Below are 56,287 nucleotides of genomic sequence, written 5' to 3'. Positions count from 1 at the left end.
AATACCACTCATACGGGGCATTTCCAGATCGCAGATAATCAGGTCGACAGTATGCTGTTGTAGTTGTGCAATTGCTTCCAGACCATCTTCCGCTTGTAACGTCACAGCACCCATCGATAACAAAAATTGGTCCAGCAACGAACGGAAAACAGCCTCATCTTCGACAATGAGTATCTTTTTGCCGAGTAGTGGTTTTTCCATTCTTTCCCCCTGCGTACCAGATAATTCAATAGTGGTTCATAAAACGCAGTTGCGCCTTTCAGAATTGCCCGAAGTCACCGTTTTGAATGAACAACCTGATTATCTGCCACGGACCAGTGGTAATAGTTCATCCATTTTCTTCTCTACGGCGGCCCTGCCTGCCTCAATGGCCTCTTCAGCACGATGAAAGTCCAGCGTCGAAATTTGCGGACAGACCGGCTGTATCAAAACATCGGGCGGATCGCCTGCCATACGGTTTCGCTTAAGGCGATTCTCCAGCACCTGGATAGAGGTAGACATAATCTCCATCGCACCAGGTGACTGAGATGCACGGCGCTGAGTGAAATTCACCAGGCGCTGTCGCAACTTTCCACTCCAACTCAATGCCGCTGCGGCGGCTTCTTCTTCGCTGTTCTGAGGTGTAACGGAAAAGAGATCCTGCTGCATTAAATGTGCGTCATGCTGTAAGTCAACGGCGATAACAATGTCTGCCCCCAGGGCACGTGTCAGTGAAATCGGCACCGGGTTCACGACGGCGCCATCCACCAGCCAATACCCATTGTAGCCCACCGGCGGTAATAAACCTGGCATACTGCAGGATGCGCGTACCGCCTGATGAAGATCGCCTTCAGTCAGCCAGAGCTCACGCCCCGTACTCAGGTTGGTTGCCACCACGCCGAAGGGTTTATGACAGTGCTCTATCGCATCATTCGGGATCAACTGACGCACATGGCTGAATACCCGCTCGCCACGTAACAGACCGCCGCGCTGCCAGGAGACATCCATCAGGCGAATCACATCCCAGTAGCGAAAGGCGCTGACCCATTTTTGCATCAGCGGCAGACAGTTATTTACATAGGCAGACCCGACCAGTGCGCCGACTGAGCAGCCTGCAACAACGTCGATCTCAATACCCGCACGTTCCAGCGCGTTAATCACGCCAATGTGCGCCCATCCCTTGGCCGCTCCAGACCCCAGAGCCAATCCAATTTTTACCTTTCTCATTTGTATCTGGTCCTGCCGTCAATACGTAGCGTCACAACGTGGGGTCAGCTAACATAGCGCGCTTGTGAAATCGACTCATCATTCCCGGGAGACAATGTGTCAGAAACCTGCCCATGTTGTAGCGGAGAGCAGTATAGCGTATGTTGCGGGCCCTTTCTGCAGGACAGCGAGATTCCTGTTACAGCTGAACAACTTATGCGATCCCGTTATTGCGCCTATGTTCAGCATAATGCGGACTATCTGGTTGCAACCTGGCATCCTGAGAAACGTCATCCGGCACTGTCGGGGCTTTTATCTGAAAGTTTTTCAGGCACCGAATGGCTTAGCCTGAATGTAACCCGTTGTAATCACGTAAGCCATGAGAACGAAGCTTTCGTTACTTTTTTTGCGCGATATCGCGAGAAAACCAATATTCATGCCATTCATGAGTGTTCACGCTTTCTTCGCGAGGATCAACGCTGGTACTATGTTGACGGTACGATACCGCCCCTGGGGCGTAACGATCTCTGCCCGTGCGGCAGTGGCAAAAAATACAAAAAATGTTGTGGTTAAGCTGACGGCTACCCCAGCGGTTTACACCCTAATGCTTTGACAGGACTCTGATTGAGATGCAAGCGCAAACCATGCAAAGAAAAGTTTTACGAACCATTTGTCCCGATGCAAAAGGTCTGATCGCCAAAATCACCAATATTTGTTACAAGCACGAACTTAATATCGTGCAGAACAATGAGTTTGTTGATCATCGCACCGGGCGTTTTTTCATGCGCACCGAGCTGGAGGGGATTTTCAACGACAATACCCTGCTCGCCGATCTCGACAGCGCCCTGCCGCAGGGTTCAGTGCGGGAACTTCACAGTGCCGGTCGCCGTCGCGTGGTGATTCTGGTGACAAAAGAGGCACACTGCCTGGGCGATCTGTTAATGAAGAGCGCATTTGGCGGCCTGGATATGGAAATTGCAGCGGTGGTGGGTAATCACGAAACCCTGCGTTCACTGGTTGAGCGTTTCGATATTCCGTTTGTGCTGGTGAGTCACGAGGGGCTGACGCGGGAAGAGCACGATAACCGCATGGTAGAAGAGATTGATCGCTATCAGCCCGATTATGTGGTGCTGGCAAAATATATGCGCGTTCTGACGCCCGCTTTCGTTCAGCGTTATCCGAATCAGATTATCAACATTCATCACTCCTTCCTGCCCGCCTTTATTGGAGCCCGCCCTTATCATCAGGCTTATGAGCGTGGCGTGAAAATCATCGGTGCTACCGCGCACTACGTGAATGATAATCTCGATGAAGGTCCAATCATCATGCAGGATGTGATTAACGTTGATCACAGCTACACCGCGGATGAAATGATGCGTGCCGGACGCGACGTGGAAAAGAATGTCCTGAGCAACGCTCTGTACAAAGTACTGGGACAGCGCGTGTTCGTTTACGGCAACCGTACGATCATTCTTTAATCAGCCAGGGCGCTGAATTGTCTGCAGATTCAGCGCTACGTGTAAAAAGTGGGCAAACAGTTGTTGTTTTGCCAGTGGGCGCTTTACACCCTTATCGCATTTGGTATGATGCGCCCCGCTTTAAGAGACAAAGATTCAGGCCATGGTGGGATTCCCGAGCGGCCAAAGGGAGCAGACTGTAAATCTGCCGTCACAGACTTCGAAGGTTCGAATCCTTCTCCCACCACCATCTGAATCTGAATCACCTTAAACCACTTCAAATATCCCTGGTGGGATTCCCGAGCGGCCAAAGGGAGCAGACTGTAAATCTGCCGTCACAGACTTCGAAGGTTCGAATCCTTCTCCCACCACCATCTTATGTTGCAGAAAATCCCAATACAAATATCAAAGCTTCCTGTTCTGCGGGGAGAGGGATGAGAACCTTCGGGCAAGGTTCGGGTCGGGCATCGTGCCCACGACTCCCAAAAAATATCTAAGCCACTTGTTTTGCCTTACACCTCCTCACGTTTCTTACCCGCTTTCGCACAATCTCAGCCTGTTCTGCCATGACTTCTTCAACAAAAATCGCTACCATCTTTGCCCATTACTCGCTGAACAATGGTCGATCATATGAAATTTGTTTCTTTTAACATCAATGGGTTGCGTGCCCGCCCGCATCAGCTTCAGGCGCTTGTCGAACAGCATCAGCCCGATGTGATCGGTCTGCAGGAAACCAAGGTCCACGACGACATGTTCCCGCTGGAAGAGGTGGCAAAGCTTGGCTATCACGTCTTTTATCATGGACAGAAAGGCCACTACGGCGTGGCGTTGCTAACTAAAGCGCAGCCCGTGTCAGTGAGTCGGGGCTTTCCGGGCGATGACGAAGAGTCCCAGCGCCGCCTGATCATGGCGGAAATCCCCAGCCCGATCGGCGACATCACAGTGATCAATGGCTATTTCCCACAGGGCGAAAGTCGCGACCATCCCACCAAGTTCCCGGCTAAGGAGAAGTTCTATCGCGATCTGCAACGCCTGCTGACCGACGATCTGCCTGCCGATAAACCGGTTCTGGTTATGGGCGACATGAATATCAGCAGTACCGATCTGGATATTGGTATTGGTGAGGAGAGTCGCAAGCGCTGGCTGCGCACCGGCAAATGCTCTTTCCTGCCGGAAGAGCGCGAGTGGATGGATCGCCTGCTGGACTGGGGACTGGTGGATACCTGGCGCGAGCACAACCCGGAGGTGGCGGACCGTTTCTCCTGGTTCGATTATCGTTCGAAAGGATTTGATGATAATCGTGGGTTGCGCATTGATTTAGTGCTGGCAAGCAAAAATCTGGCGTCGCACTGCGTTGAAAGCGGCATTGATTATGAGATTCGGGGCATGGAGAAGCCGTCTGACCACGCCCCCATCTGGTCAACCTTCCGCTTTTAATTAATGGTCGCGTGGCAGAACGCCACGCGACGGCTATTTCACTATTTTCCAGATCAGGTTGTTGGTGCCAAGAGACTGTTCATCACGCGCGCACTGCAGCAGCACGCCCTCAGATTTCACCACCGCGCCTTCTGTGTAGTTGCGGTTCTCAAAGATACAGCAGCGGAGACAGTCCTGCTGACGTCTCTCTGACTGCGTCCAGGCTTCCGGCGGCATATCTACCACCACATCGGTGTTCACACCGCTGCTGCCCTGTTGTGGTATCGACTGATAATGACTGTTGGCCTGCACTGCGCTGGTCGCCAGCGTCAGAGCCACGACCAGAAATACCGAATAACGCCTCATTCCGTCTCCTTAACTTTACGCCTGGTTTTGCGCACCGGACGTTTCTGTCCGGTGGACGGTAATCCCCGAAATGCATGCGCCGCAGGCTGCTGCCGCGCCTGCTGGATAAGGCCGGTTAAGGTCTGCACCAGCGGCTGCATAAACTCATCATAGCGGCAGGCCTTTTCGCTGATACGCGTCAGTGTCGATTCCCACTGCGCCGTCATATCCGGGCGCGCTGCCAGATCGGGCAGAGAGTGAATCAGGGCGCGTCCGGCATCCGTGGAATTGATGTAACGGCCCTTCTTCACCAGGAAGCCACGACGAAACAGTAATTCGATAATGCCGGCGCGTGTGGCTTCCGTTCCTAAACCATCGGTCGCACGCAGCACTTTCTTTAATTCTTTATCCTGAACGAAACGGGCGATGCCGGTCATTGCAGAAAGAATCGTCGCATCGGTAAACGGGCGCGGCGGCTGAGTCTGCTTCGCCAGCACCTCGCCACGCTCACAAAGCAACGCATCGCCCTTTGCTACCACCGGCAGCGGCATGCCGTCGTTCTCTTCATCCCGCTCTTTGCTGCCCAGTAGCGCGCGCCAGCCCGCCTCAGCCAGGAAGCGCGCTTTCGCCACAAACTTTCCGCCCGCAATATCAAGGTCGATGACACATTTACGGAATACCGCATCCGGGCAGAACTGCATCAGATACTGGCGCGCTACCAGCTCATAAATATGCTGTTCGTTTTCACTCAGCCTCACCGCGCTGCTTCGTGCCGTGGGAATAATGGCGTGGTGAGCATCGACTTTTTTATCGTCCCAGCAGCGGTTTTTGCGATCGGCGTTAAAGTCTGCTGGTGGGTTGAGCTGGGGCTGATGCGCCTGTATCGCCTTTAATACCGCGTGACGACCGGCAAAATGCTCTTCCGGCAGATAGCGGCTGTCTGAACGCGGATAGGTAATCAGTTTGTGGGTTTCATAGAGCCGCTGACAGGTGTCCAGGACCATCTGGGCACTCAGTCCGTATCGTTTCGCGGCCTCAATCTGCAGACTGGACAGGGAGAATGGCAGCGGAGCGATGTCATTTTCGCGCTTGTCGCTGTAGGCCGTGACGACGGCGGGCTGACCGGTGATACGCACCACCACGTGATCGGCCAGTGCGCGTTTAAGCAGCCGGCCCTCTTCATCCTGCCATGGCTCACAGGCTTCGCTGGGGATCCAGCTGGCGACAAATCTGGCACCATCAGGCGTGAGGATATGCGCTTTAACTTCGAAGTAGTCTTTCGGCACGAAGTTTTCGATCTCCTCATCGCGCCGGACCACCAGCCCCAGCACTGGTGTCTGCACCCGGCCCACCGACAGCACGCCATCGTAGCCAGCATTGCGCCCCAGCAGTGTCCAGGCGCGGGTCATATTGATGCCATAAAGCCAGTCCGCGCGGGCGCGGGCCAGCGCAGAGACGCACAGCGGGATAAACTCGCGATTCTCACGCAGGCGGTTTACGGCCCGATCCACTGCCTGAGGGTTAAGATCGTTGATCAGACAGCGCTGCACTTTACTGCGTTTTTCAGCGGGCAGGTTCAGGTAATCCAGCACCTCATCCACCAGCAACTGCCCTTCCCGATCCGGGTCACCGGCATGCACCACTTCACTCGCCTGCGCCAGCAGACCCTCAACCACTTTCAGCTGCTTCGCAACCGACGGACGTGGTTTCAGCTGCCATTTTTCCGGAATGATTGGCAGATCGTTCAGCGACCAGCGCGCGTAACGACTGTCATAACTGTCGGGCTGCGCCTGCTCAAGAAGGTGTCCCACGCACCAGGTGACGATCTGATCGTTGCCGCAGGCAATAAAGCCATCACCGCGGCGATGCGGTTTCGGCAGCACATCTGCGATAGCACGCCCAAGGCTCGGTTTTTCCGCAATAAACAAACGCATTGAATCAGGACATCCTTAACATCAGGGGAACACAGTGATAACCGGTTGTTCGCTGTCGGTTTGAATCTCGCGGGCTATGTTAGCCTGGCAGGGCTTCGGGTGTAAGCATGTCGCGCGGCGTTAGCGATCGTTCGCACAGGAACCGTGCAAAAGGCAGGGCTGAAATACACCCTGCCGGAATCGGACAGGCAGATCAGAAGTAGCGGACGAAAGGCGCAGTGTCAGGCGGGAGCACCGTGGTGCTGGATTTCAGTTGCGGGGTGCCCAGATAAAGGAAGCCAACAATGGCATCCTGCTCGCGGCAGCCAAAACCCTGCCGGACCTGCTCGTTATCGGTCCAGGGACCGCTGCGCCAGATACCGTTGTAACCCTGAGCAAGCGCCGCCATCTGCATCGCCATCACCGCACAGCTGGCCGAGGCAATCTGTTCCCAGCGCGGCACTTTGTGGTGCGCTTCGCAATGTGCCACCACCGTAATGATCATCGGTGCGCGAAACGGCGCCTGGCTCGCTTTATTAATCGCCTTTTCATCCAGCTGGCTATCGCGTGCCGCCTTCTCCAGCAGCTGACTCATCCGGTCACGCCCTTCATTTTCTACAATGATGAAGCGCCAGGGTTGCAGCGTGCCGTGATCCGGTGCGCGCATGCCAGCCCGCAGGATATTCTCCAGTGCGTCACCCGATGGTGCCGGCTCACTCAGGCGTGAAGCCGAACGTCGGTTGACCAGTAACTCCAGTGCGTCCATGTTTCTCTCCCGATCTCAGTAATGTTGCCATTATCCTGGCACAGGCAGATTTTTTGTAACAGTGCGCAGTGATTTCCTGCTGACTTTTAACACGCCGCTCTTTAGGATGAGCTCGTCGGGGAAGTCTGGTCCGCGCGGCGGCCACTTCCTGCTACATATTTATGGAGAGTCTGATGCGCACATTGTGGCGAATAATTGCAGGTCTGTTCCGCTGGAGCTGGCGGGTATTGAACTTTATCAGGGAATTCATTCTGAATATTTTCCTGATTTTATTGATTGTGGTGGGTGTGGGGATCTGGCTGCAGGTCAGCGGATCGGGTGGCAGTTCAGCGCCGATTCAGCAGGGCGCACTGAAAGTCGATCTCAGCGGCGTACTGGTAGATAAACCGTCGGTAAGCAACCGTCTGAGTAAAATTGGCCGCCAGCTGCTGGGTGCCAGCAGTGACCGCTTACAGGAAAATTCGCTGTTTGATGTGGTCGATGCCATTCGCCAGGCAAAAGGTGACAGTAACATTAAAGGCATGGTGCTGGATTTACGCGAATTTGCCGGTGGCGATCAGCCTTCACTGCAATATGTGGGTAAAGCGCTGCGTGAATTCCGCGACAGCGGCAAGCCAATTTATGCTCTGGGCGACAGCTACAGCCAGGCGCAATACTACCTTGCCAGCTACGCCACAAAAATCTATCTGTCGCCGCAGGGCACCGTGGATCTGCATGGCTTCGCCACCAATGGACTTTATTACAAAACCCTGCTGGAGAAGCTGAAAGTCACCTCACACGTATTCCGTGTCGGGACCTACAAATCAGCGGTCGAGCCGTTCCTGCGTGACGACATGTCACCTGCGGCACGTGATGCTGACAGTCGCTGGGTAGGTCAGCTATGGCAGAACTACCTGAATACCGTGGCGGCGAATCGCCAGCTGACGCCGGAACAACTTTTCCCGGGCGCAGCAGCGATTATTGCTGGTTTAAACGCGGTTAAAGGCGACACCGCGCAATATGCGCTGGATAACAAACTGGTCGATGCCCTGGGGTCCCGTGCAGCGGCCGATCAGGAGCTGGTGAAAGCCTTTGGTCTGGATAAACAGAGCAACGATTACCGTAGCGTCAGCATCTATGACTACAGCGTGAAACCGGCCTCCTCGCAGCAGGATGGCAACATTGCGGTCGTCATGGCCAGTGGTGCCATCATGGATGGCGAAGAGACACCGGGCAACGTCGGTGGCGACACAACAGCCGCTCAGATCCGCGATGCGCGTCTCGATCCGAAAATCAAAGCGATCATTCTGCGGGTGAACAGCCCAGGTGGCAGCGTAACGGCTTCGGAAGCGATTCGTGAAGAGCTGGCGGCGGCCCAGGCCGCAGGTAAGCCGATTGTGGTCTCTATGGGCGGCATGGCGGCATCCGGCGGTTACTGGATCTCAACGCCTGCCAGCTACATCGTGGCGAACCCCAGCACGCTGACCGGCTCGATTGGTATCTTCGGCGTCATCAATACGCTGGAGAACAGTCTGGACAGCATTGGCGTGCACACCGATGGTGTCGCGACCTCCCCGCTGGCGGATATCTCCACCACCAGGGCGCTGCCAGCGGAAGTTCAGCAGCTGATGCAGCTGACTATCGAAAATGGTTACCGCAACTTTGTGGGTCTGGTGGCGAAGTCGCGTCATAAAACCCCAGAGCAGATTGATGCAATAGCGCAGGGGCATGTCTGGACCGGAAGCGACGCCAAAGCCAATGGTCTGGTGGATGCGCTGGGTGACTTTGATGATGCCGTGAAGAAGGCGGGCGAGCTGGCGAAAGTCAGTAAACCCATGCTGAGCTGGTATCAGGATGAACCGACCTTCCTGGATATGGTGCTGGGCCAGATGAACGCCTCAGTACAAGCCGTATTGCCGGATACGCTGAAAGCCTGGCTGCCCGCACCGATGCTGGATGTGATGAGTGCCATGAAAGCCCAGCCGGGGCTGTTCGACAAGCAGAACGATCCTCAGAACCGTTATGCCTTCTGCCTGAACTGCGGCGAAGTGCGATAAACCTCTCAGCCCGGCCGCTGGTCGGGCTGCTTTTCCCCGCTATTCCCCTTATACTGCGCGTTTTATGGCGAGTCTGAGTTCTCTAATGCAAAAGAAAAACATCTACGTAGCCTACACGGGCGGGACAATCGGTATGCAGCGCTCTGCGCAGGGCTATATTCCGGTCTCAGGGCACCTGCAGCAGCAGCTGGCCAATATGCCCGAGTTTCACCGCCCCGAGATGCCTGATTTCACCATTCATGAATATCAGCCGCTGATCGACTCATCCGACATGACCCCGGAAGACTGGCAGTTTATCGCCAACGATATCCGACAAAATTACGATCGCTATGATGGCTTTGTGATTCTGCATGGCACTGACACCATGGCGTTTACCGCTTCCGCGCTCTCGTTCATGCTGGAAAATCTGGCCAAGCCGGTGATTGTAACCGGGTCGCAGATCCCCCTGGCGGAACTGCGCTCAGATGGCCAGCAGAATCTGTTAAATTCCCTCTATGTGGCGGCTAACTACCCGATTAGCGAAGTGTCTCTGTTTTTCAATAACACACTTTATCGCGGTAACCGTACGACCAAGGCCCATGCCGATGGCTTCAACGCCTTTGCGTCGCCAAACCTCTCTGCACTACTGGAAGCGGGCATTCATATTCGCCGCCTCAATACACCACCTGCCCCATCCGGTCAGGGCGAACTGAACGTTCACACCATTACGCCTCAACCTATTGGCGTGGTGACCATCTATCCTGGCATTTCCGCCGACGTGGTGCGTAACTTCCTGCGTCAGCCGGTGAAGGCGCTGATTCTGCGTTCTTATGGCGTGGGTAATGCCCCGCAGAACAAGGAATTTCTGGCTGAACTTCAGCAGGCCAGCGAACGCGGTATCGTGGTAGTGAATCTGACCCAGTGCATTTCAGGCAAGGTGAATATGGGCGGATACGCCACCGGCAACGCGCTGGAAGAGGCTGGCGTGATTAGCGGATTTGACCTGACGGTAGAAGCCGCGCTGACCAAGCTACACTTTTTACTCAGCCAGGAACTCTCTGCCGATCAAATCCGTGCCAGAATGCAACAGAATTTACGCGGCGAACTGACCGAAGACTGAAACGGAGCGACATGTAATGAAGCGGGCACTCATCATTATTGATATTCAGAACGATTTTTGCCCCGGCGGCCCGATGGCAGTCCATGAGGGCGACCACACGGTCGAGGTGGCCAATCGCTATGCGCGGCTGTTCCGTGAAAACGGTGAATGTGTACTGGCTCTGCAGGACTGGCACCCAGCCGATCACGGCAGCTTTGCCTCGGTTTCCGGTGAGCCGGTCTACACGCTGGGCGAGTTAAATGGTCTGGCGCAAATCTGGTGGCCCGATCACGGCATTCAGGGCTCAGCAGGTGCGGACTTCCATCCCGGTCTGGATCGCTCACTGTTCGATGCGACGTTCCATAAAGGTGAAGATCAGGATGTCGACAGCTACAGCGCCTTTTTTGATAATGGCCACCGTCGTAAAACCGAGCTGGACAGCTGGCTACGTGCACGGGGCATCACCCATCTGGTAATGCTGGGGCTGGCGACAGATTACTGCGTGAAATATAGCGTGCTGGATGCGCTGGAATTGGGGTATCACGTCGAGGTGGTCAAAGAGGGCTGCCGCGGCGTCAATCTGAATCCTGAGGACAGTGACATCGCCTTTGCTCAGATGACGGCTCAGGGCGCGATTCTGATCTGATTACGGAGCTGGCTTGACGCCAGCTTTTTTAGTGCAAATGAATGCGGGTGACATCCGAATCGATGCCGAACGCTTCTTTCAGCTCCTTTTTCGACTTCATCACCATTTCGCCGCCCTTAGCAATGGTCATATGCTGCGGTGCATCGTTGTGTCTTGCCTGCCACAGCATGACCAGTTGCAGGCAGTTGTCGCGCTGATCCTGTGTCAGTGCCACGCCATCCGGCCATTTTCCAATCTCAACCGCTGTTGCCAGTCGTTCGTAGACTTCAGGTGTCATCGACGCAAGCATTGCTTCAAGTTGTTCCTTCATCGCCTTACCCTTTGGTCTGTTCGCCCTGCTCATCGGTGAAATTCAGCGAGGCGGAGTTAACACAGTAGCGCTCACCGGTCGGTTGCGGACCGTCGGGGAATACATGCCCCAGATGCGCATCGCAACTCCCGCAGCGGATCTCAACACGCTGCATGCCATGAGAATTGTCTTCGATATAGCGAATCGCATCATCATTCACCGGCTGGTAAAAACTGGGCCAGCCACAGCCTGAATCATATTTGGTCTCTGAGAGGAAAAGTGGTGCCTCACAAACCAGACAGTGGTAGATCCCTTCCTGCTTGTTGTGGAGCAACGCGCCGCTGTAAGGCGGTTCCGTTCCGTGATGCTGAGTGACGTAGCGCTGCATTTCAGTCAGCTGCGCAATTTTTGCTTCGGGTGCGGTGTCTTTAGCCATTTTAGGATTCCGGGAAGTGCCATTCTTAAAAATTCGACTATTATTCTAACAAATGATCAACATAAGTCGGGTCTTTTTTTGTGCTCACCCTTTCGGTCCGCCTTCCGCTAAGCGGATTTGTGACTTCGATCACCTTTTGTTACGGGCACCCCTATATATCCGGTGATTGATTCGACGAAGCACGATGTCATTGGCGGTACGCAAGCGGTTGCGCACCCAATAATTCCTCTCAGGCGAATTGATTTGTCGCAACAATTGACACGATTCCGCTTGACGCCTGGTAAGGTTTTTGTAATTTTACAGGCAACCTTTTATTCACTAATAAATAGCTGGTGGAATATATGACTATCAAAGTAGGTATCAACGGTTTTGGCCGTATCGGTCGCATCGTTTTCCGTGCTGCTCAGAAACGTTCTGACATCGAAATCGTTGCTATCAACGACCTGCTGGACGCGGATTACATGGCGTACATGCTGAAGTATGACTCTACACACGGTCGTTTCGACGGCACCGTAGAAGTTCAGGATGGCGCACTGGTCGTTAACGGTAAAAAAATCCGTGTTACTGCTGAGCGTGATCCGGCCAACCTGAAGTGGGATGAAGTGGGCGTTGACGTTGTTGCCGAAGCAACCGGTATCTTCCTGACCGACGAAACCGCGCGTAAACACATCACTGCAGGTGCTAAGAAAGTCGTTCTGACCGGTCCATCTAAAGATGACACTCCTATGTTTGTTCGTGGTGCGAACTTCGACAAATATGATGGCCAGGATATCGTTTCTAACGCTTCCTGTACCACTAACTGCCTGGCACCACTGGCAAAAGTCATCAATGACAAGTTTGGTATCGTTGAAGGTCTGATGACCACCGTTCACGCTACCACTGCGACTCAGAAAACCGTTGATGGCCCGTCTCACAAAGACTGGCGCGGCGGCCGTGGTGCATCGCAGAACATCATTCCTTCATCAACTGGCGCAGCAAAAGCCGTTGGTAAAGTTCTGCCAGAGCTGAACGGCAAACTGACTGGTATGGCATTCCGCGTACCTACTCCTAACGTTTCCGTTGTTGACCTGACCGTGCGTCTGGAAAAAGCGGCCTCTTACAAAGAAATCTGTGCTGCTATCAAAGCGGCTGCAGAAGGTGAGATGAAAGACGTTCTGGGCTACGTTGAAGATGACGTGGTTTCCACCGACTTCAACGGCGAAGTCCTGACTTCAGTGTTTGATGCTAAAGCGGGTATCGCGCTGAACGACAACTTTGTGAAACTGGTTTCCTGGTACGACAACGAAACTGGCTACTCAAACAAAGTTCTCGATCTGATTGCGCTGGTTTCTGCTAAATAAGGCAGACAGACATCATTGAGATCAAGGGCGACTTCGGTCGCCCTTTTTTTGATCCGCACAGGAAGGAATCGGACATGCAAGATAAACTGTTTTCTCTGCCCGTGGTCACACAGATTTCCCCTTACCTTTCGCAGCGTCAGATTGGCGAACTGCCGACGATTGTTGTCAGTCACCCTAAGGTACGGGCAGCGATCACGCTGCAGGGCGCGCACCTGATCGCCTGGCAACCGAGTGGTGAAAAGCCGGTGCTCTGGCTGAGCGACAAGAGTCTGTTTTCACTAGGCAAAGCGATACGTGGCGGCGTACCGATCTGCTGGCCCTGGTTTGGTCCTGCAGGCGAGCCGGCACACGGTTTTGCCCGGATTCAGACATGGAAGCTTACAGCGCATGATGAGAATGAAGATGGGGTAATGCTGACGCTGGTGCTTGAGAGCAACGCTCAGACGCTGAAACTGTGGCCACACGAATTTACCCTCATCGCCCGTTTCCGCCTGGGTCAGCATTGTGAGATTGAACTGGAAGCTCATGGTGACTTTGAAGCCACGGCAGCGCTGCATAGCTACTTTACCGTCAGTGACATCAACGGTGTTGAGGTCTCCGGTCTGGGCAACAGCTTTATCGACAAAGTCAATAACGGTGAGGTCGCCAGCAGTGATGGCAAACAGCGTTATCCGGGACGCATCGACCGTATCTTTACTGCAGCAGAAGATTGCTCGGTCATCAATGATTCAGCGGGTGAGCGACAGATCGAAGTTTACCATCACCATCAAAGTGACGTTGTCACCTGGAATCCAGGCGTTGAACTCTCCTGTAGCATGACGGATATGGCGAATGAGGGTTATAAGACAATGGTCTGTGTAGAGACGGCCCGAATCAGTAAGCCGCTACGTAGTGCAGGTGAAAAGCCGGCACGCCTGGCCACGACGTTCCGTCTTAAGAAGAAAGTCGCAGCCAGCGACAAAGCTAACGGCTAAACGATATCCAGCGGTAATTTATGCTGTGGTGATGGCCAGGCACGATCGATGAGCTGCAACTCTTCATCGGTCAGTTGCACCTCCAGCGCCGCAGCATTTTCCTGAACGTGAACCACAGAACTGGCTTTGGGAATGGCAATGACGCGAGGCTGACGAATCACCCAAGCCAGCAGTAATTGCGCCACGCTGATGCCCTTCTGTTGTGCAATCTGAGTCAGCACCACGTCGGTAAACAGCGCGTCACGCAGCCGTCCAGCCTGTGCCAGTGGACAATAGGCCATAACCGGCACGCCATGCTGCTGACAGACGGGCAGCAGATCAAATTCGATGCCGCGTGAGGCAAGATGGTAGAGCACCTGATTGGTCGCGCACTGATTGCCTCCGGGTTCGTGCCACAGTTCGGCCATATCATCAGTATCAAAATTCGAGACGCCCCAGTGACGAATCTTGCCCTGCTGCTGCAGGCGCTCCATGGCACGCAGGGTCTCTTCCAGCGGGATATTACCGCGCCAGTGCAGCAGATAGAGATCAAGGTAATCGGTCTGCAGACGGCGCAGACTGCGTTCACAGGCTTCAATGGCATCTACTTCGCCGGCATTCCACGGATAGACCTTCGACACCAGCAACGCTTTATCGCGACGTCCCAGCAGTGCCTGCCCGACCACCTCTTCAGCGCCGCCGTCTGCATACATTTCAGCGGTATCAATCAGCTGCAATCCACACTCCAGACCTGCCTGCAATGCCGCGACTTCACCCGCCCGCTGCGCCGGGTTTTCGCCCATATACCACGTGCCCTGACCAATTACCGACAGGTCACTGAAGCCAGCGAAGTTGATCGTGTTGCGCATTCTGCTCTCCCGCCTCATTATGAGGCCCCATAAAAGAACAGAGGGCACCCGGCGCCCTCTTTCGGTGCGTTATCAGAAGGTGTAGCTGACACCTGTCCAGATAGTCGTCTGCCCGCTCTTATCAATCATCGGGCTGTCTTTGATTTCACTGTCGAAGCGGGTGTAACGACCCACCACGCCAACATTCCACTGCGTTGCAATCTGATAGCTGGCACTCAGCTCAACATAAGGTGACCAGCTGTCGTCCGGATTGTAACGACTGATGCCGGTACGTGCGCTTTCATGCGCGGAAACACCGTAATAATAACGGTTTTGATTGGCGCTATTCCACATGGCACCGATGCCCGGCGTCAGGCTGAAGTCGCCCATCTGGATGGGGTAGAGGTAAGTCAGGTCCCAGATCATGCCGTTGCTGTTATTCAGCACGTCGCCCAGCAATGCCGTACGGACAACCCCCCAGTCGGCGGTGTGACGATAAGTAGCGCCACCCATCAGCGTCATGCGGCGCTTATCCAGCCCTTTCATATCGCCCAGATCGTTGTCGCTGGGTTTGTACTCCTGCGGTGAGCCCAGCAGCGTCAGTGAGAGCTGATTCTGAGGATCTTTCCACAGATAGTAACCGCCCTGCAGGCTGCGGAACCAGAAGTCTTCACCCTCATAATTGATGACCGGAACCGGAAGATAACGGTCCTGTCCGCCACGATAAGGTGAGTCGGCATAGATGACCGATGCCCCTACAGAAAGCGGAGCGGCATTGGCGTGCGCCGCCAGTAAATAACAGGGTAAAAGTGCAACAAGCGTCTTAAATTTGAATTGGTTCACAATTTATTCATTCCATAAATATAACAATCAAATAAGAAGTCTAACGTTTTTTTACGGCTGGATTAACTTATATCGAAATCCTTTAAGCAACCAACAGATGAAAGTGGCACCAAAGGTTAAAAACACGTTAAGTTAAAGCATCACCCATATGAACTCATCCCACAACTGACCCGAATTAGTCTTGATCATCCCCTCATTCGCCCAAACCCATGGAGGAAATTTCCTAGAAGCCATCTACAGTTAGAATTAACAGCAGAGATTTTGTACGAGCAGAGTAACCACAAAAGTTGTGTATCCCGATAAAAAAGATCAGGTTGGCATAAGGGTTGCTGTACTCAACAGAGAATATCTTCCGGGAGCTGCTACAAGTCTTAAATTATGCTCCTTACCTGTGCTAAAAAACGAAAGGACGGGCATCGCTATGAATATATTCGATCACTATCGTCAGCGTTATGAAGCTGCCAAGGACGAAGAGTTCACACTGCAGGAATTTCTTGCTGTCTGTAAGCAGGATCGCAGTGCATACGCCAACGCTGCAGAGCGACTTTTAATGGCTATCGGAGAGCCAGTAATGGTCGACACCGCTCAGGAGCCACGCCTTTCCAGAATATTCTCCAATCGTGTGATGGGACGCTATCCGGCGTTCGAGGAGTTCTACGGCATGGAGGAAGCGATTGAACAGATCGTCTCCTATCTGAAACATGCCGCTCAGGGACTTGAGGAGAAGAAACAGATCCTCTATTTACTGGGTCCGGTGGGTGGCGGTAAATCTTCCCTGGCTGAACGGCTTAAGTCGCTGATGCAGCGGGTGCCCATCTATGTACTCAGCGCTGACGGTGAACGCAGTCCGGTTAACGATCATCCTCTTTGCCTGTTCAATCCACAGGAAGACGCACATATTCTTGAAAAAGAGTATGGCGTCCCGCGCCGTTACCTCGGCACCATCATGTCGCCGTGGGCTGCGAAACGCCTTCACGACTTTGGTGGCGATATTTCGCGGTTTAAAGTCGTAAAAGTCTGGCCGTCGATTCTGGAACAGCTGGCGATCGCCAAAACCGAGCCGGGTGATGAGAACAACCAGGATATTTCTGCGCTGGTGGGTAAAGTAGACATCCGTAAACTGGAAAACCACGCGCAAAACGATCCTGATGCCTACGGTTACTCTGGCGCACTCTGCCGTGCGAATCAGGGTATCATGGAGTTCGTGGAAATGTTTAAAGCGCCGATTAAGGTGCTGCACCCACTCCTGACAGCAACACAGGAAGGGAACTACAACGGCACCGAGGGAATTTCGGCGCTGCCGTTTAACGGCATTATTCTGGCGCACTCCAATGAATCAGAGTGGGTGACATTCCGTAACAACAAGAATAATGAAGCGTTCCTTGACCGCGTTTACATCGTCAAGGTGCCCTATTGCCTGCGGGTCTCTGAAGAGATCAAAATTTACGACAAACTGCTTAATCACAGTGAGCTGGCAACCTCGCCCTGTGCGCCGGGTACGCTGGAAACGCTGGCACGCTTCTCTATCCTGTCACGACTCAAGGATCCTGAGAACTCCAGCATCTATTCCAAAATGCGGGTGTACGATGGTGAGAGCCTGAAGGACACCGACCCCAAAGCGAAGTCCTGGCAGGAGTATCACGACTACGCCGGTGTGGATGAAGGCATGAACGGTCTCTCAACCCGCTTTGCCTTTAAGATTCTGTCGCGGGTATTTAACTTCGATCACGCCGAAGTCGCAGCTAACCCGGTGCACCTGTTCTACGTGCTGGAGCAGCAGATTGAGCGCGAGCAGTTCCCGCAGGATCAGGCGGAGAAATACCTTGAGCACCTCAAAGGCTATCTGATTCCTAAATATGCTGAGTTTATTGGCAAAGAGATTCAGACCGCCTATCTGGAATCCTACTCTGAATATGGTCAGAACATTTTTGACCGCTACGTGACCTATGCCGACTTCTGGATCCAGGATCAGGAGTATCGCGATCCCGATACCGGACAGTTGTTTGATCGTGAATCGCTCAACGCGGAGCTGGAGAAGATCGAGAAGCCTGCTGGCATCAGTAACCCGAAGGATTTCCGTAACGAGATCGTTAACTTCGTGCTGCGCGCCAGGGCACACAATAACGGTCGCAATCCGAACTGGACCAGTTACGAGAAATTGCGCACCGTGATTGAGAAGAAAATGTTCTCGAATACGGAAGAGTTGCTGCCGGTCATCTCGTTTAACACCAAGACCTCGACCGATGAGCAGAAAAAGCATGATGATTTTGTCGATCGCATGATGGAAAAAGGCTATACCCGCAAACAGGTTCGCCTGCTGTGCGAATGGTATCTGCGTGTGCGTAAATCGTCCTGATAAGAGTCTGTAAGCTTGCCGGTAAGTGATACCGGTCTGACAGGGTCGGGTTCGCCCGGCCTGCTTACAATGAAGTTTGGGGGAATACCATGGCCTATTTCATCGATCGCCGGCTTAACGGCAAAAACAAGAGCGCGGTAAACCGCCAGCGCTTCTTGCGCCGTTATAAGTCGCAAATTAAGCAGTCGATCTCCGAGGCCATCAATAAACGCTCGGTGACCGACGTAAGCAGCGGTGAGTCCGTCTCAATCCCGATTGACGATATCAATGAGCCGATTTTCCATCAGGGGCGCGGCGGTAACCGCCATCGGGTCCATCCGGGCAACGACCATTTTGTTCAGAACGACCGCGTTGAGCGTCCGCAGGGTGGCGGTGGCGGCGGCAGTGGTCAGGGCAATGCCAGTCAGGATGGTGAAGGTCAGGATGAGTTTGTCTTTCAGATATCGAAAGATGAGTATCTTGACCTGCTGTTTGAAGACCTCGCCCTGCCTAACCTGCGTCGTAACCAGCATCGTCAGCTGAATGAGTATAAGACCCACCGGGCCGGTTTCACCTCTAATGGCGTGCCGGCCAATATCAGTGTTGTGCGCTCATTGCAGAACTCGCTAGCGCGTCGTACGGCAATGACAGCAGGTAAACGCCGGATGCTGCACGAACTGGAAGAGACGCTGCAGGAAGTTGAGAACGCTGAACCGGCACAACTGCTGGAGGAGGAACGGCTGCGCAGAGAGATTGCCGAGTTACGGGCGCGCATTGAACGCGTGCCGTTTATCGACACCTTCGATCTGCGCTACAAAAACTTTGAGAAGCGGCCGGAGCCTTCCAGCCAGGCAGTCATGTTCTGTCTGATGGATGTATCCGGTTCAATGGATCAGGCGACTAAGGATATGGCCAAACGCTTCTATATCCTGCTATACCTGTTCCTGAGCCGCACCTACAAGAATGTCGATGTGGTTTATATTCGCCATCATACGCAGGCTAAAGAAGTCGACGAACAGGAGTTCTTCTACTCTCAGGAGACGGGCGGCACCATCGTTTCCAGTGCGCTGAAACTGATGGATGAGGTGGTGAAAGAGCGTTATGACCCGGCGCAATGGAACATCTATGCAGCACAGGCCTCGGATGGTGATAACTGGGCTGACGACTCTCCGCTCTGTCATGAGATTCTGGCGAAGCACATTCTGCCGGTCGTGCGTTACTACAGTTATATTGAGATTACCCGCCGGGCGCATCAGACCCTGTGGCGTGAATATGAGCATCTGCAGGCGACGTTTGATAACTTTGCCATTGAACATATTCGTGAGCCGGAAGATATTTATCCGGTGTTCCGATCGCTGTTCCATAAACAGGCAGCGGAAGCCTGACAACCCGAGCCGGTTAATTACCGGCTTTTTTATCTGCCGAATAACCTGCTAAAACAGTCTGTTTTCTCCCGCTTGCCTGCCAACCCCCTCATTCTTCACATTAATCTGATTCCATATGCGGTTAAGCAATTCGTATAATACGCATTTTCACAATGACAACTCCTTGATAAAACATTATCTTTCAGAGATAGCATGGATATTTGTCACCCCTTGCTGCATCGCACTGTCATATCTCAGGAGACCGGGTTTGAACCACACTATTGTTTACAGTCTGTTTATCATTGGTTCCGTGCTGGTCGCATCGAGTATTCTGCTCAGCTCTTTCTCGTCCCGGCTGGGCATTCCTATTCTGGTTATCTTCCTTGCACTGGGCATGCTGACCGGTATTGATGGTATTGGTGGCATCGCCTTTGATAACTATCCGGCAGCCTATCTGATTTCAAACCTGGCGCTGGCGATCATCCTTCTGGATGGTGGCATGCGGACTAAGGCCAGCTCATTTAAAGTTGCACTGGGGCCTGCGCTGTCGCTGGCCACTGTAGGGGTAATGATTACCGCGGGCTTAACCGGCGTAGTGGCGGCCTGGCTATTTAACCTCGATATGATGCAGGGCTTCCTGATTGGCGCCATCATCGGCTCTACGGACGCCGCCGCCGTCTTCTCTCTGCTGGGTGACAAAGGCCTGAATGAGCGCGTCAGCTCCACGCTGGAGATTGAATCGGGCAGCAATGACCCGATGGCGGTGTTTCTGACCATCACCCTGATTGAGATGATCGAGCAGGGCCGCAGCGGCCTTGACTGGATGTTCCTGGTGCATCTGGTGCAGCAGTTTGGTCTGGGTATTGTGTTAGGCCTGGGCGGCGGCTGGGCGCTGCAGCAGCTGATTAACCGCATCAGTCTGGCCGGTGGCCTTTATCCGCTGCTGGCGCTGAGCGGTGGCATTCTGGTGTTCGCCCTGACCACGGTGTTAGAGGGCAGCGGTATCCTGGCGGTCTATCTGTGCGGCTTTTTACTGGGCAACAGCCCGATTCGTAACCGACACGGCATTCTGCAGACCTTTGATGGGATGGCATGGTTGAGCCAGATCGGCATGTTCATCGTGCTGGGGCTGCTGGTGACGCCCTCTGATTTATGGCATATCGCGGTGCCGGCGATGATTCTCTCGCTATGGCTGATTCTGGTGGCGCGCCCGTTATCGGTGTTTATTGGGCTGCTGCCGTTCCGCAGCTTCACCACGCGCGAACGATTTTTTATCAGCTGGGTCGGCTTACGCGGTGCGGTGCCGATTATCCTCGCGGTTTTCCCGATGATGGCCGGATTAGAGAACGCCTCGCTCTATTTTAATATCGCCTTCTTTGTAGTGCTGGTTTCCCTGATGTTGCAGGGCACCTCGCTGGGCTTTGCGGCGAAAAAAGCCAAAGTAGTGGTGCCGCCGACTGCTTCGCCGATCAGCCGTGTCGGCCTGGATATTCATCCGGAAAATCCGTGGGAGCAGTTTGTTTATCAGCTCAGCGCTGATAAGTGGTGCGTGGGTGCCGCACTGCGTGACCTGCAGATGCCGCGCGAGACCCGCATCGCCGCCCTGTTCCGTGACAACGTGCTGATGCACCCCAACGGCGGGACACGGCTGAAAGAGAACGACGTCATTTGCGTGATTGGTCGTGAGCGCGACCTTCCGGCGCTGGGCAAAATGTTCAGCCAGTCGCCGCCGGTTTCGCTCGATCAGCGCTTCTTTGGTGACTTTATTCTGGATGCAGAGGCCCGCTTGCGTGATGTGGCCCAGATTTATGGACTCGAGCTGGATGAGAGCACTAACGATCAGCAGTCACTGGGACAACTGGTGCTGGCGATGCTGGGCGGCTCGCCGGTCGTCGGCGATCAGGTGGAGTGGAATCAGCTGACCTGGACCGTCGCGGAGAAAGAGGATAACCGCATCGTGAAGATTGGTGTCCGTCCGGCTGAAGAGAAGGAATAATCCTAATCATTCAGCCACGTTATTTTCTCTCAGTGCGCTAAGCTTAACTGTCTATGCCAGTTAAAACGGGAGAAATGAATGGGACACGTGGTTAAAATTGGTCGTTATGAGATTGTAGATGCCGATCTTGACAGTGAGAACGCCGACACCGTCAGTATCCCCTGTCACACCAATCCCGGCTTAATTACCCAACTCGATGGCTGGGATCGTGACACCAGCGTACCGGCCTGGATTGACGGGGAGCCAGTGAATCTGCAGATTGGCCACTACGATAAACAGCAGGACCGCTGGATTTTAAAGAAACCTGCCTGAGCCACTATCACTACCGCCAGTCATATGATTTGGCGGTAATTCCTAAAAAGCGTCTTAAACAATTTGGTTATAACCGACCCATTCCTTATTTTATTCAATAAAAACCTGCAGTTAGCGATTTAAAACTTTAATCACTTTTGATGTTTTCAGATTTTTTCCGTATTAACTCTGTCAAATAACTCCTGCATACTCATTCTCAATGCTGCAACATTTCGTGAGTACCATCACGCTTTAATCGTTACTTTTTTGCAGCTGCACTGGCTGTACTGACTGCAACAGACTGAAAAATTATTTTTAATTTTTCAGAGGCCCACTCCTGAGCGCGTATTTGATTCTGATCAGGCCATCTTTTACTTGAGAAAGAGAGCAGGTTTTATGGCAAGTACATTGATAATGAATAGCCCGAGCCGCTCGTGGAGCGGAACGCGTAAAAATATCATCGTGAAATTCGCCCTGAGTTTTTCCGATCTGATTGCACTTAACCTGGCACTGTTTTTATCTGCCGCGACAATACAGGGTATTTGGGGCGAGCTGGATACATTTATTCCACCGCATCAGATTGAATATCGTTTTGTGGCTCAGTTTATTATGTCAGTCATGTGTACCGGCTGGTTCTGGGTACGACTGCGCCATTACACCTATCGCAAACCCTTCTGGTTTGAACTGAAAGAGATCGTTAAAACATTATTTGTTTTCTCGCTGCTCGACCTGGCACTTATCGCTTTCTCTAAATGGGATTTCTCCCGCATGGTGTGGGTCTTCAGCTGGACATATGCCCTGCTGCTGCTGCCGCTGATGCGCGCTCTGGTTAAACGTGCCATTAATAAGGCGGGCCAGTGGCAGAAAGAGACCATCATTATCGGTTCCGGCCGCAACGCCACTGAAGCGTATGCGGCGCTGCAGAGTGAAGAGATTCTGGGCTACAACGTTCAGGCCTTTATCTCAGTCGATGATGTTCCTGCTCAGCAGAGCGTGAATGGTGTGCCAGTGATCACCTGGAAAGACATTAACTGGCAGACCATTGACCGTGACAACGTGCAGTTTATTGTTGCTATGGAGTATGAGCAGCAGCCGATGCGGGATCGCTGGCTGAAGTTCCTGTCGAAGATGAACTGTCGGTCCGTCTCGGTGATCCCTACGCTGCGCGGCGTGCCGCTTTACGGCACGGATATGTCCTTTATCTTCAGTCATGAAGTGATGATCCTGCGCGTCAGCAATAACCTCGCGAAACACTCCTCCCGTTTCATGAAGCGTGCCTTTGATATCATCGTAGCGTCTATGCTGCTGCTGTTCCTTGGCCCAATCTTTGCCCTGCTCTGCTATATGGTGAAGCGTGACGGCGGCAATGCAATTTATGGTCACGAACGTGTGGGCCAGAATGGCAAAAAATTCAAATGTCTGAAATTCCGTTCCATGGTGACCAATTCCAAAGAGGTGCTGGAGAAATTGCTGGCGAACAGTGAAGAGGCCCGGATGGAGTGGGACAAAGATTTCAAACTGAAGAATGACCCGCGCGTAACCCGGATTGGCAGCTTCCTGCGTAAAACCAGCCTCGACGAATTGCCGCAGCTGTGGAACGTAATTCGTGGTGAGATGAGTCTGGTCGGCCCGCGTCCGGTCATCGAAGCTGAACTGGAGCGTTATGCCGGTGACGTTGACTACTACCTGATGGCCAAGCCAGGCATGACCGGCCTCTGGCAGGTCAGCGGACGTAACGATATCGACTATGATACCCGCGTCTATTTTGACTCCTGGTATGTCAAAAACTGGGCGCTCTGGACCGATATCGCGATTCTGTTCAAAACCGCAGGCGTGGTGCTACGCCGCGACGGTGCTTACTAAGCAAGACCCTGCGATGCCTGTTTACAGCAGGCATCGCACTTTCCGCACGACTTCCTCTATCTTTTTTGCCTCTGAATCATTACCCTCTGCGCTCGTTTTTTAACAGAACGTTTACCCTCTGGTTGTTATGCAAAAATTTACTCTGCTGTTATTAAGCCTGGTGCTGCTGGCACCTTTAGGCATCGATCTCTATTTGCCCACGCTGCCGCAGATTGCAGAAGGGCTGGATACACCGGTCTCACTGGTACAGACCACCATTCCTCTGTTTTTACTGGTGATGGGGCTGGGCCAGCTGGTGACCGGTCCGCTGGTGGACAACTATGGCCGTAAGCCGATTGCCCTGCTGGGGCTGGGGCTCTACATCACCGGCAGCGCCATCGCCGCCACCGCGACCTCATTTCCGCTGTTCGTCCTTGCCCGTCTGGTGCAGGGCTGTGGCGTCTGCTGCAGCGCGGTAGTCGCCTTTAGCGGCGTGCGCGACCGTCTGAGCGGTGATGATGCCGCCCGCGCCTATGGCTTCCTGAACGGTGCATTAAACATCGTTCCAGCTCTGGCCCCACTGCTGGGTGGTCTGCTGGCCAGCGCCTTTGACTGGCGCGCGCCGTTCTGGTTCCTCTGCGCCTACGGCGTGCTGATTACGCTGCTGGTGATTATCTGGCTGCCGGAAACACGTCCGGCGGATACGCTGCGGGTCAAAGGATTACCGGTTAAACAGTACGCTGAAATCCTGCGTCAGCCGCGCTTCCTGGCCTTCGCCTTTGCCAATGCCGGTGCGCTGGGTATGGTGCTGACCTATGTGTCGCTGGCACCGCAGGTGTTAATGACTGAAGGCGGGCTGACGCCGATCCAGTTCTCCTTTGCGTTTGGCGCTAACGGGTTCTGGATCATGTTTGTCAGTATGTTCGTGAACAAAGCGATTCGTAAAGCAGGTCGACCGTTCTGTCTGGCAATGGGATTCTTCACCATGCTGCTGGGCGCGGTGCTGCTGGTGGCAGGGATGCAGATTTTCCCGGCGGAGATGCAGACACACTGGGCGCTCTACATGTTCCCGGTCGCCGTGTCAGTGGCCGGACTGGCCTTTACGGTGGGGCCGGCCACCAGCTATGCGCTGGAGCCCTATCAGCAACAGGCGGGCGTGGCGTCCGCCCTGCAGGGCTTTATTCAGATGGCCGGTGGTGCGGCAGGCAGCCTGGTGATCGTCGCGCTGCCAGTGGCGGAGAAGCTGTCGCTGAGTCTGATGATGCTGCTGGGTGCAGCGCTGGCCTTTATCGCCTGGCGCTGCAGCAGAAAGATGCGCGGCAGCCTGACCGCGCTTAAATAACCGTGACCGGGACGCGGGGTGCCAGCGCGCACATCAACTCGTACCCTACCGTTCCGGCCGCTTTCGCCACCTGATCGATTTTTACCTGCTCCCCCCACAACTCAACGGCGGAACCAATGCCAGCCTGTGGACAGGGGGTTAAATCCACCGTAATCATATCCATCGAAACCGCGCCAACCACCTGTGTCATCACGCCATCGACGCAGACCGGCGTGCCGGTCGGGGCATGGCGCGGATAGCCATCGGCGTAACCACAGGCTACGACGCCAATCCGCTGCGCTGTGCTGGCGTGATAACGGTAGCCGTAACCGACGCCATCGCCCGCCTGTAACTGCTGAACCGCAATAATCTCACTGCTCAGGGTCATCACTGGCTTCAAACCGCTTCCAGCAATGTCCTGCCAGTCACCGCTGGGCGACGCGCCGTACAGAACAATACCGGGCCGGACCCAGTCAAAATGCGCTTCAGGATGCCATAAGGTGCAGGCAGAATTCGATAGCGACCGCGGGCAATTCAGCCCCTCCGCCGCCTGCTCAATACGCTGCAGCGGTGCAATCAGGCCCTGCGGATTTTCGGCATCGGCAAAATGGGCCATCAGCGTCATCTCACCGACATTGCTCAGCGCCCGCAGCTTCTGCCAGGCGCCAGAAACCTGCTCCGGGCGAAAGCCCAGACGGTTCATGCCGCTGTTCATTTTGAGATAGATATCAACCGGCGCAGAGAGGCTGGCACTGGCCAGCGCCTTGATTTGCCAGTTACTGTGTACGCTGGTGGTCAGGCGATAGCGGTCAATCAGCTGCAGATCCTCTGGCTGGAAAAATCCCTCCAGCAGCAGAATCGGCTTTTTCCAGCCCTGCTCGCGCAGCAGAATGGCTTCTTCCATATTTAGCAACGCAAAGCCGTCGGTGGCAGATAACGCTTCGCGTACGCGATCAATGCCATGGCCATATGCATTGGCTTTCACCACTGACCAGACGCGGGATGCGGGCGCCGCCTGGCGAACAACAGTCAGGTTATGACGAAGCGCCTGCTGGTTAATGGTAGCGACAATCGGACGTGACATCCTCTCTCTCCCTGAATACTTAACGAGTTGCGTTGGCGTTACGCAGCGGCGATGAGGTCGCCGCGAAACCGGGTAAGTAGCGGAACACCGCTAAGTCATCCGCCGCAATGGCTGGCTTTTTACCGGAGATGAGATCGGCCAGCAACTGACCTGAACCACACGCCATCGTCCAGCCCAGCGTACCGTGACCGGTATTGAGATAAAGATTGGAGAGTGGCGTGGCACCGACAATCGGCGTACCGTCTGGCGTCATCGGACGCAGACCGGTCCAGAAACTCGCCTGCGCGAGATGACCGCCTTCAGGATAGAGATCACTGACCACCATCTCCAGCGTTTCCCGCCGTGCTTCGGTGAGTCTGGTGTTAAAACCAACAATTTCCGCCATTCCGCCGACGCGGATACGATCGTCAAACCGGGTCACCGCCACTTTGTAGGTCTCATCCAGAATCGTCGAAACCGGGGCAGCATCAGGATTTTTAATCGGAATAGTGAGTGAGTAGCCTTTCAGCGGATAGACCGGAATATCAATGACGTTTTTTAGCAGTGCGGTGGAGTAGGAACCAAAGGCCACTACATAGCTGTCCGCCTTGATGATTTCCTCGCCGCACTTCACACCATAAATACGATTGCCATCGCGCAGCAGGTGATCGACCGGGGTGTTAAAGCGGAAAACCACGCCCGCCTCTTCGGCCATTTTTGCCAGCCGCTGCGTAAAGAGCTGGCAGTCACCGGTTTCATCGTTAGGCAGGCGCAATCCGCCAGTGAGTTTATGCCGGGTTGCCGCCAGCGCCGGTTCCACGCGAGACAGCTCATGTGCCTCCAGCAGCTCATAGGGCACGCCCGCGTCGCGCAGTACCGCAATATCTTTACTGGCGCTGTCGAACTGCTGCTGCGTGCGAAACAGCTGCAATGTTCCGCCCTGACGACCCTCATAGGCGATGCCGGTCTCAGAGCGCAACACTTTCAGACAGTCACGACTGTATTCGGCAATCCGCACCATGCGGCTTTTGTTCTGCTGATAGTGGTTGATGTCGCAGTTACGCAGCATGTGCCACATCCACTCCAGTTGGAAACTGCTGCCATCCAGCCGGATAGCCAGCGGCGCGTGGCGCTGGAACATCCACTTCACCGCTTTCAGCGGCACGCCTGGCGCCGCCCAGGGCGCGGCATAGCCCGGTGAGATTTGACCCGCATTTCCTGCGCTGGTCTCCATCGCCGCAGCGGGCTGACGATCGATGACGGTAACCTGATGTCCGGCACGCGCCAGATACCAGGCGCTTGCCACGCCAACCACACCACTTCCAAGAATGACTACATGCATAGCTCCCCCACCCGGCATATAAAAGCATAATTCACTGTTCAGCAGATGATAGTCAGCGGATTCACACAGCGGACACCATCCCATAAATTCAGCATCTATTTCACATCTTTTTCACTTTTCAGGTAACTAAAATCTTGTCACACGGCCAATTTCAGCGCTTTATGCGCCTTAATCCATAAACACAGAAATAAATGACAATGAAAGCAGTTAAACCTGCGCATGGCAGGAGAATCATTCAACCCCATACATTCTGCTTATAAACAGGATGATATTCCGCGCTTTGAAATAACGTTCGAATTAAAGGCTATTAAATTCTCTGCGGCACCAGTCTTAATGATTTTGTGCCAAAGAATTCGTTTGAGTTCGCATTTCGGATAAGCGACAGTGGGCTATCATTGTTGTGTTCACTCAGTTTTTTTCGGGTTCCCTTTTTCAGGATGAAGCCTTAAATAACCAGAACGGGTTGTCTTTCGGGTCAGCCGGTTTGCAAAAAAGAGGTGCGCTATGACGACAATCTTTGACGAAGCCATCAGAGACAGCAAACGACTCAATGACGGACCAGACTGGACATTTGAACTGCTTGATGTCTACTTAGCAGAGATAGACCGGGTTGCTAAACTCTACCGGCTTGATACCTACCCGCACCAGATAGAAGTGATTACCTCAGAACAGATGATGGATGCCTATTCCAGCGTGGGCATGCCCATCAACTATTCACACTGGTCATTCGGTAAAAAGTTTATCGAGACCGAGCAGCGCTATAAGCATGGTCAGCAGGGTCTGGCCTATGAAATCGTTATCAATTCCAACCCCTGCATCGCCTATCTGATGGAAGAAAACACCATGACCATGCAGGCACTGGTGATGGCGCATGCCTGCTATGGTCATAACTCCTTCTTCAAGAATAACTATCTGTTCCGCAGCTGGACGGATGCCGGATCGATTGTCGATTATCTGCTGTTCGCCAAAAACTATATCAGTGACTGCGAAGAGCGTTATGGCGTCGAAGAGGTCGAGCGGCTGCTCGACTCGTGCCATGCCCTGATGAATTATGGCGTTGATCGCTATAAACGCCCGCAGAAAATCTCCCTTCAGGAGGAGAAGGCGCGGCAGAAAAGCCGTGAAGAGTATCTGCAGAGCCAGGTGAATACGCTATGGCGAACGCTGCCGCGGCGCGAGAAAGAGACAGTGGCTTTTGAAGCGGCACGCTACCCTTCTGAGCCGCAGGAAAACCTGCTCTATTTTATGGAAAAAAATGCCCCGCTGCTGGAGTCCTGGCAGCGTGAGATCCTGCGCATTGTGCGCAAGGTGAGCCAGTATTTCTATCCACAGAAGCAGACGCAGGTAATGAACGAAGGCTGGGCGACGTTCTGGCACTACACCATCCTTAATCACCTGTACGATGAAGGCAAAGTATCGGAACGCTTTATGATGGAGTTCCTGCACAGTCACACCAACGTCGTGTATCAGCCGCCCTATAACAGTCAGTGGTACAACGGCATCAACCCTTATGCGTTAGGGTTTGCGATGATGCAGGATATCAAGCGGATCTGTCAGTCACCGACTGAAGAGGATCGTTACTGGTTCCCGGATATCGCCGGCTCCGACTGGCTGGAAACCCTGCATTTTGCAATGCGTGAGTTTAAGGATGAAAGTTTTATCAGCCAGTTCCTGTCGCCGAAAGTGATGCGTGATTTCCGTCTCTTCACCGTACTGGATGACGACCGCAACAACTATCTGGAGATCGCCGCTATCCACGATGAGGCGGGCTATCGGGCCATTCGCCAGCAACTCTCTGCACAGTACAACCTGAGTAATCTTGAGCCTAATATTCAGGTCTACAACGTCGATCTGCGTGGCGATCGTTCGCTGACTTTGCGTTATGTGCCACAGAGCCGTACGCCGCTCGATAAGAGTCGTCGCGAGGTGCTGAAGCATGTGCATCGTCTGTGGGGGTTTGATGTGATTCTGGAACAGCAGAACGAAGACGGCAGCGTCGAGTTACTGGATCGTAATCCGCCGCGCGGTTCATCACTCTGATGGGCTAAAAACAAAAAACCGGACGCGATGTCCGGTTTTTTTATCGTTTATTGCCGAGGTCGTCTGGCAGGTTCTTCTGCATACTGTGCCAGATTTCGCCGCTGCGGCGGCCATAGTTGCGCACCACGTCTACAATCTCATCCTGTCCTGGCTCTTTGTCGCACAGCGCCAGAAGGGTCAGATAGAAATCCCGCGCAACCTGACGCGCTTCCGCACTGGAAAAGTAGTGACGACCCACCCGGGTATAGAGGCCTTTCAGGCCATTGAGGATCAGACCGTAAATCGGATTGCCTGATGCAAATGCCAGACCGCGGAACACCCGGTAGTCGAGCTCGGTATAGGCATCAGCCTGATCGGCTGCGGCACATACCGTTTCCAGCACTTCACGCGCCTTGTCAGGATGATGGCGCAGCGCACGGCTGATAAAAATCGATGAAATGTTGCTGCGGACTGACAGCAGGTTGTCAATCAGCACCGGCACACTGTCGTGATCGAGGCGGGCAAGGGTTTCCAGAATATTCAGGCCGGATGTCTCCCAGAAATCGTTCACGCGCGTCGGTTTGCCGTGCTGAATCGTCAGCCAGCCGTCACGCGCCAGGCGCTGTAACACCTCACGCAAGGTGGTACGCGTTACCCCAATCAATTCAGAAAGCTCACGCTCAGCAGGAAGAATCGATCCGGGCGGAAAGCGACTGTTCCAGATGCTTTCAATAATATACTCTTCAGCAAATCCCGCTGGACTCTGAGCCTTTATAACCATAGCAATGTGTTCTCGTTGCTTTTCTAATCATGATGGGGACTCATCATACCAGACGCCCTATAGCGGATATAGCCTGCGTAACCATTAAAACCGGGCGCGGGCGCATATTTCAGACTGGCTGCCGGCGAACGCTGCTGTTATAAGACGATGGCCGAATGCACATTTTTCTGCGCCGGAACATTCAGTCTCAAAAGCAGCAGAAAATCTTCCTGAAAGCACAGCATGCGGGTTGCGAATAGCCTGCACTTGCCGTTTCGCTTTCTGCCGATTACAGCCGGTTTTTTTTAACGTCGCCATCTTCCTGCTGTTTACTGAGCAGACATCAGCTGGTGGGCCTCCGCTGATCTTCCTGTAACCTGTTCTGGATCAGAATCAGGTCATGTTTGCACACGATTTTTCCCTGTTCCTGGCTGGTTTGCCCGCGCTTTTGGTTTACACTGCGTGGCATTAACGTTTACAGGGAATGCAATATGTTGCGATATCTGAATCAATGTTCTCGTGGTCGGGGAGCCTGGTTATTACTGGCACTGACGGCGCTTGCACTGGAATTGACGGCACTCTTCTTTCAGCACGTAATGGGATTAAAGCCCTGCGTGATGTGTATTTATGAACGCAATGCGCTGTTTGGTGTGCTGGGCGCGGGTCTGGTCGGTGCGATTGCGCCGAAATCACCGCTGCGTCTGGGTGCTCTGGCGTTATGGATCTATAGTGCCTGGGAGGGCCTGCGTCTCTCTTATGAACATACGATGATTCAGCTGCATCCAAACCCGTTTACGACCTGTGATTTTGCTGCCCGCTTTCCCAGCGGATTGCCACTGGATAAGTGGTTGCCGTCAGTGTTTCTGGCCAGCGGCGACTGTGCAGAACGCAGCTGGACTTTCCTGACGCTCAGCATGCCGCAGTGGATGATTGGGGTGTTTGCCGGTTATCTGCTGGTCGCCGTGCTGGTACTGATTGCTCAACCTTTCAAACCTAAGCGTCGCGATCTCTTTGGTCGCTGACACGAAACGTTGCTGAGATCAAAAAAGGCTGCCACTGGCAGCCTTTTTACGTTTCAGATGACGCCGTGACGATTAGCCGTTGCGATCGGGGCGATCGATAATGTGATCTTCCCAGTCCCGCACTTCACTCTCCCGCACCGCAATATAACGCACCGAAATTCGCTGCGCATGCATCGCGGTTTTCGAACCGGCCCGCAGCGGATGCCAGACCGGCAATCCTTTGCCCTCACCCAGCAACCGGTAGGCGCAGGTGCGCGGCAGCCAGTTGAAGGTGGTCAGATTTTCGCGCGTCAGTTTGATGCAATCCTCTTCTAATTCGAAGCGGCGCTCATAGTTACGGCACTGGCAGGTTTTAATATTGAGCTGATTGCAGGCGACGTTGGTGAAGTAAATCTCATCCGTGTCAGCGTCCTGCAACTTGTTCAGGCAACACTGGCCACAACCATCACACAAGGATTCCCATTCCTCATCGCTCATTTGTGCCAGGCGTTTTTGTTGCCAGAAAGGGGTGTCAGTCATGATGATTTGTCCGGGTTGTGCCTGAAACGCACCTTATAAAGCCTATGCTGCGGTGATGCAAGTTTTTAGAGTACGCGCGTGCTGATGCCGTGACCCGCCAGTGACACTTCCAGCTTGTCACCCGAGCGCATCGGACCCACACCCTCAGGTGTCCCGGTCAGAATGACATCGCCTGCACGCAGCGTAAAATAGTGGCTCATATGAGCAATCAGCGGCAGAATTTTGTGAATCATATCGGCGGTGTTGCCGTGCTGACGCACATCTCCGTTTACCACCAGCTTAAGCTCGACATTCTGTGGATCATCACTGAATTCGGCTACCGGGATGAAACCGGAGATGGGACAGGCGTTATCAAAGCCTTTAGATTTTTCCCATGGCTGGCCCGCTTTTTTCAGCCCGGACTGCAGGTCACGCAGCGTCAGGTCCAGCGCCACGCCATAGCCTGCAATCGCCTTAGCCACGTGTTCTTCACTCGCCTGTTTCAGCGTCGCACCAATCAACACCGCCAGTTCGACTTCGTGATGAACTTCGCCAAAAGCGTCGGGAACGGAGAGTGGCTGGCGCAAATCACACAATGCCGTTTCCGGTTTAATAAAGATTACCGGTTCAGTAGGCGTCGCACTGCCCATCTCTTTAATATGTTTTGCATAATTACTGCCGACGCAAACCACTTTGCTGACCGGAAAATCTAACAGAGCGCCTTGCCAGTTATGATGCTGATACATGCTCATCCCCTGTTCAGGTTAGGTGTGATGCCAGCGCGGCTGGCGGGTTAATGTTTGCTGATGCATTGATCGGAATGCCAGCAACAGAGCGTGATAATAAGATGCTTTTAACCATCCGGGGGGCGGAATTTGTCAAAAAGCGTAAACGTTACCCCTGGCATGCTGAATAATCGTACAAATAGGGTGTAAATATGTGGACTGGGTATTTAAACAGGGGTGGAGCAGATAAGCTGCGCCGTTAATTTTGCGCAGCTTCAGAGCAATATTAGCCCTGCAGTATCGCACTAACAGGATTTATATTTACAGAAGAATCCGAGTTAAACTTTTTTATCGGCCTCTAAGTGAATTTTTAGCAGACTTTCAATCGGCGGTGGAAGCTGTAAATAATAACCCTGCTCGCTCAATCCCTGCTTAACTTTATTGATATCCGCATTAGCCAGCCTATCGCGGCCCGCCAGCTTTAGCACCATCGCCAGCTGCGGCTTGCCAAATCCCTTCAGCAATTCTTCCGGAACGCGCGAGAAATCGTCCTTTTTTTCAACATAGAGATAAGTCTGGTCACGTAACGGGCTTCTGTAGATCACACAAAACATATTTTTTACTCGAATTAACCGGCGTTGAGGCTTGTCTGAATATAGCTGTAACTATAACATGCTTGCAGAACTTCGAATATTCACCGTTAGCGCTTCAGCGATAGTTTTATCATCGTCAGGTTAGCGGTAGTGAAAACAGGACTGAGTCGGGACAGATGTCGCAAACGCCAATCGAATTCAAAGGTAGCAGTTTCACCCTGTCTGTCGTCCATTTGCATCATCATGACCCTGCGGTGATTCGCAAGGCGCTCCAGGACAAGATTGACCAGGCTCCCGATTTCCTGAAAAACGCCCCGGTGGTGCTTAACGTCGCCGCATTGAGTGCCGATGTTAACTGGAAACAGCTGCAGCAGGCGATTCTTGCTACCGGTTTACGCATTGTCGGCGTAAGCGGCTGCAAAGATGAAGCATTGAAACGCATGATCGCCCGTGCAGGGCTGCCGGTACTGGCAGAAGGCAAAGAGGCCAGACCGCGTGCCGAGGTACCGCAGCCGGCCCCCGCTCCTGAACCGCAGCCGGTTGTAACCGAGACGGCAGCAGCGAAAACCCGCATCGTGAACACCCCGGTGCGCTCGGGCCAGCAGATTTATGCGCGTGACGCCGACTTAATTATCACCAGCAGCGTCAGTGCCGGTGCCGAACTGGTCGCCGATGGCAACATTCATATTTACGGCATGATGCGCGGTCGAGCCCTGGCAGGTGCCAGCGGCGATCGCAACTGCCAGATTTTCTGTACTAACCTGGCTGCCGAGCTGGTCTCGATTGCCGGGGAATACTGGATCATGGATCAGATCCCGCAAGAATTTTTTGGTAAAGCTGCGCGCCTGTGCCTGCAGGATGGCGCGCTGACTATCCAGACACTTAATTAGGCCCCTTTTCTTTTGTTAAGGAAATCAACATTTATGGCACGCATTATTGTAGTTACATCCGGTAAAGGGGGCGTTGGTAAGACCACGTCAAGCGCGGCCATCGCCACCGGTTTAGCGCAGAAAGGCAAAAAGACGGTCGTTATCGACTTTGATATCGGTCTGCGTAACCTGGATTTGATCATGGGCTGCGAACGCCGTGTGGTCTACGACTTCGTTAACGTTATCCAGGGCGATGCCACGCTGAACCAAGCGCTGATTCGCGACAAACGCACTGAGCAACTCTACATTCTGCCGGCATCGCAGACCCGCGATAAAGATGCCCTGACCCGTGAAGGTGTTGAGAAGGTCCTGAACGATTTAGCCGCAATGGAGTTCGATTTCATCGTCTGCGACTCACCGGCAGGGATTGAAACGGGCGCACTGATGGCGCTCTACTTTGCTGATGAAGCCATCATCACCACCAACCCGGAAGTCTCTTCTGTCCGCGACTCCGACCGCATCCTCGGCATCATCTCCTCTAAATCCCGCCGCGCTGAAAACAGTCAGGACCCGGTGAAGGAGCATCTGCTGCTGACCCGTTATAACCCTGGCCGGGTAAACCGTGGCGATATGCTGAGCATGGAAGATGTGCTGGAAATTCTGCGCATTCCTCTGGTCGGCGTGATCCCTGAAGATCAATCGGTGTTACGTGCCTCTAACCAGGGCGAGCCGGTGATTCTTGACGGCGAATCTGATGCTGGCAAAGCCTATGCCGATACCGTTGAACGGTTACTCGGTGAAGTACGCCCCTTCCGCTTTATCGAAGAAGAGAAGAAGGGTTTCCTGAAACGCCTGTTCGGGGGATAAACCATGGCATTACTTGATTTCTTTTTATCCCGGAAGAAGAACACTGCCAACATAGCCAAGGAACGGCTGCAGATTATCGTGGCAGAACGGAGAAGGGGCGACAGTGAGCCCCACTATCTTCCGCAACTTAAGCGCGACATTCTGGAAGTGATTTGCAGATATGTGAAGATCGATCCGGAAATGGTCACGGTACAGCTCGATCAGAAAGGTGATGACATCTCGATTCTGGAGCTGAACGTCACGCTGCCGGAAACGGATGAAGTGACTAAATGACGCTGACCGTTTCCTGAATTTCCCCTGCGCATTGGCAGGGGAAATTTAACCGGTTAACACCCCGCGAGAATGTCCTCAATGCCGGGTTTCAGCAGTTCGCCCCGCCATCCGGTCATTAGCTCCGGCTGACGTCCCTGTGGCTTCAGGCCCCAGTGCAGGCTTAACACCTGATTAATCTGACGTCGCGATGCCAGTAACTCCTGGCTGAATCCGCTCTGCTCGCTTACCAGCTGCACCAGCGCCTTCATCGCCTTAAACACCTGCTTGTAGTGCGGATGGTCGATCAGATTACCCAGCGGAGCTGGCAGTTCATTCTCGTCAAGCGCCTCCGCTTCGGCCACCAGCGCCACCAGCGTTTTGCCGTGGAAACGGATTTCGTGGCCTGACAGCCCCAGATGATCCAGCTCTCCCAGAGAGCCAGGCATAAAGCGCGCCACTTTCCACAGATGCTCTTCGCGCACCACAAAATTAACCGCCATATCCTTTTCACGCGCCAGCTTCAGACGCCAGGCCGCAAGCCGTTGCAGTGCCGCCAGCTGACGCGGACGCAGTTGCCAGGCGTTGGTGATATCACGCCAGGCTTCATCCGGTGCCACACTGTCGAGACGGCGCTGACAAAGGTTATCGCACTCACTGAGTGCCGCCGCCATGTTGCCAGCCTCTTCCGTGTTCATCATCAGCTGACGGGCAATTGGCAGCAGATAATGAACGTCCGCCGCCGCATACTCGCACTGACGCTGAGTCAAAGGGCGAGCCAGCCAATCGGTACGTGATTCACTTTTATCCAGTTCGACCTGCGTGAAATGCGCCACCATGGAAGCAAAGCCCCAGGAGAGTGGCTGGCCGGAGAAGGCTGCCAGAATCTGGGTGTCGATCATCGGCGTCGGCAGCACGCCGAACCGGTGCAGGAAGACTTCCAAATCTTCGCCTCCGGCATGCAGGAATTTAGTCACGCTGGTGTCGGTCAGTAGGGCAATAAACGGTGACCAGTCACGGATATTCAGCGGGTCAATCAGCACCAGCTGGTGATCGTCGAACAGCTGGATCAGGCCAAGCTGAGGGTAGTAGGTGCGGGTGCGGACAAATTCGGTGTCCAGTGCTACCGCTGCATGCTGGCGGGCTTTCTGGCACACGTCAGCCAGTTGTTCATCCTGGTCAATTAGGGAATAGTTCACGTCTGATTTCCACCGCAGCCAACAACGCGCGGCGCTCCATGTTAAACACAATAAAAACGCCGGACATGCCGGCGTTCAACCTCAATTCTTATACAGATTCAGTTCGCGTCAGGCTTCGCCTCGTCGCGCAGCTCACGTCGCAGGATCTTGCCCACATTGGTTTTTGGTAATTCATCACGAAACTCAATGATTTTTGGTACCTTGTAACCGGTCAGCTGGCGACGGCAGTGATCGAGCACCTCTTCTTTGGTCAGCGACGCCTCTTTTTTCACGATGCAGACTTTTACCGCTTCACCTGACAGATCGCTGGGTACGCCAATTGCTGAGGCTTCACGCACTTTCGGGTGCTGCATCAGCACATCTTCGATCTCATTCGGATAGACATTAAAGCCTGAGACCAGAATCATATCTTTTTTGCGGTCTACGATGCGAATAAACCCTTCCTCGTCAACGGTAACAATATCACCGCTGTGGAGCCAGCCATTTTTTAGGACTTCCGCTGTCGCTTCCGGATGCTGCCAGTAGCCCAGCATCACCTGCGGACCGCTGATACAAAGTTCGCCCGGCTCTCCCGGCGGCACGTCGTTTCCGGCATCATCCAGAATGCGTACGTCGGTTGAAGGAACCGGCAGGCCGATACTGCCCGTATGGCAGCTGATGTCATACGGATTGACTGATACCAGCGGCGAACATTCGGTCAGGCCGTAGCCTTCCAGCAGATAGTGTCCGGTAAGCTTTTCCCAGCGCTCAGCCACCACTTTCTGCACCGCCATTCCGCCACCCGCAGAGAGACGCAGCGTTGAAAAATCGAGTTTATTGAACTGCTCATCGTTGAGCAGCGCATTAAACAGCGTGTTCACGCCGGTAATTGCAGTAAACGGCACTTTACCCAGCTCCTTAACGAATCCGGGAATATCACGGGGATTGGTGATCAACAGATTCTGACCGCCAAGCTCCAGGAAAAGCAGGCCATTCACGGTTAAGGCGAAGATGTGGTAAAGCGGCAGCGCGGTGACGACAAATTCTTTTCCGTCACGCAGCACCTTGCCGTAGGTCGCGCGGGTCTGCTCCAGGTTCGCCTGCATGTTGCGATGGGTCAGCATCGCCCCTTTTGCCACGCCGGTGGTGCCACCGGTGTATTGCAGGAAGGCGAGATCGTCATTCGAGACCGTCGGTCGTCGATAATTGAGCGTGTCACCCACTTCCAGTACCTGACGAAACGAAATGGCGCCCGGTAAATGGTATTTCGGCACCAGCTTCTTCACATACTTGACGACAAAGTTAACCAGTGTGGCTTTAATCGGTGCCAGCTGATCGCCCATCCGGGTCAGGATGACATGCCGCACAGCGGTTTCCGCCACGACTTTTTCCAGGGTATGCGCAAAATTAGAGACGATTACGATGGCGCTGGCACCACTGTCATTGAGCTGATGCTTCAGCTCACGCGGTGTGTAGAGCGGATTCACATTGACCACCACCATACCGGCACGCAGCACACCAAACAGAGCCACCGGATACTGCAGTAAGTTAGGCATCATCAGCGCTACCCGGTCACCTGCTTTCAGGCCCAACTGGTGCTGGAGATAAGCAGCAAAGGCACGGCTCTTCTCTTCCAGCTGACGATAACTCATCTTCTGACCCATGTTCAGGAACGCAGGTTGTTCGGCGTAGCGTGTTGCTGCCTGCTCAAACAGATCCACCAGCGAGGTGTAACGATCTGCACTTATTTCGGCAGGCACATCTGCCGGGTAGCGTTTCAGCCAAACCTTATTCAAGGATCCACCCCGATAATTATGTTGTATTTCCATCGCTGCCTCAGCCAATCTGGTTTGTTAACAATATTTTAACTGATTGTACCAGTTTGCCTGTTTCGGCATGTTGAGGTTGCGAAGTGCATCACTAAATTTCGTGCCGGGAAAACAGGCCAATAAAAAGCCCGGTAGCGAGCACCGCGACCGGGCTGGATAAATCATGTTTGCACTTATTCGGTCAGGATGGTCTGCACCTCTGAAGGTCCGGTATTAACCATTCCCCAATAGGGATTAGGCCCCCAGTATCCGCCGCGATGACGGGTCGGACCATACCAGATCCAGAGATCCATCGGCTGCGGCGGTGCTGTTACCTGCTGGGCAATCCGCCAGCGCTGATAACCGCGCACATCGATGACCACAAATTTGTAATCGGCCTCACCAATTTTACCCTGCTCCGTGCTCGTCAGCGTACCCAGCACGGTAACGTACTGATTTCTGACATCCACCGGATCAACAAAACCGTGTATGTCAGCATAAATCCGGCCAACCGAGGCCGCACCCAGACGCGGTCTGGCGCTCTCATCCAACGGCTGTGCCGCAATCTCAAGCCGGGTTTTGCCGTTCAGGTTAGTGACATTCACCACCTTGCCGCCAAAGCGCGACTCCTGCCCGACAAAGAGCGAGGGATCGCTCATCACCCGCAACAGATCCTGCTGCGGCTGAGGTGAGCTGCCCTGCAGCGTGTCAGGAATGGAGACACAGCCGGTTAACGCCATTACACAGGTCAGCAGCAGACCTGAAAGCCCTTTACCACACATTGACGACATAAACGTTCTCCCGTTAGGTAAAGACTTAGACTGGACGTATAACAATAAGTTGCGTGTATTTTACCGGCCAGGTAATTTTTTCCAGGCAACTTCATTTCGCAGATACGTCGGTTCCGCCGTCTCTGGCAGCAGCGTATTTCCCTGCGCCAGCGCCAGAGTCGCCAGTGGCAGCATATCCTGAGCGGCGGGCAGTGTAACGTCGCTGGCGTTCAGGGTCAGATCGTGTCCCTGCTGCAAGGCTGGATAGGCCTGCCAGCCGGTGCCGGCGGTCATCCAGCCGCCAGAAAGCACCTGCATCCGGGCGAGTGCTGCCTCGGGTGACAGCACGCTTTCACTGGCCTCACCCTGCCAGGCACCCTGCTCATCACGCTGATATTCGGCCCAGTAAACCTCGCCCATCCGCGCATCGATAGCGGTTAAGACCCGGGTTGCCCCGTGCAGACGCCAGGCCCCTTCCGCCAGCGTCGCCAGGGTGGAAACGGCGATCATCGGCAGTGATGCACCCAGTGCCAGTCCCTGCGCAATACCAATACCGATTCGCACGCCGGTAAAACTACCAGGCCCCCGGCCAAAGGCAAGCGCGTCCAGCTCGGTCAGCTCCAGCTGCTGCGCCAGCAGCAGCTCCTCGACCAGCGGCAGAATACGCTGCGTATGATCGCGCGGAGCAATCTCGAATCGGGCATCAATCTGTTGCTGATTCAGCAAGGCGGCTGAACAGGCTTCTGTCGCCGTATCCAGCGCTAAAATTCGGGCTGACATGACTACCTCAGAAGAAAGAAAACGGCGCGCATCTTAGCATAAAATTATGCGTCTGGTTCGGGTTGCTGGCGGATAAAGGCGATGGCACGGGCAATGTCCCTGGTGCGCGGTGTCGGCGGCAGGCTGTTGAGAAACAGCGCGCCATAAGGCCGTGAGACCAGACGCTGATCGCAAATGACCAGCACACCACGATCGTCCGTATCACGTATCAGACGGCCTACACCCTGTTTCAGGGTGATCACCGCATCCGGCAACTGCACATCCGCAAAGGGATCGCCGCCGCGAATCCGGCAATCTTCCATTCGGGCTTTGAGCAGCGGATCTTCCGGTGAGGTGAACGGCAGTTTGTCGATGATCACCAGCGACAGCGCATCACCCCGCACGTCCACCCCTTCCCAGAAGCTGCTGGTCGCCACCAGCAGAGCATTGCCCTTTTCGATGAACTGTTTCAGTAACTGGCCTTTGCTGGTTTCACCCTGCACCAGCACCGGCAGAGTCATAGAGGCGCGAAACTCTGCGGCCAGCTCTCGCATCATCAGATGCGAAGTACAGAGGAAGAAACAGCGGCCTTTATTGGCATCGATCAGCGGTTTCATCATCGCGGCCAGCTGGCGAGCGCCACCGGGACGATTAGGTTCGGGGAGATTGCGCGGAACACAAAGCAAAGCCTGCTTCGCAAAGTCGAACGGGCTGTTCAGAATCAGACTTTTTGCTGCATTCACACCCAGTCGTTCAGCGAAGTGGGCCATTTTCTCATCCACCGCCAGTGTCGCCGAGGTGAAAATCCACGCCGCCTTGCGGTTATCCATCACCTCACGAAAACGTTCCGCTACCGAGAGCGGCGTTAGCGCCAGGATGAAGTGGCGTGAAGTGCATTCATACCAGTAGCTGTAGCCCGGCTCGTTGATCGCCCGCAGCCGTTTTAACCGGGTGCGATAAAGCGCGGCACGCTCAAAGGCGGCATCCAGCAGGGCTGAACGACCCAGAGAAAGTTTGATGACGTCGTAACAGAGCTCCAGCGCATCATCCAGCAGGGTGAACATACGCAATATCTGATTATCACTGAGCAGTTCACGCAGATTTCCGCGATAGCCTGGATCGCCTAATGCCAGGCGGAAATCCTGCGCGCACTGCGCCAGGCGGTCAGCGGATTTCTGCAGCTGCTGGGCATCGCGCACTTCGGTGCGGTAGGCGGTAATAATATCTTTGGCGAGATCGAGTAACTGACGGCTGGAGAGTTGCTGACCAAAATACTGACTGGCGATGTCAGGTAACTGATGGGCTTCGTCAAAGATCATCACATCCGCTTCGGGAATCAGTTCACCGAAGCCGCCCTCTTTCACCACCAGGTCGGCAAGAAACAGGTGGTGGTTAACCACTACCACATCGGCGTCCATGGCGCGCTTACGCGCTTTAACCACGAAGCACTCTTTATAGCGCGGGCAATCGGTGCCGAGGCAGTTATCGTTAGTGCTGGTCACCAGCGGCCAGACCGGACTGTCTTCGGTGACGCCCGCACAGCTGCTGATGTCGCCATCTTCAGTCTGTGATGACCAGCTACGCAGCGTCACCAGGTCAGTCAGAACCTGTACGGTGAGATCGCCGCCTGCCATAGATTGCTGTTCCATGCGTTCCAGACAGAGATAGTTGGAACGTCCTTTCAGTAAGGCAGTTTTTCCTTTGAACTTTAGCGCCCTGATCATCGTGGGCAGATCGCGGGCATAAAGCTGATCCTGCAGCGCTTTGGATCCAGTGGAGACAATCACTTTTTTACCGGCCCGCAAAGCGGGTGCCAGGTAAGCATAGGTTTTACCGGTCCCGGTGCCGGCTTCGACCACCAGTTCACCCTGCTGTTTTACGGCTTCAGATACCGCCTGCGCCATCTCACGTTGTGCTTCACGCGGCTTAAAGCCTGCGATCGCCAGCGCCAGAGCGCCATCCACTGCAAAATCGTCTGCCACATACCCTCACTAAGAACGGCAAAAACACTGTAATTATGTCAGTATTGGATTAACAAATCAAAATCGAAAAATATCAACCACTTATGATTTTCATGCCAATAACTAAAACGTATTATGTCAGCCGGATTTACAGCTGACAGACACAGAAAAGGCGGCCCGAAACCGCTTGAAAAGGACCCGTCTCGTTGCCGGTATGCCTGATGAAATATCAGTCATTTGCGCAGGCTGAAGAAGCGCTAAAAACCATCATTACTGAAAAATCATCCTGCCATTAAAATACTGCAGTGGACGATTATTGGTGGTTTTCAGCGCCTGCTTTAACGTTCGAGCTGCGCCTGAGAGCGTAACCAGCTCTTTCAGCACCGGCCAGCGAATACCTTGGCTGCAGGGTGGCGTTGTAAGTTAACCACTGAAGTGATAGTGATGAAGGTCTGCGGGAAAGAGTGCGCGTAAATCTACATGCCGGTTAATGTTTTCCTGTTTCGGCATTGCGTCAATTAATAGCACCAGTGCCGGATTCTCTTTACCAGCGTTAAATATCACCGCGACCACGGCCAGATCGCCATTCTCTTTGCTGTGAACAAAGTGGGCTTCAAGCGGAAACGTTTCTACGTTAATCTGTTTTTCACTCGGCGTATGAAAATGATACTGACGCAGTGTGAATTTTTCACCATCCAGAACAAAGTCATCTTCCTCATCAACGGTTACCCGAATGGTGTGACCATTATGAATAACCTTCTCAACGGATGTGTGATAAGCCAGATCAAGTGGCTGTAATTTCCCTCGATCAGATTTGTAATATCAATGGGCGACTGTGACTTGCCTTCGTGACACGTGTGGACGTCGCTTGTCAGTCCACTCCAGTGCGCCGGATCGGCTTTGCCTTCATAGCCCCAGTGCGGCTCTGCGGCAATGGCTGCGCTGACAAACGAAATCGTTATAACCAGACTTAACATTTTTAGTTGTTTCATTTTATCCCTGCTTAAAAAGCTAATGTGCGGCAGGAATACTATTCCTCTCAACTTTAAGTCAGCAAGATGACAAAATGCGGTTAATCAAAACAGGAATGAATAACGAACCTATAATTTCCATCAATGTTAATTTAATAAATATGACTTGCAGGATTTATATTTAAAATAACGGTTTTCGCGATAATTAAAATAGATTTCCTTCTTCAGGAAATAGACTCAGCAGCAAATCTGAAGAACAAATTGATTGGCAGGCTCAGAGATAAAACAGCGAAGAAAGAGGCGAATTGGTGCAGGCTACAGAAGTGAGAAACCGCAAAACTGCACGACTGGCGGTTTTGCGGTGTAAGCCTGAATCAGAAGAAAGGCACTTCGACAGATATCCCTTTCAGACAATTAAACATCCTTTTCTGACGGATCGTCTTCCTCATCCTCTTCTTCATCTTCCGGATAGATCTCAGCATCATCTGGCAGCGGTTCATCATAATCAGGACGTTCAGACATAATTACCTCCGGTGATAAATAGCAGTGCTGCTATTTCAACTGAGCATAGTTAACCGGCACCTGAGGCCGCACATTTTCCGCCTGAAATGTGAGCAAGGCGTGAAATTGCTGTAACAGTCTGAAAATGATCCGATTGCTCAGCGCTAGTGGTGTATGTAAAGCGCGCCCGCCAGCATAATGACGAACAGTACCGTAAACGTAATCACGCCCTGCTTACTGCCTTTGGATAACCCCACAAACGCCGCAATAACAATAAACAGCAGCGTCAATGCGCCAGCCATCACCCAAAACAGATACTGCGTATTCGCCATGTTCTCATCCTCGTCCTGTGGCGTTAACTTTCGGCAGATTTATACCATTTTTAAGCCATCAGCGCCCTCAATTCCGTGCCTTTGCCCGCCTGTTAACGTCATGGGCTGGCGAGTAACCTGTGACACCTCATTCAATCCTGCCAGGCCGACAGTGTGATGCAGTTATCAAATGCAGAGGAACGGCGCGAGGAAATAACCGCCCGGATTATAATGATTAAATCAGCTTACTGTTGGGATGTGGCACCCGTAGGCTGACGTGCTGAGACAGGCTTAACATTGCCGTTCAGGCGGTGTTATCCAGATGGCCTTAACCCGACTGCCTGACTCAGGCGGAGGCATGTTATGAACTATTACCGCATCTGTTCTCTGGCTGGCATGCTGCTGCTTTGTGGCTGCCAGGCTCCCACGCCTGATCAGGCTCGTCTGCAGCCCCCCATTTTTCAGGGTCAAAGCACCCGTACCGTTCCTCAGCTCAGCGACTGTATTTATCGTGGCTGGTCTACCACCAGCGTTATTGCCCGGGATAACACCACTCATACCCAGCCTGCAGGCAGCGAGATCAGCGTTTTTACCTGGGAAGATTCGATTTTTGCGGACGTCTCACCCCTAAGAAAAGGGGCCGATGTGAAATATTTCACCACCTTCCGGATGTCCCCGGATGTGATGGCGGACAGACAGGCGATTGTACAACGCTGCCTGTAAGGCGTCAGGGGTGACAGCAGTGTCGGGAGTGTGCCAGGCTAATGCGCAATTAACCAGGGAGAAACCGATGAGTATTACCCGCATTGACCCGGAACATCGCATGTCCGAAGCTGTTATTCATAACGACACTATCTACTACACCAGTGTGCCGGAGAATCTGGAGGCTGACGCAGAAGCGCAGACCGCTGATGCGCTGGCGGTGATTGATGCCATCCTGACCCGGCTCGGCAGCGATAAAAGCAGGATCCTTGATGCCACACTCTTTCTGGTGGATAAGGCTGATTTCCCCGCCATGAACCGGGCCTGGGACGCCTGGGTCTCACCGGGCAATGCACCGGTGCGCTGTACGGTTCAGGCCGGGCTGCTGAATCCAAAGTACAAAATCGAAATTAAAATCATCGCTGCACGCTAAAGACGTCGGGTGTTATTCCTCTTCGTTTTCTTCATCTTCGTCGTCGAATAACGCCCGAATCTGTTCGCCCTTGTGATTCTGACGGATTTCCTGCGCCACCTGGGCGATAGCTTCACCGCTCGATAACCCCCCCGTCATTAACTCCTGAATACGTTCGACGGCCTGCTGTTGCTGCTCATGTGAGAGAGCCGGTAATCCAATAAACATGTTCTACTCCTGCGTTGGGGCCGACAGTATCCCATGCGGAACTAACAGGTGCCAGTCGGGAAAAAATATGTCAGTCTGACCGCCTCTTTGCTTGCTGATTTGTCTGTCCGATGATTGTTGAAACCCTCACGCTTGATTATACCCCGGATGCGCTGACAGAGCGTTTTGCCACCCTTGCCCATCTGCCGTGGGCGATGCTGCTCTCCTCCGCGCAGGCCAGCCACATCGACAACCGCTTCGATATTCTGACGGTCGATCCCCGCGCCACCCTGGTGACCCGCGGGCCGATCACGACCATCTGTGATGCAACCGGCACGTCCGAATCGGCCGCGGATCCCCTGCTGCTGGTTCAGCAACAATGTGATGCGCTGGGCGTGACGCCGGCGGCCTGCGAAGCCCTGCCGTTTCAGGGCGGCGCGCTGGGCCTGTTTAGTTATGATCTGGGCCGCCGGTTTGAGTTGATGCCCCAAAAAGCCGCAGCCGATCTTACAACGCCGGACATGGCCGTGGGGATCTATGACTGGGCCTTGATTGCCGATCATCATCAGCAAACGCTGACGCTGGTGGCGTTAAATGATGCTCAGGCGCGCGCCGCCTGGCTGGCGCAGTGGCCCGCGCGTGAAGCCTTACCTTTTTCACTAACCAGCGGCTGGCGTTCTAATCTGAGCTATGCCGATTATGCCGCGCGTTTTGCCGCGGTTCAGGCTTATATTCAGGCCGGTGACTGTTACCAGGTTAACCTGGCGCAGCGTTTTCAGGCCGGTTATCAGGGTGATGAGTGGCAGGCGTTTACTCTGCTTAATGCGATTAACCGCGCGCCGTTCAGCGCGTTTCTGCGCCTGCCGGAAAGTGCCATCCTCAGCCTGTCGCCCGAGCGCTTTCTGTCGCTGAATCAAAACCAGATTGAAACCCGACCGATTAAAGGCACCCGGCCACGCTGTGCCGATCCGATTGCCGATGCGCAACAGGCTGAGGCACTGCGCCATGCGGAGAAAGATCGGGCTGAAAACCTGATGATTGTCGATTTGCTGCGCAACGATATTGGCCGCGTGGCGCTGCCCGGCTCGGTCACGGTGCCTGAACTGTTTGTGGTTGAACCCTTCCCCGCCGTCCATCATCTGGTGAGCACGGTACGGGCGCAGCTGCCTGACATCCTGCAGGCCACCGATCTGCTGCGCGCCTGTTTTCCGGGCGGCTCGATAACCGGTGCGCCCAAGATTCGGGCGATGGAGATTATTGATGAGCTGGAGCCGCAGCGGCGTAATGCCTGGTGCGGCAGTATCGGCTATCTCAGCCTGTGTGGGCGGATGGATACCAGCATCACGATCCGCACGCTGATTGCCGAAGGCCAGCAGCTTTACTGTGCCGCTGGTGGCGGGCTGGTGGCAGACAGCGATCCTGAAGCGGAGTATCAGGAAACGCTCGACAAAGTCAGTCGGATTTTACCGGCACTGGAACAGACAGGAGGTTCAGTTGGCACTGACGCTTGAGGTTTTCCGCAGCCGCTTTCTCCTGCAGCAACCGGCCCGCAGCACGCAGCGTCTTTCCGGACGTCATGCCGCGGTGCTGGTGCCGATTGTAGCCCGTCATGAACCGGGTCTGTTGCTGACGCAGCGCTCGCACGCCCTGCGCAAACACGCCGGACAGGTCGCCTTTCCCGGCGGGATGCAGGATGACACCGATACCTCGCTGATCGCCACCGCCCTGCGTGAGGCGCAGGAAGAAGTCGGTATCGATCCGCAGCAGGTCGAGATATTAGGCGCGCTGCCCGCCGTCACCAGCAGCACCGGCTTTCAGGTAACACCCGTGCTGGGCATTATTCCGGCCAATCTGCGCTTAACGATTAATCCGGATGAGGTAAGCAGTGCCTTCGAAATGCCGCTGGCTGAGGCACTGCAGCTCAGCCGCTACAGCGCGCTGGAGGTGCATCGGGCGGGTTTACGCCATCCGGTCTGGCTGTCACGCTATCAGGATTATCTGGTGTGGGGCATGACAGCAGGGATTATCCGTTCACTGAGTACGCAGATCGCCTTCTGAGACCTTTCTACTTCTTTTTCCCCTTCCAGCCCGTCAGTGACCTGCCGGGCTGAGCTATAATTTTTTCTATCTGTTTTGATAAGTTTATTTCATGCGAAAAGCTGCTCTTTTCCGGTGCATGACCATTACTATGGGCGCCATAAACTGCCCCGGCAGACTGAGAATAAATGTGAGGAGTGTCACCTGTGATTAGTGTTTTCGACATGTTCAAAGTGGGCATTGGCCCCTCAAGTTCGCATACTGTCGGCCCGATGAAAGCGGGTAAACAATTTGTGGATTTGCTGTGCGAACAGGGAAAGCTGCAGGAGGTCACCCGGATCGCCGTGGATGTTTACGGTTCTCTGTCGCTGACCGGCAAAGGGCATCACACGGATATCGCCATTATTATGGGGCTGGCTGGCGAATCGCCGGACACGGTAGATATCGATGCCATTCCCGCATTTATTAAAGATGTTGAACAGCGTGAACGTCTGCTGCTGGCAAAAGGCGCGCATGAAGTTGATTTCCCGCGCGAAGGCGGCATGGTGTTCCGCAGTGAGAACCTCTCACTGCATGAAAATGGCCTGCGCCTGCTGGCATTCGCGGGTGAACTGCTGATCCTGTCGAAAACCTACTACTCCGTGGGCGGTGGGTTCATTGTGGATGAGGAGCACTTCGGTCAGTCGGCACTGGATGAAGTCTCTGTGCCCTGGCCTTTCCACTCCGCCAAAGATCTGCTGGCGCACTGTCGCGAAACCGGCCTGTCGCTGTCGGGCCTGGTGATGAAAAATGAGCTGGCATTGCACAGCCGAGACGAGATTCATGCCTATTTCACCAAAATCTGGCAGACCATGCAGGCCTGTATCGATCGCGGTCTGAATACTGAAGGCGTGTTGCCCGGACCGCTGCGCGTACCCCGTCGTGCCGCCTCCCTGCGTCGCCTGCTGACCTCCTCCACCAAGCACTCCAGCGATCCGATGATTGTTATCGACTGGATCAATATGTTTGCGCTGGCGGTCAACGAAGAGAATGCCGCAGGTGGCCGTGTGGTCACTGCGCCGACAAATGGTGCCTGCGGTATCGTGCCTGCGGTGCTGGCTTACTACGATCACTTCATCGAGCCGGTGACGCACGATATTTTCCTGCGCTATTTCCTCGCCTCGGGCGCCATAGGCGTCCTGTACAAAATGAACGCCTCTATTTCGGGTGCGGAAGTGGGCTGCCAGGGTGAAGTGGGTGTCGCCTGTTCGATGGCAGCGGCCGGTCTGGCAGAACTGCTGGGCGGTAGCCCGGAACAGGTGTGTGTCGCCGCTGAAATCGGCATGGAGCATAACCTGGGACTGACCTGCGACCCTGTGGCCGGACAGGTTCAGGTTCCCTGCATTGAACGTAACGCTATCGCCTCGGTTAAAGCCATTAACGCGGCGCGTATGGCACTCCGTCGCACCAGTGAACCCCGCGTCTCGCTGGATAAGGTTATAGAAACCATGTATGAGACCGGCAAGGATATGAACGCGAAATACCGTGAAACGTCCCGTGGCGGTCTGGCGATTAAAGTTCAGTGTGATTAAGCGAAACGTTTAATTGTTTAAATAACGTGCAAACGTAATAAAATCCGCATCCTGCGCTATCTCAGCGCAGGTTTAAACGGTAGAGTGTTTTCCGCGCAGCCGTCCGGTCTGCGCAGCTTTCCAGACCCGCTTTTCTGCATTACGGCCTCAATATTGACCTGGCCGTGCCGATACTAACCCCGTTATTTTTGCTTTTTACTGGCTTTTTGGGAAGGTGGATACTGATGTTTATGGCCCAGCAATTTGTTGGACAATTCAGACGCAAGCGTTTGCTGATCGCGCTGTCAATCGCCACCGTGGTGCTGATATTAACGCTGGCCTTTCGCTACATCGAAGAGAAGTCACGTATTGAACAGCAGGCGATGGATTTCGCCGACAAAGCGATTATGCGGTTTGACCGGATGTTTTCACCGCTGGAGGTTTCAGCCAATAATACGCTGGGGCTGGTGGGCATTCCCTGTCAGGATGTGCGTTTTCCGCTCGTTGAAAAAATCTCCTCTCTGCAGACGGTACGTGCCATTTTGCTGGTCGAAAACGACATGCTTTACTGCTCCAGTATTTACGGCCCGCGCAATATCCCTTTCAGCCAGACTTATCCTGACCTTGCCTTCAACAGCCAGCGTATGACCCTCTCAACCGATCAGTATCTGCTGAAAGGCTCGCCGGTTTTACTGCTGTGGACGCCAAAAAGTCTGGATAACCGTTCGGGAATATTGCAGGTCATCAACATTGAAATGATGAGTAACTATCTGCTGGAGCCTCAGTTGCCCTGGGTTGAACGCGCTGTGTTTAATGTTAATGGTGAGAGCCTGGAGTATGGCAATCCGTTAATAGAGCCAACAGTGCCGGCAGATGACGAAGTGAGCTACGAGCAGGGTTCGCTGCGCTACCCGTTTACGCTTACCCTCTATGGCCCTTCGCCGACACGGCTGGCGCTGGCGACACTTCCCTCACAGCTGCCGCTGGCGCTGCTGCTGAGCCTGCTGATGGGCTACATCATCTGGCTGGCGACGGCAAATCGCATGAGCCTCAGCTGGCAAATCAGCTATGGCATTACGGCCCGTGAGTTTATGGTCTATTGCCAGCCGCTGATCAACAGTAAAAGTGCCGAGTGTGACGGGATAGAATTGCTGCTGCGCTGGCATAACGCCCGCCAGGGCTGGATCGCACCGGATGTCTTTATTCCGCTGGCCGAGCGCCAGAACCTGATCAAGCCGCTAACGCGCTTTGTGCTGAACGAGGTGGTGAGACAGCTGCCGCAGTTGCCCGATAATCCCGCCTTTCATATCGCCATCAATGTGGCCGCCAGTCATTTCCGCGACCGCGCCATTCTGGAAGATCTGCAGAACCTGTGGTGGCCTGCCAGTCCGGTGCCGCAACTGGTGGTGGAACTCACTGAACGGGATGCCCTGCCGGTCGTCGATCAATCGGTGATTGCACAACTGCACGACATTGGTGTCCGGCTGGCGATTGATGACTTTGGCACCGGTCACAGCTCGCTCTCCTACCTGAAAGATTTGCAGCCAGACGTGCTCAAAATTGACAAGATTTTCACGGCGGCTATCGGTACGGATGCCATTAACGCCACGGTAACGGATATGGTCATTTCGCTGGCCCAGCGCCTGAATATCAGTCTGGTGGCTGAAGGGGTGGAAACGGCTGATCAGGCGGATTATCTGCGCGAACGCGGGGTGGATCATCTGCAGGGCTACTATTTTGCCCGTCCGATGCCGCTGGAAGACTTCCCAGCCTGGCTGACGCTGCATCAGGCTGATGCCCGCCGTTAGCTGCCGCGTCAGCACCGTTCCGCCCTGATACGACGCCCCGCACACAAAAAACAGCCGCGGCGTTTCAGCAGCGGCTGTCAGAAAGACTCAACGCGGCCGGTGAAAACGGCAGCGCCTCAGTAACAATGTGAAGCGTTACCCCTCTTCTTCCTCGTCATGCGGTTTATCTTTGGTGACACGCACCAGATCGATACGGTAATCCGTCGCTTCGATGATCTGGAAGTGCAGCGGCGTGATATCAATCACCTCGCCGGGAAGCGGTAACTGCCCTTTCTGCTCAATCAGCAGGCCCGCCAGAGAAGCGTGGTCTTCTGTCGGATCGACCAGCTCATGGAAGTCGAGTAACTGCTGCAGCGAGTGCAGATCGGTTCCGCCTTTTACTAACCAGCCATCGCCATCTGCAACAATATCAGGCGTTTCATCTTCATCCGGGAATTCACCCGCAATCGCTTCCAGCACGTCCAGCGGGGTAATCAGACCCTGCACCACGCCAAACTCATTGGTGACGATTACGAAGCTGCCTTTGGCACGACGCAGCACGCCAAGCAGGTTGATCGGATCCAGCGTCTCCGGCACCACAATGGTCGGTGTATTCGCCGCGAAGGTTGCCACATCAACACCCTGCTCCAGCGCCACCAGCAGCTCTTTGGCGCGCACCACGCCAACAATTTCATCCAGTTCACCCCGGCAGACCGGGAACAGGCTGTGAGGCGTATCCAGCAGCTGACCGCGAATCTCATCCACCGGACGATTCGCATCGACCCAGGAGATATCACCGCGCGGCGTCATAATGCTGCGAATCGAACGGGAAGCCAGCGTCAGCACGCCATTAATCATGTAACGCTCTTCATCTTTAAACGCTTCCTGCGGCATCGCTTCTGTCAACGCCGACTCTTCACTGGTGCTGGTGTTACTGCTGCTATTGCCGTTGCTGGCCGTCTGAGCGCGGTTACGGCCGCCCATCAGGCGCAGAATCGCCTCTGCGGTGCGCTCACGCATCGGACGATTTGACTGATGGCGAATAAAGTTACGACGCGCAATCTGGTTGAACAGCTCAATCAGAATTGAGAAGCCAATCGCCGCATAGAGGTAGCCTTTCGGAATATGGAAACCAAAGCCTTCTGCCACGAGTGACAGCCCGATCATCAGCAGGAAGCTCAGACAGAGCACCACCACGGTCGGATGCGCGTTAACGAAGTTAGTTAACGGTTTAGACGCCAGCAGCATCACACCCATGGCAATCACTACAGCAGTCATCATCACCGGCAGGTGGTTCACCATACCCACGGCAGTAATCACCGCATCCAGTGAAAAAACCGCGTCCAGCACCACAATCTGCAATACCACTGCCCAGAAACTGGCATATCCCCGATTTGCGGAACCATCAAGCTGACGGTTCTCCAGCCTCTCGTGTAGCTCCATGGTCGCTTTAAACAGCAGGAAGAAACCACCGAACAGCAGGATTAAATCTCGTCCGGAAAAGCTGAAACCGCCTACGCTGAAGAGAGGCGTGGTCAGCGTGACGATCCAGGAAATCAGCGACAACAGGCCCAGACGCATCACCAGCGCCAGCGACAGGCCAATCAGACGTGCTTTATCACGCTGCTTTGGCGGCAGTTTGTCGGCCAGGATAGCAATAAATACCAGGTTATCGATGCCGAGTACGATTTCCAGCACGATAAGCGTCAGTAAACCCGCCCAGATTGAGGGGTCGAATAAAAATTCCATTATTTATGACTCCAGAACAGGGAACAGATCGAGCCGGTGCCTGTCAGCGCAGCGAAGCGTGACATCCGGGTAGTCGGGAAAGCGGTGAAAACGCCGCGAGGCGAAAGGTGACGCGCCAGCAGGCGCAAAGAACAGATTAAGCGACGTCGGTGACGATCCATAAAGGTGGGCTGAAGCCCGTTACTCCTGAGTAATAAACAGAACGTTAATGTATCAGGTCGGTAAATTGCGTCAAAAAATTTTCTTATTTTTACAATCTGCATAATGGATGATCGGGCGCATAAAAAAGGTAAAGCGCCACCTGACGGGGTGAATAGCTGACAGACATCACATAATTTATTTTTTCGATCACTAAAATAAATCGCGACTTTACTGCCTTGATGAAGTTAACCCCTGTTTTTTCGGCGCTATATCAGAAAGTCGAACGACCGGGTTAAACAGATAATCAAAATATGTCTCAATACAGTTCATTTACTCAGATGAGCATCTCTAGCGAACGGAGGTAGCACGTGACCATTGCGATTGTAATTGGTACACACGGCTGGGCAGCGGAACAACTGCTGAAAACAGCAGAAATGCTGTTAGGCGAGCAGGAAAATATCGGCTGGATAGACTTTGTCCCCGGTGAAAATGCAGAAACGCTGATTGAAAAATATCAGACACGACTGGCAGAACTGGATACCAGCAAGGGGGTTCTTTTTCTGGTCGATACCTGGGGCGGCAGCCCGTTCAATGCGGCCAGCCGCATTGTTGTCGACAAGCCACACTATGAGGTCATCGCCGGGGTCAATATTCCGATGCTGGTCGAAACCCTGATGGCGCGCGATGACGATCCCGGATTTGACGAACTGGTCGCCATGGCGGTGGAGACCGGTCGTGAAGGGGTCAAAGCCCTGAAAGCGAAAGAAGAAGCACCGGCACCGGCTGCCGTGAAACCAGCCGCTGTGGCACAACCGGCTAAGCCAATTGCTCCCGGTGACCATATGAAAATCGGGCTGGCGCGTATTGACGACCGTCTGATTCATGGGCAGGTCGCGACGCGCTGGACTAAAGAGACCAACGTTCAGCGTATTATCGTGGTCAGCGATGAAGTGGCCAACGATCACGTTCGCAAAACGCTGCTGACGCAGGTCGCGCCACCCGGCGTAACGGCCCATGTGGTGGACGTCGACAAAATGGTGCGGGTGTGGAACAACCCGAAGTATGGTCAGGATCGCGTCATGCTGCTGTTTACCAACCCCACTGATGTCCTGCGCGTAGTTGAACAGGGTGTCGATATTAAAACGGTCAACATCGGCGGGATGGCGTTCCGCCAGGGGAAAACCCAGGTCAATAATGCGGTCTCGGTTGATGAAAAAGATATCGCCGCATTCCGCAAACTCAATGAACGCAATATTGAACTGGAAGTGCGTAAAGTTTCCAGCGATCAAAAACTGAAAATGATGGATCTGATTGCGAAAGTAAACGCGTAACAGAAGCACTTCTGCGCCTGCGTTTCCGGGCTCCTGATTATCCTGCTGAGGACAAGAAGTATGATGGAAATAACCTCGCTACAAATTATTTTGATTTTTATTGTCGCCTGTATTGCCGGTATGGGGTCGATTCTGGATGAGTTCCAGTTTCACCGTCCGCTGGTCGCCTGTACGCTGATTGGTATCGTTCTGGGTGATATGAAAACCGGTATTATCATCGGCGGTACGCTGGAGATGATTGCGCTGGGCTGGATGAACATCGGTGCGGCAGTTGCCCCTGATGCCGCTCTTGCCTCTATCATCTCGACTATCCTGGTCATCGCTGGTGGTCAGAGTGTGGGTGCCGGTATTGCACTGGCGATTCCGCTGGCTGCCGCCGGACAGGTGTTGACCATTATCGTGCGTACGCTGACTGTAGCCTTCCAGCACGCGGCTGATAAAGCCGCCGAAAAAGGCAATCTTACGGCCATCTCCTGGATCCATGTTTCTGCCCTGCTGTTACAGGCGATGCGTATCGCCATCCCGGCGCTGATTGTGGCGATTTCGGTCGGTACCAGTGCCGTTCATGCGCTGCTGAGTTCCATTCCTGAAGTCGTCACCAACGGCCTCAATATCGCCGGTGGCATGATTGTGGTGGTTGGTTACGCAATGGTCATCAATATGATGCGCGCAGGCTATCTGATGCCGTTCTTCTATCTCGGCTTCGTTACCGCGGCATTCACCAACTTCAACCTGGTGGCGCTGGGCGTAATTGGCGTAGTTATGGCGGTGCTCTACATTCAACTCAGCCCAAAATACAACCGTGTGGCGGGGGCACCCACAGGTGCTGCAACCGCAAACGATCTTGATAACGAACTCGATTAAGGAACAGGTGAACACATGGTTGATATGACGAAAGCTGAAAAGAAACTGACTCCCGGTGATGTCCGCGCCGTCTTTCTGCGCTCTAACCTTTTCCAGGGTTCATGGAACTTTGAGCGTATGCAGGCGCTGGGCTTCTGCTTCTCAATGGTGCCGGTCATCCGCCGTCTCTATCCTGAGAATAATGATGAGCGCAGGCAGGCGATTAAACGTCATCTGGAGTTTTTCAATACCCATCCTTATGTCGCCGCGCCGGTACTGGGCGTCACCATGGCGATGGAAGAGCAGCGTGCCAACGGCGCACCTATCGACGACGGTGCGATTAACGGACTGAAAGTCGGGCTGATGGGACCGCTGGCAGGTGTTGGCGACCCGATCTTCTGGGGTACGGTACGTCCGGTTTTTGCCGCGCTGGGTGCCGGTATTGCCATGAGCGGCAGTCTGCTGGGTCCGCTGCTGTTCTTTATGCTGTTTAACCTGGCACGTCTGCTGACCCGCTACTATGGCGTGGCGTATGGCTATCGCAAAGGGATCGACATCGTCAGCGACATGGGCGGCGGTTTCCTGCAGAAGCTCACGGAGGGTGCCTCGATTCTGGGGCTGTTTGTCATGGGGGCGCTGGTTAACAAGTGGACGCACGTCAACATCCCGCTGGTGGTGTCGCGCATTACTGACTCCACCGGCAAAACCACCGTCACTACAGTACAGTCAATCCTCGATCAGCTGATGCCAGGCATTGTGCCGCTACTGCTGACCTTTGGCTGTATGTGGTTGTTACGTCGTAAAGTGAATGCGCTGTGGATTATCGTTGGCTTCTTTGCCATCGGTATCTTTGGTTACTGGATCGGCCTGCTCGGTCTGTAATGTCATCCTGCCGGGAGCCTCTGCTCCCGGCTTTTAAGCGTGGTGAGCTGAGCCACAACCGGCTGATCTCACCCTGTTTGAGGTAGAAGAGATGTCCTTAACTGACGCGTTGATTGCGTGTTGTATCGCCGCCCTGATGGGATTTGCCGTTTACCATGAGGCGATTCTGCCGCGTCGGCACGGGCCGACCCGCTTACGGGTAACACTGCGCAGGCAGCATAAACTTGATAGCCTGATTTTCATCGGCCTGTTGCTGATTTTGCTGTGGAACAATGTCAGTCATCACGGCCCGCAGCTCACCACCTCACTGCTGATGGTGCTGAGTTTTCTGGCGTTCTGGCTCTTCTGGCTGCGCAAACCCACGCTGCTGATGAAGAATGAGGGATTGTTTTACGCCGGTATCTGGATCGATTACCGGCGGATTCAGGGCATGAATCTCTCTGAGGATGGCATTCTGGTCATTCAGCTGGAACAACGCCGTCTGCTGATTGCCGTGCAGCAACTCGACGACCTGGAGCGCATCTACACGACGCTGGTCGAGGCGCGCTAGTCGCGCTGCCATATTGTCAGGGTAAAATCAGCATCGCAGCTGAACTGCTCACTCTGCTGCAGCGTTTGCCAGACGTCTTGACGCGCACGCCAGGCAAAGGGTGTCATCTGCAGCAGTGTCTTCGCCGCTTCGCCGGTTAATGCCATCGGATAACGCAGGGCATGCTGCGCTACCTGCCGGAAGCCGGGATAATCTTTCTGTTCCGGCACATGCAGCTGCACTTCGCGGTAAATCAGCGCTTTGAACTGCTGCAGATGATGCGGGCCTGGTGTGACCGTCAGTACCAGGCCGCCCGGCTTCAGCACGCGGGCCAGCTCCGCTTCATTGCAGGGTGCGTAGATGCGTACCATCGCATCCAGGGCGTGATCGGCAAAGGGTAAGCGCTGGCTGGAGGCGACGCAGAAGCGCACCGCAGGATAACGCTTAGCCGCCAGCCGGATGGCCATTCTGGCGACATCCAGCCCATAAATCTGCCCGCCAGTGCCCGCCGCTTTGGCCAGTGCGGCGGTGTAGTAACCTTCGCCGCAGCCGATATCCAGGATTTTGCATTCCGGCTGGTCCAGCGCGGGTGCGAGAAGGCTCACGACCCGATCACGCAGCGGCTGATAGTAGCCAGCTTCAAGAAATTCCCGTCGCGCCTGCATCATCTCCGCGCTATCACCCGGCTCCCGTGACCGCTTATGCTGAACGGGCAGCAGATTGACGTAGCCTTCTTTCGCCTGATCAAACTGATGGCGATTTTCACAGCACCAGCTGCGGTCGGTGAAGGTCAGAGGAGAGAGACAAAGAGGGCAAATCAGGGACATAATGTGCTCCGGCATCAGATAACGCGGCGCAGTGTAACCTTAACGTTTACGCATCGGAAGCATAAAGAAAGCCCCGGCTGAAGAGCCAGGGCTTTAAGATTCCATGTCAGGGTGCAATGCACCGAGGCGGAGTTGAATCAGATAGCAGTGACGTTAACTGCTGCCGGGCCTTTCTGGCCGTCCTGAATTTCGAACTCAACGCTCTGGCCTTCAGCCAGGGTTTTGAAACCATTGCCCTGGATTGCAGAGAAGTGTACGAACACATCTTTGCTGCCGTCAGCAGGGGTGATAAAACCAAAACCTTTAGACTCGTTGAACCACTTA

At 54.0% G+C, this 56,287-nt stretch carries 57 protein-coding genes and 2 tRNA genes (2 of these 59 only partly in view); 31 read left to right on the top strand and 28 right to left on the bottom strand.

Going from position 1 to position 56,287, the window contains the following annotated elements; all coding sequences use genetic code 11:
• A protein-coding gene (gene rssB / locus QSK07_RS04235; protein WP_098050364.1) for a two-component system response regulator RssB crosses the window boundary here: on the bottom strand, window positions 1–201 show its 5' end (the start). The gene continues 816 nt to the left of window position 1, outside the view; only the first 201 of its 1,017 coding nucleotides appear in the window; it begins with the start codon at window positions 199–201; its stop codon lies beyond the left edge, outside the window.
• 99 nt (window positions 202–300) lie between these two features.
• Complete coding sequence (gene rssA, locus QSK07_RS04230) at window positions 301–1,206, bottom strand: patatin-like phospholipase RssA (RefSeq protein WP_285720531.1); 906 nt, start codon at window positions 1,204–1,206, stop codon at window positions 301–303.
• Window positions 1,207–1,302: 96 nt separating this feature from the next.
• Here rssA and QSK07_RS04225 point away from each other — a divergent pair, with 96 nt between their 5' ends.
• The 5 genes from QSK07_RS04225 (at window position 1,303) to xthA (ending at window position 4,079) form a co-directional block, all read left to right on the top strand.
• Window positions 1,303–1,758, top strand: coding sequence for a YchJ family protein (locus tag QSK07_RS04225; protein WP_285720530.1), 456 nt, complete (start codon window positions 1,303–1,305; stop codon window positions 1,756–1,758).
• A 56-nt stretch (window positions 1,759–1,814) separates the two neighbouring features.
• Complete coding sequence (purU, locus tag QSK07_RS04220) at window positions 1,815–2,663, top strand: formyltetrahydrofolate deformylase (protein WP_098050361.1); 849 nt, start codon at window positions 1,815–1,817, stop codon at window positions 2,661–2,663.
• Between the two features lie 144 nt (window positions 2,664–2,807).
• A tRNA-Tyr gene (locus tag QSK07_RS04215) sits at window positions 2,808–2,892 on the top strand.
• Window positions 2,893–2,931: 39 nt separating this feature from the next.
• A tRNA-Tyr gene (locus tag QSK07_RS04210) sits at window positions 2,932–3,016 on the top strand.
• Between the two features lie 256 nt (window positions 3,017–3,272).
• Complete coding sequence (xthA, locus tag QSK07_RS04205) at window positions 3,273–4,079, top strand: exodeoxyribonuclease III (RefSeq protein ID WP_275219354.1); 807 nt, start codon at window positions 3,273–3,275, stop codon at window positions 4,077–4,079.
• 33 nt (window positions 4,080–4,112) lie between these two features.
• Here xthA and QSK07_RS04200 read toward each other — a convergent pair whose 3' ends face one another.
• From QSK07_RS04200 to QSK07_RS04190, 3 genes are all read right to left on the bottom strand, one after another.
• Window positions 4,113–4,424, bottom strand: coding sequence for a YnjH family protein (locus tag QSK07_RS04200; RefSeq protein WP_285720529.1), 312 nt, complete (start codon window positions 4,422–4,424; stop codon window positions 4,113–4,115).
• Window positions 4,421–6,337 (bottom strand): DNA topoisomerase III, encoded by a 1,917-nt coding sequence (locus QSK07_RS04195; protein WP_285720528.1) that lies wholly within the window; start codon window positions 6,335–6,337, stop codon window positions 4,421–4,423. The genes QSK07_RS04200 and QSK07_RS04195 overlap by 4 nt, the downstream gene beginning before the upstream one ends.
• A gap of 193 nt (window positions 6,338–6,530) precedes the next feature.
• On the bottom strand, window positions 6,531–7,082 hold the full coding sequence (locus QSK07_RS04190) for an NAD(P)H nitroreductase (RefSeq protein ID WP_098050357.1): 552 nt from the start codon (window positions 7,080–7,082) through the stop codon (window positions 6,531–6,533).
• Between the two features lie 173 nt (window positions 7,083–7,255).
• On the opposite strand from QSK07_RS04190, the gene sppA reads away from it, so the two are divergent.
• The 3 genes from sppA (at window position 7,256) to pncA (ending at window position 10,842) form a co-directional block, all read left to right on the top strand.
• A complete protein-coding gene (gene sppA / locus QSK07_RS04185) occupies window positions 7,256–9,118 on the top strand; it encodes a signal peptide peptidase SppA (protein ID WP_275219352.1) in 1,863 nt (620 codons plus the stop codon).
• A gap of 85 nt (window positions 9,119–9,203) precedes the next feature.
• Window positions 9,204–10,217, top strand: coding sequence for an asparaginase (gene ansA / locus QSK07_RS04180; RefSeq protein WP_098050355.1), 1,014 nt, complete (start codon window positions 9,204–9,206; stop codon window positions 10,215–10,217).
• A gap of 16 nt (window positions 10,218–10,233) precedes the next feature.
• Window positions 10,234–10,842, top strand: a complete 609-nt coding sequence (gene pncA / locus QSK07_RS04175; protein ID WP_285720527.1) for a bifunctional nicotinamidase/pyrazinamidase — start codon at window positions 10,234–10,236, stop codon at window positions 10,840–10,842.
• 28 nt (window positions 10,843–10,870) lie between these two features.
• On the opposite strand, the gene QSK07_RS04170 is transcribed toward pncA, so the two are convergent.
• Window positions 10,871–11,152 (bottom strand): YeaC family protein, encoded by a 282-nt coding sequence (locus QSK07_RS04170; protein ID WP_285720526.1) that lies wholly within the window; start codon window positions 11,150–11,152, stop codon window positions 10,871–10,873.
• A gap of 4 nt (window positions 11,153–11,156) precedes the next feature.
• On the bottom strand, window positions 11,157–11,567 hold the full coding sequence (gene msrB / locus QSK07_RS04165; RefSeq protein WP_285720525.1) for a peptide-methionine (R)-S-oxide reductase MsrB: 411 nt from the start codon (window positions 11,565–11,567) through the stop codon (window positions 11,157–11,159).
• Between the two features lie 341 nt (window positions 11,568–11,908).
• Between msrB and gapA the strand changes: the two genes are divergently transcribed.
• Both gapA and QSK07_RS04155 read left to right on the top strand, forming a co-directional pair.
• A complete protein-coding gene (gene gapA, locus QSK07_RS04160; protein ID WP_013358063.1) occupies window positions 11,909–12,907 on the top strand; it encodes a glyceraldehyde-3-phosphate dehydrogenase in 999 nt (332 codons plus the stop codon).
• A gap of 74 nt (window positions 12,908–12,981) precedes the next feature.
• Window positions 12,982–13,881, top strand: coding sequence for a D-hexose-6-phosphate mutarotase (locus QSK07_RS04155; protein ID WP_285720524.1), 900 nt, complete (start codon window positions 12,982–12,984; stop codon window positions 13,879–13,881).
• Here QSK07_RS04155 and QSK07_RS04150 read toward each other — a convergent pair.
• Both QSK07_RS04150 and QSK07_RS04145 read right to left on the bottom strand, forming a co-directional pair.
• On the bottom strand, window positions 13,878–14,729 hold the full coding sequence (locus QSK07_RS04150; RefSeq protein WP_285720523.1) for an aldo/keto reductase: 852 nt from the start codon (window positions 14,727–14,729) through the stop codon (window positions 13,878–13,880). The two genes, QSK07_RS04155 and QSK07_RS04150, sit on opposite strands and share 4 nt — an antisense overlap.
• A 72-nt stretch (window positions 14,730–14,801) precedes the next feature.
• Window positions 14,802–15,551 (bottom strand): MipA/OmpV family protein, encoded by a 750-nt coding sequence (locus QSK07_RS04145; protein WP_098050349.1) that lies wholly within the window; start codon window positions 15,549–15,551, stop codon window positions 14,802–14,804.
• 421 nt (window positions 15,552–15,972) lie between these two features.
• On the opposite strand from QSK07_RS04145, the gene yeaG reads away from it, so the two are divergent.
• The 6 genes from yeaG (at window position 15,973) to QSK07_RS04115 (ending at window position 24,721) form a co-directional block, all read left to right on the top strand.
• Window positions 15,973–17,907 carry a protein kinase YeaG gene (gene yeaG / locus QSK07_RS04140; protein ID WP_098050348.1) on the top strand — a complete coding sequence of 645 codons (1,935 nt, stop codon included), beginning with the start codon at window positions 15,973–15,975 and terminating at the stop codon, window positions 17,905–17,907.
• 89 nt (window positions 17,908–17,996) lie between these two features.
• Complete coding sequence (locus QSK07_RS04135) at window positions 17,997–19,271, top strand: YeaH/YhbH family protein (protein ID WP_275219343.1); 1,275 nt, start codon at window positions 17,997–17,999, stop codon at window positions 19,269–19,271.
• Between the two features lie 247 nt (window positions 19,272–19,518).
• Window positions 19,519–21,246: a potassium/proton antiporter gene (locus QSK07_RS04130; protein ID WP_098050346.1), complete on the top strand. Its 1,728-nt coding sequence runs from the start codon at window positions 19,519–19,521 to the stop codon at window positions 21,244–21,246.
• Window positions 21,247–21,324: 78 nt separating this feature from the next.
• The gene (locus QSK07_RS04125) at window positions 21,325–21,558 is read left to right on the top strand and encodes a DUF1480 family protein (protein ID WP_013358069.1); all 234 of its coding nucleotides are present in this window, start codon (window positions 21,325–21,327) and stop codon (window positions 21,556–21,558) included.
• A 375-nt stretch (window positions 21,559–21,933) separates the two neighbouring features.
• Complete coding sequence (gene wbaP, locus QSK07_RS04120; protein WP_285720522.1) at window positions 21,934–23,400, top strand: undecaprenyl-phosphate galactose phosphotransferase WbaP; 1,467 nt, start codon at window positions 21,934–21,936, stop codon at window positions 23,398–23,400.
• A 127-nt stretch (window positions 23,401–23,527) separates the two neighbouring features.
• A complete protein-coding gene (locus QSK07_RS04115) occupies window positions 23,528–24,721 on the top strand; it encodes a multidrug effflux MFS transporter (RefSeq protein ID WP_161734030.1) in 1,194 nt (397 codons plus the stop codon).
• Here QSK07_RS04115 and dadX read toward each other — a convergent pair.
• Window positions 24,714–25,784, bottom strand: coding sequence for a catabolic alanine racemase DadX (dadX, locus tag QSK07_RS04110; protein WP_285720521.1), 1,071 nt, complete (start codon window positions 25,782–25,784; stop codon window positions 24,714–24,716). The genes QSK07_RS04115 and dadX overlap by 8 nt on opposite strands.
• 19 nt (window positions 25,785–25,803) lie before the next feature.
• Window positions 25,804–27,105, bottom strand: coding sequence for a D-amino acid dehydrogenase (locus tag QSK07_RS04105; RefSeq protein WP_285720520.1), 1,302 nt, complete (start codon window positions 27,103–27,105; stop codon window positions 25,804–25,806).
• Between the two features lie 504 nt (window positions 27,106–27,609).
• Here QSK07_RS04105 and QSK07_RS04100 point away from each other — a divergent pair.
• Window positions 27,610–29,145: a SpoVR family protein gene (locus tag QSK07_RS04100; protein ID WP_013358074.1), complete on the top strand. Its 1,536-nt coding sequence runs from the start codon at window positions 27,610–27,612 to the stop codon at window positions 29,143–29,145.
• Window positions 29,146–29,185: 40 nt separating this feature from the next.
• Here the strand turns inward: QSK07_RS04100 and fadR are convergent, their stop codons facing one another.
• Together fadR and QSK07_RS04090 are read right to left on the bottom strand one after the other, a co-directional pair.
• Window positions 29,186–29,905, bottom strand: coding sequence for a fatty acid metabolism transcriptional regulator FadR (fadR, locus tag QSK07_RS04095; protein ID WP_285720519.1), 720 nt, complete (start codon window positions 29,903–29,905; stop codon window positions 29,186–29,188).
• 84 nt (window positions 29,906–29,989) lie between these two features.
• Complete coding sequence (locus QSK07_RS04090) at window positions 29,990–30,202, bottom strand: hypothetical protein (RefSeq protein WP_285720518.1); 213 nt, start codon at window positions 30,200–30,202, stop codon at window positions 29,990–29,992.
• Window positions 30,203–30,375: 173 nt separating this feature from the next.
• On the opposite strand from QSK07_RS04090, the gene dsbB reads away from it, so the two are divergent.
• Window positions 30,376–30,906, top strand: a complete 531-nt coding sequence (gene dsbB, locus QSK07_RS04085; RefSeq protein WP_013358077.1) for a disulfide bond formation protein DsbB — start codon at window positions 30,376–30,378, stop codon at window positions 30,904–30,906.
• Between the two features lie 72 nt (window positions 30,907–30,978).
• Here the strand turns inward: dsbB and ycgN are convergent, their stop codons facing one another.
• From ycgN to QSK07_RS04070, 3 genes are all read right to left on the bottom strand, one after another.
• Entirely contained in the window at window positions 30,979–31,425 is a 447-nt protein-coding gene (gene ycgN / locus QSK07_RS04080) for a cysteine cluster protein YcgN (RefSeq protein ID WP_013358078.1), read from the bottom strand.
• 65 nt (window positions 31,426–31,490) lie between these two features.
• The gene (locus QSK07_RS04075; protein ID WP_285720517.1) at window positions 31,491–32,150 is read right to left on the bottom strand and encodes a fumarylacetoacetate hydrolase family protein; all 660 of its coding nucleotides are present in this window, start codon (window positions 32,148–32,150) and stop codon (window positions 31,491–31,493) included.
• A 317-nt stretch (window positions 32,151–32,467) separates the two neighbouring features.
• Window positions 32,468–32,743 (bottom strand): YcgL domain-containing protein, encoded by a 276-nt coding sequence (locus QSK07_RS04070; protein ID WP_003852719.1) that lies wholly within the window; start codon window positions 32,741–32,743, stop codon window positions 32,468–32,470.
• Between the two features lie 155 nt (window positions 32,744–32,898).
• Between QSK07_RS04070 and minC the strand changes: the two genes are divergently transcribed.
• The 3 genes from minC to minE are packed head-to-tail and all read left to right on the top strand — an operon-like array spanning window position 32,899 to window position 34,731.
• Complete coding sequence (minC, locus tag QSK07_RS04065) at window positions 32,899–33,612, top strand: septum site-determining protein MinC (protein WP_285720516.1); 714 nt, start codon at window positions 32,899–32,901, stop codon at window positions 33,610–33,612.
• Window positions 33,613–33,645: 33 nt separating this feature from the next.
• Entirely contained in the window at window positions 33,646–34,458 is an 813-nt protein-coding gene (minD, locus tag QSK07_RS04060; protein WP_003852716.1) for a septum site-determining protein MinD, read from the top strand.
• 3 nt (window positions 34,459–34,461) lie between these two features.
• Window positions 34,462–34,731, top strand: a complete 270-nt coding sequence (gene minE / locus QSK07_RS04055; RefSeq protein WP_008925314.1) for a cell division topological specificity factor MinE — start codon at window positions 34,462–34,464, stop codon at window positions 34,729–34,731.
• A gap of 53 nt (window positions 34,732–34,784) precedes the next feature.
• Here minE and rnd read toward each other — a convergent pair whose 3' ends face one another.
• From rnd to QSK07_RS04015, 8 genes are all read right to left on the bottom strand, one after another.
• Window positions 34,785–35,906, bottom strand: coding sequence for a ribonuclease D (gene rnd, locus QSK07_RS04050; protein ID WP_098050339.1), 1,122 nt, complete (start codon window positions 35,904–35,906; stop codon window positions 34,785–34,787).
• Window positions 35,907–36,004: 98 nt separating this feature from the next.
• On the bottom strand, window positions 36,005–37,681 hold the full coding sequence (fadD, locus tag QSK07_RS04045; RefSeq protein WP_285720515.1) for a long-chain-fatty-acid--CoA ligase FadD: 1,677 nt from the start codon (window positions 37,679–37,681) through the stop codon (window positions 36,005–36,007).
• Between the two features lie 206 nt (window positions 37,682–37,887).
• Window positions 37,888–38,484, bottom strand: coding sequence for a Slp family lipoprotein (locus QSK07_RS04040; RefSeq protein ID WP_285720514.1), 597 nt, complete (start codon window positions 38,482–38,484; stop codon window positions 37,888–37,890).
• 60 nt (window positions 38,485–38,544) lie between these two features.
• Window positions 38,545–39,243: a tRNA (adenosine(37)-N6)-threonylcarbamoyltransferase complex dimerization subunit type 1 TsaB gene (tsaB, locus tag QSK07_RS04035; RefSeq protein ID WP_285720513.1), complete on the bottom strand. Its 699-nt coding sequence runs from the start codon at window positions 39,241–39,243 to the stop codon at window positions 38,545–38,547.
• A 44-nt stretch (window positions 39,244–39,287) separates the two neighbouring features.
• Entirely contained in the window at window positions 39,288–41,204 is a 1,917-nt protein-coding gene (gene yoaA / locus QSK07_RS04030) for a DNA repair helicase YoaA (RefSeq protein WP_098050335.1), read from the bottom strand.
• Between the two features lie 402 nt (window positions 41,205–41,606).
• Window positions 41,607–41,936 (bottom strand): carbonic anhydrase family protein, encoded by a 330-nt coding sequence (locus QSK07_RS04025; RefSeq protein WP_352230958.1) that lies wholly within the window; start codon window positions 41,934–41,936, stop codon window positions 41,607–41,609.
• A complete protein-coding gene (locus QSK07_RS04020) occupies window positions 41,909–42,175 on the bottom strand; it encodes a hypothetical protein (RefSeq protein ID WP_285720512.1) in 267 nt (88 codons plus the stop codon). Before QSK07_RS04020 ends, QSK07_RS04025 begins: the two co-directional genes overlap by 28 nt.
• A 644-nt stretch (window positions 42,176–42,819) precedes the next feature.
• Entirely contained in the window at window positions 42,820–42,987 is a 168-nt protein-coding gene (locus QSK07_RS04015; protein WP_275219328.1) for a hypothetical protein, read from the bottom strand.
• Window positions 42,988–43,329: 342 nt separating this feature from the next.
• On the opposite strand from QSK07_RS04015, the gene QSK07_RS04010 reads away from it, so the two are divergent.
• Entirely contained in the window at window positions 43,330–43,689 is a 360-nt protein-coding gene (locus QSK07_RS04010; RefSeq protein WP_098050334.1) for a hypothetical protein, read from the top strand.
• A gap of 67 nt (window positions 43,690–43,756) precedes the next feature.
• Window positions 43,757–44,101, top strand: a complete 345-nt coding sequence (locus QSK07_RS04005) for a RidA family protein (RefSeq protein ID WP_098050333.1) — start codon at window positions 43,757–43,759, stop codon at window positions 44,099–44,101.
• 12 nt (window positions 44,102–44,113) lie between these two features.
• On the opposite strand, the gene QSK07_RS04000 is transcribed toward QSK07_RS04005, so the two are convergent.
• Window positions 44,114–44,308, bottom strand: a complete 195-nt coding sequence (locus tag QSK07_RS04000; protein ID WP_013358092.1) for a YoaH family protein — start codon at window positions 44,306–44,308, stop codon at window positions 44,114–44,116.
• Between the two features lie 110 nt (window positions 44,309–44,418).
• On the opposite strand from QSK07_RS04000, the gene pabB reads away from it, so the two are divergent.
• The 4 genes from pabB (at window position 44,419) to pdeD (ending at window position 49,682) form a co-directional block, all read left to right on the top strand.
• Window positions 44,419–45,798 (top strand): aminodeoxychorismate synthase component 1, encoded by a 1,380-nt coding sequence (pabB, locus tag QSK07_RS03995; protein WP_285720511.1) that lies wholly within the window; start codon window positions 44,419–44,421, stop codon window positions 45,796–45,798.
• Complete coding sequence (locus tag QSK07_RS03990) at window positions 45,782–46,345, top strand: CoA pyrophosphatase (RefSeq protein WP_275219325.1); 564 nt, start codon at window positions 45,782–45,784, stop codon at window positions 46,343–46,345. Before pabB ends, QSK07_RS03990 begins: the two co-directional genes overlap by 17 nt.
• Before the next feature lie 185 nt (window positions 46,346–46,530).
• Window positions 46,531–47,895: an L-serine ammonia-lyase gene (locus QSK07_RS03985; protein WP_285720510.1), complete on the top strand. Its 1,365-nt coding sequence runs from the start codon at window positions 46,531–46,533 to the stop codon at window positions 47,893–47,895.
• Between the two features lie 224 nt (window positions 47,896–48,119).
• The gene (pdeD, locus tag QSK07_RS03980) at window positions 48,120–49,682 is read left to right on the top strand and encodes a cyclic di-3',5'-guanosine monophosphate phosphodiesterase PdeD (protein ID WP_285720509.1); all 1,563 of its coding nucleotides are present in this window, start codon (window positions 48,120–48,122) and stop codon (window positions 49,680–49,682) included.
• Window positions 49,683–49,817: 135 nt separating this feature from the next.
• Here the strand turns inward: pdeD and QSK07_RS03975 are convergent, their stop codons facing one another.
• A complete protein-coding gene (locus tag QSK07_RS03975; RefSeq protein WP_098050328.1) occupies window positions 49,818–51,410 on the bottom strand; it encodes a TerC family protein in 1,593 nt (530 codons plus the stop codon).
• 509 nt (window positions 51,411–51,919) lie between these two features.
• On the opposite strand from QSK07_RS03975, the gene manX reads away from it, so the two are divergent.
• The 4 genes from manX (at window position 51,920) to QSK07_RS03955 (ending at window position 55,157) form a co-directional block, all read left to right on the top strand.
• Window positions 51,920–52,882 (top strand): PTS mannose transporter subunit IIAB, encoded by a 963-nt coding sequence (gene manX / locus QSK07_RS03970; protein ID WP_285720508.1) that lies wholly within the window; start codon window positions 51,920–51,922, stop codon window positions 52,880–52,882.
• Window positions 52,883–52,945: 63 nt separating this feature from the next.
• On the top strand, window positions 52,946–53,746 hold the full coding sequence (locus QSK07_RS03965; protein ID WP_033733019.1) for a PTS mannose/fructose/sorbose transporter subunit IIC: 801 nt from the start codon (window positions 52,946–52,948) through the stop codon (window positions 53,744–53,746).
• A 15-nt stretch (window positions 53,747–53,761) separates the two neighbouring features.
• Complete coding sequence (locus QSK07_RS03960) at window positions 53,762–54,607, top strand: PTS mannose transporter subunit IID (RefSeq protein WP_285720507.1); 846 nt, start codon at window positions 53,762–53,764, stop codon at window positions 54,605–54,607.
• 91 nt (window positions 54,608–54,698) lie between these two features.
• Entirely contained in the window at window positions 54,699–55,157 is a 459-nt protein-coding gene (locus QSK07_RS03955; RefSeq protein WP_285720506.1) for a DUF986 family protein, read from the top strand.
• Here QSK07_RS03955 and rlmA read toward each other — a convergent pair.
• Both rlmA and cspE read right to left on the bottom strand, forming a co-directional pair.
• On the bottom strand, window positions 55,154–55,963 hold the full coding sequence (rlmA, locus tag QSK07_RS03950) for a 23S rRNA (guanine(745)-N(1))-methyltransferase (protein ID WP_285720505.1): 810 nt from the start codon (window positions 55,961–55,963) through the stop codon (window positions 55,154–55,156). The genes QSK07_RS03955 and rlmA overlap by 4 nt on opposite strands.
• A 137-nt stretch (window positions 55,964–56,100) precedes the next feature.
• A protein-coding gene (cspE, locus tag QSK07_RS03945) for a transcription antiterminator/RNA stability regulator CspE (RefSeq protein ID WP_003852684.1) crosses the window boundary here: on the bottom strand, window positions 56,101–56,287 show its 3' portion. The gene runs 23 nt beyond the window's last position; the window shows 187 of its 210 coding nt (coding positions 24–210); its start codon lies off the right edge, out of view; the stop codon is at window positions 56,101–56,103.

This window comes from Pantoea sp. QMID4, from assembly GCF_030270445.1.
In the GTDB taxonomy this organism is placed as follows: Bacteria; Pseudomonadota; Gammaproteobacteria; order Enterobacterales; family Enterobacteriaceae; genus Pantoea; species Pantoea vagans.
The sequence above is the reverse complement of the archived record's forward strand: the minus strand, read 5'-3'. Positions and strand labels throughout refer to the sequence as shown.

What these genes read in the sequence shown, in the direction of transcription:
- QSK07_RS04070 (WP_003852719.1), bottom strand. Translation starts at nt 32,743, where the DNA reads ATGTTTTGTGTGATCTACAGAAGCCCGTTACGTGACCAGACTTATCTC.
- QSK07_RS04100 (WP_013358074.1), top strand. Translation starts at nt 27,610, where the DNA reads ATGACGACAATCTTTGACGAAGCCATCAGAGACAGCAAACGACTCAAT.
- rssA (WP_285720531.1), bottom strand. Translation starts at nt 1,206, where the DNA reads ATGAGAAAGGTAAAAATTGGATTGGCTCTGGGGTCTGGAGCGGCCAAG.
- purU (WP_098050361.1), top strand. Translation starts at nt 1,815, where the DNA reads ATGCAAGCGCAAACCATGCAAAGAAAAGTTTTACGAACCATTTGTCCC.
- wbaP (WP_285720522.1), top strand. Translation starts at nt 21,934, where the DNA reads ATGGCAAGTACATTGATAATGAATAGCCCGAGCCGCTCGTGGAGCGGA.
- yeaG (WP_098050348.1), top strand. Translation starts at nt 15,973, where the DNA reads ATGAATATATTCGATCACTATCGTCAGCGTTATGAAGCTGCCAAGGAC.
- rlmA (WP_285720505.1), bottom strand. Translation starts at nt 55,963, where the DNA reads ATGTCCCTGATTTGCCCTCTTTGTCTCTCTCCTCTGACCTTCACCGAC.
- minC (WP_285720516.1), top strand. Translation starts at nt 32,899, where the DNA reads ATGTCGCAAACGCCAATCGAATTCAAAGGTAGCAGTTTCACCCTGTCT.
- pdeD (WP_285720509.1), top strand. Translation starts at nt 48,120, where the DNA reads ATGTTTATGGCCCAGCAATTTGTTGGACAATTCAGACGCAAGCGTTTG.
- tsaB (WP_285720513.1), bottom strand. Translation starts at nt 39,243, where the DNA reads ATGTCAGCCCGAATTTTAGCGCTGGATACGGCGACAGAAGCCTGTTCA.
- sppA (WP_275219352.1), top strand. Translation starts at nt 7,256, where the DNA reads ATGCGCACATTGTGGCGAATAATTGCAGGTCTGTTCCGCTGGAGCTGG.
- fadR (WP_285720519.1), bottom strand. Translation starts at nt 29,905, where the DNA reads ATGGTTATAAAGGCTCAGAGTCCAGCGGGATTTGCTGAAGAGTATATT.
- QSK07_RS04170 (WP_285720526.1), bottom strand. Translation starts at nt 11,152, where the DNA reads ATGAAGGAACAACTTGAAGCAATGCTTGCGTCGATGACACCTGAAGTC.
- minD (WP_003852716.1), top strand. Translation starts at nt 33,646, where the DNA reads ATGGCACGCATTATTGTAGTTACATCCGGTAAAGGGGGCGTTGGTAAG.
- QSK07_RS03975 (WP_098050328.1), bottom strand. Translation starts at nt 51,410, where the DNA reads ATGGAATTTTTATTCGACCCCTCAATCTGGGCGGGTTTACTGACGCTT.
- minE (WP_008925314.1), top strand. Translation starts at nt 34,462, where the DNA reads ATGGCATTACTTGATTTCTTTTTATCCCGGAAGAAGAACACTGCCAAC.
- QSK07_RS04040 (WP_285720514.1), bottom strand. Translation starts at nt 38,484, where the DNA reads ATGTCGTCAATGTGTGGTAAAGGGCTTTCAGGTCTGCTGCTGACCTGT.
- ansA (WP_098050355.1), top strand. Translation starts at nt 9,204, where the DNA reads ATGCAAAAGAAAAACATCTACGTAGCCTACACGGGCGGGACAATCGGT.
- QSK07_RS04075 (WP_285720517.1), bottom strand. Translation starts at nt 32,150, where the DNA reads ATGTATCAGCATCATAACTGGCAAGGCGCTCTGTTAGATTTTCCGGTC.
- QSK07_RS04125 (WP_013358069.1), top strand. Translation starts at nt 21,325, where the DNA reads ATGGGACACGTGGTTAAAATTGGTCGTTATGAGATTGTAGATGCCGAT.
- QSK07_RS04010 (WP_098050334.1), top strand. Translation starts at nt 43,330, where the DNA reads ATGAACTATTACCGCATCTGTTCTCTGGCTGGCATGCTGCTGCTTTGT.
- QSK07_RS04200 (WP_285720529.1), bottom strand. Translation starts at nt 4,424, where the DNA reads ATGAGGCGTTATTCGGTATTTCTGGTCGTGGCTCTGACGCTGGCGACC.
- gapA (WP_013358063.1), top strand. Translation starts at nt 11,909, where the DNA reads ATGACTATCAAAGTAGGTATCAACGGTTTTGGCCGTATCGGTCGCATC.
- QSK07_RS04020 (WP_285720512.1), bottom strand. Translation starts at nt 42,175, where the DNA reads ATGAAACAACTAAAAATGTTAAGTCTGGTTATAACGATTTCGTTTGTC.
- pncA (WP_285720527.1), top strand. Translation starts at nt 10,234, where the DNA reads ATGAAGCGGGCACTCATCATTATTGATATTCAGAACGATTTTTGCCCC.
- QSK07_RS04000 (WP_013358092.1), bottom strand. Translation starts at nt 44,308, where the DNA reads ATGTTTATTGGATTACCGGCTCTCTCACATGAGCAGCAACAGCAGGCC.
- QSK07_RS03955 (WP_285720506.1), top strand. Translation starts at nt 54,699, where the DNA reads ATGTCCTTAACTGACGCGTTGATTGCGTGTTGTATCGCCGCCCTGATG.
- QSK07_RS04190 (WP_098050357.1), bottom strand. Translation starts at nt 7,082, where the DNA reads ATGGACGCACTGGAGTTACTGGTCAACCGACGTTCGGCTTCACGCCTG.
- ycgN (WP_013358078.1), bottom strand. Translation starts at nt 31,425, where the DNA reads ATGACTGACACCCCTTTCTGGCAACAAAAACGCCTGGCACAAATGAGC.
- QSK07_RS04015 (WP_275219328.1), bottom strand. Translation starts at nt 42,987, where the DNA reads ATGGCGAATACGCAGTATCTGTTTTGGGTGATGGCTGGCGCATTGACG.
- QSK07_RS04135 (WP_275219343.1), top strand. Translation starts at nt 17,997, where the DNA reads ATGGCCTATTTCATCGATCGCCGGCTTAACGGCAAAAACAAGAGCGCG.
- QSK07_RS04155 (WP_285720524.1), top strand. Translation starts at nt 12,982, where the DNA reads ATGCAAGATAAACTGTTTTCTCTGCCCGTGGTCACACAGATTTCCCCT.
- QSK07_RS04090 (WP_285720518.1), bottom strand. Translation starts at nt 30,202, where the DNA reads ATGGCGACGTTAAAAAAAACCGGCTGTAATCGGCAGAAAGCGAAACGG.
- QSK07_RS04115 (WP_161734030.1), top strand. Translation starts at nt 23,528, where the DNA reads ATGCAAAAATTTACTCTGCTGTTATTAAGCCTGGTGCTGCTGGCACCT.
- QSK07_RS04105 (WP_285720520.1), bottom strand. Translation starts at nt 27,105, where the DNA reads ATGCATGTAGTCATTCTTGGAAGTGGTGTGGTTGGCGTGGCAAGCGCC.
- QSK07_RS03965 (WP_033733019.1), top strand. Translation starts at nt 52,946, where the DNA reads ATGGAAATAACCTCGCTACAAATTATTTTGATTTTTATTGTCGCCTGT.
- QSK07_RS03960 (WP_285720507.1), top strand. Translation starts at nt 53,762, where the DNA reads ATGGTTGATATGACGAAAGCTGAAAAGAAACTGACTCCCGGTGATGTC.
- QSK07_RS04150 (WP_285720523.1), bottom strand. Translation starts at nt 14,729, where the DNA reads ATGCGCAACACGATCAACTTCGCTGGCTTCAGTGACCTGTCGGTAATT.
- pabB (WP_285720511.1), top strand. Translation starts at nt 44,419, where the DNA reads ATGATTGTTGAAACCCTCACGCTTGATTATACCCCGGATGCGCTGACA.
- QSK07_RS04195 (WP_285720528.1), bottom strand. Translation starts at nt 6,337, where the DNA reads ATGCGTTTGTTTATTGCGGAAAAACCGAGCCTTGGGCGTGCTATCGCA.
- dsbB (WP_013358077.1), top strand. Translation starts at nt 30,376, where the DNA reads ATGTTGCGATATCTGAATCAATGTTCTCGTGGTCGGGGAGCCTGGTTA.
- QSK07_RS04005 (WP_098050333.1), top strand. Translation starts at nt 43,757, where the DNA reads ATGAGTATTACCCGCATTGACCCGGAACATCGCATGTCCGAAGCTGTT.
- msrB (WP_285720525.1), bottom strand. Translation starts at nt 11,567, where the DNA reads ATGGCTAAAGACACCGCACCCGAAGCAAAAATTGCGCAGCTGACTGAA.
- xthA (WP_275219354.1), top strand. Translation starts at nt 3,273, where the DNA reads ATGAAATTTGTTTCTTTTAACATCAATGGGTTGCGTGCCCGCCCGCAT.
- dadX (WP_285720521.1), bottom strand. Translation starts at nt 25,784, where the DNA reads ATGTCACGTCCGATTGTCGCTACCATTAACCAGCAGGCGCTTCGTCAT.